The sequence below is a fragment of the Collinsella aerofaciens genome, from assembly GCF_028206795.1.
Classification (GTDB): domain Bacteria; phylum Actinomycetota; class Coriobacteriia; order Coriobacteriales; family Coriobacteriaceae; genus Collinsella; species Collinsella aerofaciens_AX.
Window position 1 is genome coordinate 115,343 of record NZ_JAQLFJ010000006.1, and the last position, 57,671, is coordinate 173,013.

Consider the following 57,671-nt stretch of genomic DNA (forward strand, 5'->3'; position numbering starts at 1 on the left):
CCGAGATGGCTCACCTTGCCTTTGTGCTCAACGTGGTGCTCAACGGTAAGCACGAGGTCATTGGCTCCTTTGCCGGCGACATCCATAAAGCGCACGAGGCCGGCTGCGAGTTCGTGAAGAGCCTTGCCGGCGTTGAGCCCGTCGAGTGCGATATCGCCATCACCACCAACGGCGGCTACCCCCTCGACCAAAACATTTACCAGGCCGTGAAGGGCATGTGCGCTGCCGAGGCCACGCTTCCCGAGGGCGGCGTGATCATCGACGTCGCCGGTTGTGCCGACGGTCACGGTGGCGAGGGCTTCTATCACAACATCGCCGACAACGATCCGGCAGAGTTTGAGCGTGCCTGCATCGACCGTCCTAAGGACGAGACCCTGCCCGACCAGTGGACGAGCCAGATTTTCGCCCGCATCCTGGCGCATCACCCTGTGATCATGGTCACCGACCTGTGCGATCACCAGATGCTCAAGGATATGCACATGACGCCGGTCAACACTATCGAGGAGGCGCTCAAGCTCGCCTTTGAGATGAAGGGTGCCGATGCCAAGGTGGCCGTCATTCCCGATGGCCTGGGCGTTGTTGTCGCTCAGCACTAGTGTGCGGCTCAAACGAATCGTTTATAACCGACAAGAAAGATAAGGTTTTATGCTTACCAAACTCCTCTGCGAATTCGGCGCAACGGCCCTCATGATCATCTTTGGCGTGGGCGTGCACTGCGATACCGTGCTCAAGGGCACCAAGTATCAGGGCTCCGGCCACATGTTTGCCATCACCACCTGGTCTTTTGGCATCTCGGTCTGCCTGTTTGTCTTTGGCGGCGCCGTGTGCATGAACCCCGCCATGGTGCTTGCCCAGTGCATCGTAGGCCTGGTGCCGTGGAGCAGCTGCATCCCCTTCATGATTGCCGATATGCTCGGCGGCTTTGTGGGCGCCGTAATCGCTTGGCTTATGTATGCCGATGAGTTCAAGGCTTCCGAGGGCGTCGTCGACCCTATTGCCCAGCGCAACATCTTCTCGACCAACCCCACCACCGAGGGCACGAACTATGCTCGCAACTTCTTCTGCGAGGCCATCTGCACCTTCGTGTTCATCAGCGCCATCCTTGCTGCTGCTAGCCGTGCTGGTGAGAACGTTCTGTTGCTCGCCATCTGCGTCGGCCTGATCGTTTGGGCCGTTGGCATGGGCATGGGCGGCATCACCGGCTTCGCCATGAACCAGGCACGTGACCTTGGTCCTCGCATGGCCTATCAGGTGCTGCCGATTAAGAACAAGGCCGACAACAACTGGAAGTACGGCCTGCTTGTTCCTGGCATCGCTCCGTTTGTCGGTGCCATCGTGGCTGCGTTGTTTGTGCATGGTTTCTTGGGCATGTTCTAGTCCAAGGCAATTGATATAACGTCCGGGTCCGGCATAGGTTAACTTTCCGCCGCGTCCTCGGACATGCAAGAAGCTCCCGCTGCGCACTTCGTGCGGCGGGAGCTTCTTGCGTCCTGCGGAATGCGGCGGAAAGTTAACCTATGCCGGACCCTGCGGGAATCCAGTTGCGTTCGAACAAGCAACCAACATATATATCTGAATTTGGATGTGGTGGGCACTTTGTTGTTAGGCGCTTTGAGGTGCGAGTGACACTTTGGGATGCGTGGCGCCTTGGCGTGGGGCGGTGCTTTGGGATGAGCTTCTTACTTAGTTGAAGAGGGGTTTTATGGCTGATAGGTAGTCTTTGGCTACGTCCTCTTTTGGGGCTTGGAAGTTGTGCCAGGCCCACCATTGGACGGTGGCTACGAAGCTTGAGGCTATGTGGTGTAGTAGGAAGCTTCGGTCCATGGTGGCGGCGGGGCCGTTTGGGTCGGTAGGGACGGTTTCGGCTGCTCGTGACATGATGGTCTTGCGTAAGCAGTCGGCGAAGACGCGTGAGCCGGCGCCGGCTACCAGCGCTCGGACGCCCTGGCGACGTTCCCATAGATTGTTGAGAATATGCTCGACCTGCACGAGTGGGTCGTCGAGCGGTGCGCCATCGTCGTCGAGGGCGTGGGTGCAGATGTCGCTCACGAGTTCGGACAGTAGGTCGTCTTTGCTCTTAAAGAGGCCGTAGAATGTTGCGCGGCCTACGTGAGCGCGCGCGATGATGTCGCCGACGGTAATCTTGCCGTAGTCCTCCTCGCGCAGCAGCTCGAAGAACGCCGCAACGATGGCAGCGCGGCTTTTTTCCTTGCGGGCATCCATGGCTATGCGTCCGCGTGAACGAGCAGGCAGCGAAGCGTACCGGAGCAACCCTCGTAGGGGCGCTTACCGGCGCCGTAGCCGACGGCCTCGATGCGGTAGCGGGCCGGCAGGTGCTCGGACGTACGCAGTGCGGCGACTATGGCGGCGCCCGTGGGCGTCACGAGCTCGCCGGCGACCGGTGCGGGCGTGAGGGCGATATTGCCTGCTTGGCATAGGTTGACGACGGCGGGCACCGGGATGGGCATAAGGCCGTGGGCGCAGTGGATGGTACCGTGACCCTCGGAGAGCGACTCAACCACAATGTCCTCAATACCCAGGTCATCGAGGCAGATGGCGACAGAGCAGACGTCGACGATGGAGTCGACGGCGCCCACCTCGTGGAACATGACGGTCTCGGGCGTTTTGCCGTGGGCCTTGGCCTCGGCGGCGGCGAGTGCGGTAAAGATGGCGAGGGCGCGACGCTTGGCGCCATCGCTTAGCTGCGAGCCATCGATAATGGCGGTGACGTCCGCCAATGACCGGTGGTGATGGTGATGGGCGTGATGGTGGCCCTCATGGTCATGACCGTGGGCGTCATTATCATGCTCGTGGCAGTGATCGTGCTCGACATGGTCGTGATGATGGTGCTCATGCTCATGCTCATGCATATGCTCGACAGCTGCTTCGTTGCCGTAGAGCCAGGCCATATCGTGATCATGGTTCTCGAGGCCCTCTGCAAGCTGGACGTCGAAATCGCAGGCGTCGATGCCGTGCTTGTTTACGCGCGTGACAGCGATCGTAAAGCCGTCGACCGGCAGCGTGGCGAGCTGTTCGCGCAGATGCTCCTCGCTGGCGCCCAGGTCGAGCAGGGCCGCGACGGTCATATCGCCGCTGATGCCCGAGGTTCCGTCGATGATAAGCGTGTGCTGATGGTTGGACATGGGATGCTCCTTAGCGGGCGCAGGGCGTGCCGGCGCTCAGATGATTGATAAGACTTGCCTGGTAGGCGGCACCAAAGCCGTTGTCGATATTGACGACCGAGACGCCGCTGGCGCAGGAGTTGAGCATGGCGAGCAGCGCGGCCACGCCACCAAAGTTCGCGCCGTAGCCCACGCTGGTGGGAACGGCGATGACCGGGCAACTCACCAGGCCGCCGATAACGCTCGCCAGGGCGCCCTCCATGCCGGCGATGGCGATGACCACCTGTGCCTGGGCAAGTTCCTCGGCATGCGCGAGCAGACGGTGCAGACCGGCGACACCCACGTCGTAGAGGCGGTCGACCTCGTTGCCATAGAACTCGGCCGTCAGTGCCGCCTCTTCGGCGACGGGCAGGTCGCTCGTACCGGCGCAGGCGACGACGATGCGCCCGTTGCCGGTGGGGGAGGGCTTGCAGCCCACGAGGGCGAGCTGGGCGTCCGGGACATATCCCAGGTCGATGCCGTTGCCGAGAAGCTTAGCGGTGCGCGCGGCTTTTTCGGCATCCAGGCGCGTGACCAGGATGCGCTCCTGGCCGGCATCGCGCAGCGCTTCGATAATGGCGGCAATTTGCTCGGCGGTTTTGCCGGCACCGTAGACAACCTCGCCGGCTCCCTGGCGCACCCCGCGCGAAAGATCGAGCTGCGCAAAACCCAGATCGGCGGTTGGCGCCGTCTGGATGCACGTGAGGGCGTCGGCAGGGGTGACTGCTCCGCCGGCAACATCGCTCAGCAATTGCTCAAGATCTCGCTTATCCATATATGTTCCCTTCGACGGCGCAAAGTCTAGCACTCAAAGGGTATGTTTCCGAACACTAAGACAAAATTGTTCGGAAACTTTAGGACAGACTGATTCAATTGTTAGACGGATCGGTTAGTCGCGCAGGATGATGTCCATGGCGAGCATCAGGTTGCGCTCGTCGATGGCAAACGGGGCGGCCTCGCGCGTCTTGGGCTTGGCGCAAAACGCGATGCCCGTGCCCGCGGCCTGAATCATGGGGATGTCGTTGGCGCCGTCGCCAATCGCGACGGTGTGAGCCATATCGACGCCGCATTCAACTGCCCAATCCAGCATCTGGATAAGTTTGGACTCCTTGGTCACGATGTCGGCCGCCAGCTTACCCGTGAGCTTGCCGTCTACGGCCTCCAGGCGGTTGGCCAGGCAAAAATCGATGCCCGCAGCGGCCACGATCTTACCGGCGACCTCGTGAAAGCCGCCGCTTACCACGCCGACCTTCCAGCCCTTGCTGTGTGCCGAGCGCACAAGCTCCAGCGCGCCGGGGGTAAACGTCACGCGCTCAAAGGTGCGCTCGAACACGCTCTCGTCCAAGCCGGCAAGCAGCCCCACGCGCTCCTCGAGTGCCTGCTTAAAGTCGAGCTCGCCGCGCATGGCGCACTCGGTGATCTGCGCTACCTGCTCGCCCACGCCGGCCTCCTCGCCCAACAGGTCGATGACCTCCTGGTTGATGAGGGTGGAGTCGATATCCATAACGATGAGGCGTGCAGTCATGTTGGGCCTTTCCGAGTGCAGTTGTATTGGGGCACATTGTCGCACGCGGCGCACTTCGGCAACGGCTGCGGTGCGTCAATTGTTTCGTCTCCGTCAAGTCTTTGGGCAGGAGCTAGTTTTTCGCGGCACATCGACGCGGGTGCGATAAGATAGAACGCCATGTCCGGCTGCGCGGTTTACGCAGGCTGGGCAAATCTGTACGACGCCGCCCGGAACGACACGGGGCGGCACAGATCCATAAAGGAGGATCACTGGTATGAGCCAGACCCGTCCCATTGACGAGCATTCCATGCACACCCGTACCTGCGGCGAGCTTCGCTTCGAGAACGTGGGCGAAGAGGTCACCCTCACCGGTTGGGTGAGCCGTCGCCGCGACCACGGCGGCCTAATCTTCTGCGACCTTCGCGACCGCGAGGGCATCACGCAGCTCACCTTCGACCCCGAACACTCCGACGGCGACGCCTTTAAGATCGCCGAGACCATGCGTCCCGAGTGGCCCATCAAGATTCACGGCGTCGTGCGCGCCCGTGGCGAGGAGACCACCAACACCAAGCTCGCGACCGGCGAGATCGAGGTCCTGACCGACCACGCCGAGGTGCTCAACACCTCCGTCACCCCGCCGTTCCAGATTGAGGACGGCATCGAGACCAGCGAGGACACCCGTCTGCGCTATCGCTATCTGGACCTCCGTCGTCCCGAGATGATGGCCAATCTCAAGCTGCGCTCCGACTTTACCTTTGCCATTCGCGAGGCGCTGCACAACCGTGAGTTCATGGAGGTCGAGACGCCCTCCCTGTTCAAGTCCACGCCCGAGGGCGCCCGCGACTTCATCGTCCCCAGCCGCATCCAGCCGGGCAACTTCTACGCTCTGCCGCAGTCCCCGCAGCTCCTGAAGCAGCTGCTCATGGTCGGTGGCGTCGAGCGCTACTACCAGGTCGCCAAGTGCTTCCGCGACGAGGACTTGCGTGCCGACCGTCAGCCCGAGTTCACCCAGGTCGATATCGAGATGTCCTTCGTGGACCAGAACGACGTTATGAGCGCGCTCGAAGAGGTTCTTGCCGATGCCTTCGGCCGCATGGGTGTCGAGATGCCCACGCCGCTGCGTCGCATGGACTACTGGGAGGCCATGGACACCTATGGCTCCGACAAGCCCGATACCCGCTATGGCATGCACTTGGTCGACCTGACCGACATCTTCGCCAACTCCAAGTTCAAGGTCTTTGCGACTGCCGCGAACGAGGAGGGCTCTGTCGTCAAGGCCATCAACGCCAAGGGCGCCGGTGCCTGGGCTCGCGCCAAGATCGATAAGCTTGCCGGCGTGGCCTCCACGTTTGGCGCCAAGGGCCTGGCCTGGATCGCATTCCGCGAGGACGGCTCCATCAACAGCCCCATCGTCAAGTTCTTCTCGGACGAGGAGATGGCCGCCCTGCGCGAGCGCATGGACGTAGAGCCCGGCGACCTTGTGATGTTCGCCGCCGGCCCGCGCCTGCTCTCCGACGAGATCCTGGGCGGCATGCGTTCCCACATGGCTAACGCGCTCGAGATCAAGCGCGAGGGTCACGACTTCCTGTGGGTCGTCAACTTCCCGCTGTTCCACTGGGACGAGGACCGCAAGGCCTATGCAGCCGAGCACCAGCCCTTTACCCTGCCGACCGAGACCGACATCGCTAAGATCGAGGCCAACCCGCTGGCAGCCGGTTCTTGCACCTACGACTTTGTCATGGACGGCTTTGAGGCCGGTGGCGGCGGTATGCGTATCCACAACGCCGAGATGCAGATGTCCATGCTCAAGCTCCTGGGCTTTACCGAAGAGCGCGCCGAGTCTCAGTTTGGCTTCCTCATGGAGGCGCTCAAGTTTGGTGCGCCCCCGATGGGTGGTTTCGCTCTGGGCCTGGACCGCGTGTGCATGCTGCTCACCGGCTCCGACTCCATCCGCGACGTCATGGCGTTCCCCAAGACGGCCAGCGGCTCCGACCTCATGTCGGGCGCCCCGAGTGCCGTTAGCGGCGCCCAGCTCAAGGACGTCAGCCTGCGCCTGATGTAGGCAAGCGGCTACATATTGCCCGTAACGAGGGAAGGACACGTGCCTTCCCTCGTTTTTTATGCGCGGGCGTTGCGAGGGCATGGGGTGACCGGACGTCGCGGAAACTGTGTCCCAGAATTTGCACCCAGAGCGGGATGGGCTTTCCGCTAGGGCCGCTCAGCGGAAACTGCGACCCGGAATTTGCGTCCAGAGTGGGCTGCGGTTTCCCAAACAGGGCCCTTTGGGAAACTGCGACCCAGACTCCAGCCAAATAACGGGACGCACTTTCCAGTCGAGCTTCTGGCGGGTCTCGACAAGCATCTAACGCTACAATAACTACCACGTGGCTGGGTTTGCCGGCCGAATGTGCGACGTCGTGGGAGGGGACATGGTCGAGTTTACAAAGACGATTAAAGATCCGTTGGGACTACATGCCCGCCCGGTTGCGCTGCTCTACGACATCATTGCCAAGCATCGTAGCGACGTGTCGGTTAGCATCGGCGACCGCCATACCGACGGCCGTGATGTGATGGGGCTCATGGCGCTTTACGGCGAGTGCGGCGAGGACATCGTCTTTCGCGTTTCGGGCGTAGACGAGGCCTCGTGTGTCACGTCGATCAGAAACCTCTCGCTCTAAACGCAACAAGGGACTGCGGACAGTCCCTTTGTCACATCTCTGGGAGGCGCTCTTTGCGGCGCCTCTTTTGTTTCATATGGGAAACTTTTCCGAAAACTGAATAGGGACCCTTTCCAAAAAGTTAACCACGTGCTAGTTTACTGTAGCGAACATAGACGTGGTTAACTTTTGCTGCGTCGATGTTGAGGACGAACTGACGTTAGGAGCACACTCATGTCTTGCGGACCGCAGATGCCGGCCATGCCGCTTTCGATGGTGAAAGCGGGCGAAACCGTGCACGTGTCTCGTGTAAAGGGCAATGAGGATATGAAGCACCATCTCAAGGACCTCGGCTTTGTCGAGGGCAACGAGATCCACGTGGTGAGCTCGAGTGGCGCCAATATCATCGTCACGGTGCTGGGTGCACGCTTTGGTATCGATTCCAAGGTTGCCATGCACATCATGACCATCGGTTAGTCCGCAGCATTTAAAAACTGAAAGGGGGACAAGTAAATGAAGACGTTGGGTGACGTTAAGGTGGGCGAGAGCTCCACGATCGTCAAGCTTCACGGTGAGGGCGCGCTGCGCCGCCACCTTATGGACCTGGGGCTCATCAAGGGCACTTCGTTCAAGGTCGTAAAGGTTGCACCGCTCGGTGATCCGGTCGAGATCAACGTGCGCGGCTACGAGCTTTCCATCCGCAAGGAGGAGGCCGCCGTCGTCGAGGTCCAGTAAGGACTCGCGGCGCATATTTCTGCAGATAAAGTTAGGTTTTTCTAACTTAATGCAGCATCTTTGAAGCACATTATCCAGCCCGCGCGGAGAAAGCAGCGCAGGCACACAAGGAAGAAGGATTGAATGGCGGATTCTCAGATCCATGTCGCGCTGGCGGGTAACCCCAACTGCGGCAAGACCACGCTTTTCAACCTGATCACCGGCGCCAACGGCTACGTTGGCAACTGGCCCGGTGTCACGGTTGAGAAAAAGGAAGCCAAGCTCCTGAGCGACAAGAACGTTACCATCACGGACCTCCCCGGCATCTACTCGCTTTCCCCCTATAGCCCCGAGGAGCAGTGCTCGCGCGATTACCTCATGAGCGGCGAGCCCGATGTCGTCGTCCAGGTGGTCGACGCCACCAACTTGGAGCGCAACCTGTACCTGGCGCTTCAGGTTATCGAGACCGGCCTGCCCGTGGTCGTCGCCCTCAACATGGCCGACTTGGTCGAGAAGAACGGCGACAAGATCGACACGGACAAGCTCTCCAAGAAGCTCGGCTGCCCGGTCATGATGATCTCGGCCCTTAAGAACAAGGGCATCAACGAGCTGTTCGAGCAGGTCAAGAAGTCCGCTGCTTCCAAGGGCCAGGTGCCGGAGCACAAGTTCGATTCCTCCATCGAGGACGTTCTGGACCACATCGAGAACAATCTGCCGGCGAGCGTTCCCGCCAACAAGCGTCGCTACTACGCCGTCAAGCTGTTCGAGCGCGACGCGGACGCCTGCAAGCTCATCAACCTCACTAAGGAGAAGGCCGCTCGCGTCGAGCAGCTGGTCGCCCAGTGCGAGCAGGATTGCGACGACGACGCCGAGTCCATCATCACCGGCGAGCGCTACGGCGTGATCGCCCACATCATCGACGAGTGCCTCACCAAGGCTCCGGCCAAGATGAGCACCTCCGAGAAGATCGACCGTGTGGTTACCAACCGTATCTTGGGCCTGCCGATCTTTGTGGTCATCATGTTCTGCGTGTACTACATTGCCGTCTCTACCTTGGGCGGCACGGTGACCGACTTCACCAACGACCAGCTCTTTGGCACCGACGGTTGGTATGTGCTCGGCCAGGGCCGCGACGCCTACGACGCAGCTGTCGAGGCTGCGGGTGACGCCGCCGACTCGGTCGACCCGGCACAGTACGGCCCCTATGTTCCGGGTATTACCACCGTGGTGCACGATGCCCTTGTGGCGGGCGGCACCGAGGACGGTGGCCTGGTCGATTCGCTGGTCTGTGACGGTATCGTCGGCGGTCTGGGCGCCATCTTCGGCTTCGTGCCGCAGATGTTCCTGCTGTTCGTGATGCTGTCTTTCTTGGAGGACTGCGGCTACATGGCCCGCGTCGCCTTCATCATGGACCGCGTGTTCCGCCGCTTTGGCCTGTCCGGCAAGTCCTTTATCCCCATGCTCGTGTCCTCGGGCTGCGGCGTCCCCGGCGTCATGGCCACCAAGACCATCGAGAACGAGAAGGACCGCCGCATGACGGTCATGACCACCACGTTTATTCCCTGTGGCGCCAAGCTGCCGATCATCGCTCTGCTCATGGGTTCCATCATCGGCGATTCTTCCACCACCGCCGCATGGATCAGCCCGCTGTTCTACTTCTTGGGCGTCTTTGCCGTCATCGCCTCGGGCCTCATGCTCAAGAAGACCAAGCTCTTCGCCGGTCGCCCGACGCCGTTCGTTATGGAGCTTCCCGCCTATCACTTCCCGGCAATCCGCTCTTGGGCGCTGCATGTATGGGAGCGCTGCTGGGCCTTTATCAAGAAGGCCGGCACGGTCATCTTCGCGTCCACCGTCGTGGTTTGGTTCCTCTCCAACTTTGGTAGCTACAACGGTTCCTTCGGCTTCCTGCCTGCGATGGACGGCATCCCCGAGGAGTTTATGGACTACTCCGTGCTCGCCATGCTGGGCAACCTGGTCGCTTGGATCTTCGCCCCGCTCGGCTTTAGCACCTGGCAGGCCACCGCGCTGACTGTCTCTGGACTTGTCGCCAAGGAGAACGTCGTCGCCACCGCCGGCTCGCTGCTGTCCGTTGCCGACGCCGCCGAGACCGACCCGAGCCTGTGGACCGCGTTCGCCGGCATGTTCCCGACTATGGGCGCTTGCGTTGCCTTTGGCGCCTTTAACCTGCTGTGCGCCCCGTGCTTTGCCGCCATGGGCACTATCCGCAACCAGATGGACTCCGGCAAGTGGACCGCGATTGCCATCGGCTACGAGTGCGCCTTTGCCTGGGTGATCGGCCTGTTCATCAACCAGTTCTACAACCTGCTTGTCCTTGGCCAGTTTGGTATTTGGACGGTTGTAGCCATCGTTCTGCTGGTTGCGATGCTCTTCCAGATCTTCCGTCCCATGCCCAAGCACGCTTGGACCGACGAGGACGAGACCAACACCGCTTCCGCTGCAGTTTCCGCTTAAGTCCGAATAAGGATCAGTCCCTTTCCACGAGCCCGGGTGTCCCAGCGACACTCGGGCTTTTTGGTGAGGGAGATGTGGCGTTTCCGCAGATAAAACCGACCAAAATATACCTGTCCCTTTTTGGCAGGTGGAGAATGGGGTAAAGTAAGTGATGGTTAACTAGAGGAGGCTTGCTATGGCACCTATCGATATTGTTGTACTGGCTATTATCGGTATTGCGTTTGTCGCCGTGTGCGTGCGCATTTATCGCAAGGGCACCTGCGCCGACTGCGCTCAGGGCGGCGTTTGCACGGGACATTGTTCCAACAAAAAAACCTGCGCCGCACTTAAGGGCGTGGACAAAATTGCCGAAGACTTGGGTCGCGGTATCAAATAAGGTCCAGGCATCCAGGCGCCTCGCGAGTATCCGTTCGCGGGGCGCTTTGTGCATTTGGACGCGAGCGCGGCGAGTTGAAGAGTATTTTTGGGGTATCGCTAACTATGTGGTCAACGGCCCGCTCACCGTGGTTCATGCCGTGGCAGGCGCTAAGCTCGCCGTCGAAGGCATGACCAACTACCTGGGCCTCTAACTCCATCCCACCCATCAGTTGCGGTGAAATACGGACTGTTTTGGCTGTCAAAGGCCTCATCTACTCCGTATTCCACCGCAACTTTTTTGTGGGGTGGGCTAGAGACGCTGCATGCGGTACCCGACACCCATGTGCGTCTGAATCATCTTGGGGTGAGAGGGGTCTGCCTCGATCTTCTTGCGCAGGGTGCGCATGAACACGCGCAGGCTCGCCAGATCGCTGTCCCAGCTCGTGCCCCATATCTCGCGGGTGATGAAGGTGTGGGTGAGCACCTTGTCGACGTTTTTCGCCAGAAGGACGAGCAATTTGTACTCGGTTGGGGTGAGCGAGAGCTCGCGTCCGTCTTTCGTCGCGTATCCCGCGGCGTAGTCGATATGCAGCGGACCGTTGTCGAACGTGCTCGCTTCTGTCGACTCGCTCGACGCCATCGAGGAGCGCCTCAAATTCGCACGGACGCGCGCGAGCAACTCATCCACAGAAAAGGGCTTGGTGAGGTAGTCGTCTGCCCCTGCGTCAAGTGCTGCAATCTTGTCGGAATCTTCGGAGCGCGCCGAAATGACGATAATGGGGACTGCCGACCAGCTTCTGATCTTCGTGATGACCTCGATACCGTCAATGTCGGGAAGGCCGAGGTCGAGCATGATGAGGCTGGGACCGTGCGACACCGCATCCATGATGGCAGCCTGGCCGTTGCAAACCTTGCTCACGACGTAGCCGTGGAGGTCAAGCGCGGTCGAAACGAGGTTTTGAACGGTCAGGTCATCTTCGACCAGGAGGATGCGTGGCTTAGCGGCATTATTCATGAATCTCGATCTCCTCGGCGGGCAGGGTAAAACGGAAGACGGCCCCATGGGGGTGGTTGTCGCGAACTTCGATGACGCCGCCATGTGCCTCCACGATGGAGCGGCAGAGCGACAGCCCAAGGCCGATGCTTCGACGCGAATCCACGGGCTGCGTATTGCTTGAGGTGAAGAAGCGCTCAAAGATATGAGGCTTGTCGCAGTCTGCCACACCCGGCCCATCGTCTGCGACGTCCACCACGACGAACGCACCCTCGCGACGTGCGCTGATGGTGACAGTCGAGTCCTCGGGCGTGTATTTGAAGGCGTTCATGATGAGATTCGTAAGCACCTGCATGATGAGATGGACGTCGATGCGTACCAGCAGGATGTCGTCAGTGTGCTCGATGGTGACGGCACGTCCATGCGATGCTTGGGCGACATGGCTGAGGGCGGCCTCGATGACCTCGTCGATGAGCTCGGATGTTAAGTTGAGGCGAATGGTGCCGTCCTCGACGCGTGTGATGGCGAGGAGGTTCTCCACGGTATCGATAAGCCAGAGGGAGTCATCGTAGATGGCATCGGCAAGATCGCAGCGTTGTTCGAGGCTAAGCCTCTCGTCGCTCTTCCGAAGGATTGCCGCAGATCCGGATATAGCCGTGAGGGGTGTCCTCAAATCGTGGCCGATGGAGCGCAAAAGGTTGGCGCGCAGCTGCTCGTTTTTCGCCAAGACCGCAGCCTCTTCGCGCTCTTGCGCCGCCCGGTCACTTTCGAGCGCCAAGGCGCATTCACCTACGATAGATAGGACGATCGAATGCTCGAAGGCTTCGATCTCGCGCCCCTCCAGGTCGATGCCGATGACACCGAATACCTTGTCGCCGGTGCGAACCGCGAGGTAGAGACAGCGCGCCTCAGGCAGGGTCCGCGTGCTTGCGCCCGCGCGCTTGTTGTTGGTGTAGGTCCAGGTTGCAACGGCGCGCTCGTAGTCGGTGAGCAGCGACGCGGATCGGTTTTCGGTGCCAGCGGACTCATAGAGCGCCTTGCCGAGCGTGCCGTGTTCGGCGGTGTAGAAGACCACGTCGAGTTTTAGCAGTTTGACGAGTTGGTTCATGGCGACGCGGGCACACTCCTCCGCGCTATGGGCTTGCTGCAAGAGCTGGTTCGTTTCGAGGAGTACGCGCGTTTTGAATGCGTTCTCGGCGGAGGTACGGGCGTTGTCGGCGATGCGCGCAGTTAACTCGCCGGCGACCATAGCGGTAGCGAACATGATGCCGAACGTGACCAGATAGCTTCGGTCGTAGCTGGCGAGCGAAAACAGAGGCGTGACGAAGCAGAAGTTGTAAAGCACTACAGAGAGTACGCTCGATACGATCGTGCAGATACGCCCCGTCGTGGTGACGGCGGTCAGCAGGGCCGTGAGGATATAGAGGGATATGATGCTGGAATCGGCAAATCCCAGATGGCGGAAAGCCGTGCCGATCGCCGTGGCGACAAGAGAGAGGGCCAGCGTGCGAAGCACGTCTCGGCTGCTGGGCGGCTGCAGGGCGACCGCGCGGCGGCGTCCTTTGGGCCGGGAGGGCGGAGTCGACTGGTCTGGAATGATGTAAATGTCGAGGTTCGGGGCGAATGTTATGAGCTGTTCTACGAGAGATTTGCGGCCGAAGAGGGCCTGACGGACGCTGCTGCGCTCGCCCGTGCGCCCCATGACGATCTTCGAAATACCCGACAGGCGCGCGAACTCGGAGATCTGAAACGCGATGTCGTCGCCATAGACGGTTTCCATATGTGCTCCGAGCTGCTCGGCTAGGGCGATATTGGCTGCAAGCTTGGCGCGCTCATCATCGCTCATGGCTTGCGTGCGCGGGCTCTCTACGAACAGGGCGACGAGCTCGCTGCGAAACGCTTTCGCCATGCGTGCGGCGGCACGGACGATGCGGGGATTGGTCGGCGCCGGGGAGACACAGACTAAGATACGCTCCCTGGTGTAGTAGTCACGGTTTCCCAGCACGCGTGCGGCATCTGTGAGGTGGCCGGTGCGATCGGCGCAGCGGCGCAGCGCGATTTCTCGGAGTGCGGTGAGGTTCTCGACGGTAAAAAAATGCTGTTGCGCTCGGTCGGCTTGTGCGGGACGGTAGACGAGGCCGGCGCGAAGGCGCTCAAGTAGGTCTTCGGGCTCTATGTCGACGAGCTCGACCTGGTCGGCATCATCGAAGATACGGTCGGGGATTCGTTCGCTCACGACAACGCCGGTGATGGATGCAACCATGTCGTTTAGGCTCTCGATGTGCTGAACGTTCACGGTCGTATAGACGTCGATGCCCGCATGTAGAAGTTCCTCGACGTCTTGATAGCGTTTGTCGTGGCGAGACCCCGGCGCATTCGTATGGGCAAGCTCGTCGACAAGGATGAGCTGAGGGGCGCGTTCGATAGCCGTATCTAGATCGAACTCGCTGAGCGCAATGCCGTTGTGCTCGATGAGTTTACAGGGCACGTTCTCAAGCCCTTGTGCAAGATGGGCAGTTGCCGGACGTTCGTGCGGCTCGATGTATCCCGCGACGACATCGACACCTCGCCGCTTGGCGGCGTGGGCGGCTTGAAGCATCGCATAGGTTTTACCTGTGCCAGCAGCGTAGCCAAAGAAAATCTTGAGGTGTCCCCGGCTGGTTCGAGCGTCGTCGGCGACCTCGTCTTTCTCAATTGCCTTGAGGATGAGGTCTGGATTGACGCGAGTGTCCGATGCGTCGCGCTGCATAGCGTAGCCTTTCTGAAGCGTTGTCCATGCGTGCATACGCGGTGAGGGCGCCGCTGTATGCTCGCGAGGTCGAGTATAGGCGCACTGCAGCAGCAATAGTGCTTTCTACCTGCATCTTTACGGCATCTTAAGGTCGTGAGCCCCAGCCCTCACGCCTCTTTAATCCCTAGAAGCGTTTACTGTCCCCAGGCGCTTGCGAGAGCAGGCGTCCGAGGCATCGGACCGCGCGTGAAAGGGGCGGTGAATGGACATCCTCATTCCCATCATCGGAGTCGTCTGCATTGGACTCCTTATCTATTACATCTACATTCTGATGAGGAGTGATTCGTAAACTATGGACGCTGCGATTCAGTACATCTTGTACTTTGCCGTGCTCGTCGTCCTGGCCGTTCCGCTCGGTCGGTTCATGGCCCATATCATGGATGGTGAGCATACGTTCCTGTCGCCTGTGATTGCTCCTGTGGAGCGTGGCGTCTATCGTCTGCTTCGCATCGACGCGGCAGAGCAGATGGGGTGTAGGCGCTATCTGGCGAGCGTGCTGGTCTTTTCGGGGATCGGCCTCGTGGCTCTTGTGGCACTCCAGGTGCTTCAGTCCTTCTTGCCAGGCAATCCCCAGCACCTGCCGGGTGTGTCATGGAACCTGTCGTTCAATACGGCTGCTTCCTTCATAACCAACACTAACTGGCAGTCCTACTCCGGTGAGACCACCCTGTCCTACCTTGTGCAGTTCATGGGTCTCACCGTGCAGAACTTCGTTTCCGCCGGCACCGGTATCGCGGTCATGTTCGCGCTGATCCGCGGCTTCCGTCAGGTCAAGGAGCAGGGTCTGGGTTCCTTTTGGGTCGACCTCACCCGCACCGTCCTGTACGTGCTCATCCCGCTGAACCTCGTGTTCGGCATCTGCCTGGCTGCCGGTGGCGTCATCTCCAACTTCCAGCCGGCTCAGAAGGCTGAGCTCGTAGAGCCCGTCGCTGTCCAGCCTAATGCAGACGGCGGCTGGAGCGTCATCGACGGCGCCGAGATTGAGGGCGACACGGTCAAGGTCGACGGCAAGGTTGTCGAGGGCGCACGCGTGGTCACCGAGCAGTTCCTGCCCCAGGGTCCCGCGGCTCCTCAGGTCGCCATCAAGCAGTCCGGCACCAACGGCGGCGGCTTCTTCGGCGTGAACTCCGCTCATCCGTATGAGAACCCCAGTGCCTTCACCAACATCATCGAGATGACCAGCCTGCTGCTGATCCCGGCCGCCTGTTGCTTCACCTTCGGTATCGGCGTCAAAAACACCAAGCAGGGCAAGGCCATCTTTGCCGCCATGTTCATCCTGCTGGTGATCTTCACCGGCATCATCGCCCTCAACGAGCATGCGGGCACACCGCAGCTGGCCGATGGCGGAGCGGCCAACATCGAGATGACCGACGGTCAGGCCGGCGGCAACATGGAGGGCAAGGAGAGCCGCTTCGGTATCGCCTCCTCTTCCACCTGGTCCGCTTTCACGACGGCTGCTTCCAACGGCTCGGTTAACTCCATGCACGACTCCTACACCCCGCTGGGCGGTTTTGTCCAGATGCTCCAGATGGCTCTGGGCGAGGTCGTCTTCGGCGGCGTGGGCTGCGGCCTGTACGGCATGATCGGCTTCGCCATCCTCACGGTGTTCATCGCCGGCCTCATGGTCGGACGCACGCCTGAGTTCCTGGGCAAGAAGATCGAGCCGGGCGAGATGCGCTGGGCAGTTGTCCTGTGCCTGGCAACTCCGTTTGCCATTCTGGTGTGCTCGGCCATCGCCTGCATGGTGCCCGGTCTTGCCGACCAGCTCAACAATGGTGGCGCGCACGGCTTCTCCGAGGTGCTGTATGCCTTCACCTCATGCGGCGGCAACAACGGCTCGGCGTTTGCAGGCATGAACTGCAACATTCCCTGGATCAACGTCATGCTCGGCCTCGAGATGCTGTTCGCCCGCTTCATGCCCATCATCGGTACGCTGGCTATCGCCGGCTCGCTGGCCAAGAAAGGTAAGGTCGCCGAGAGCGCCGGTACCCTGTCTACCACCAACGGCATGTTCGTATTCCTGCTCGTGTTCATCGTTCTGCTGATCGGTGCTCTGAGCTTCTTCCCGGCCCTGGCGCTTGGCCCCGTTGCCGAGTTCTTCCAGATGATTGCGTAAAGGAGGGCGCAGATTTATGGCTATGCAAAAAGACATGATGGGCCGCGCGGTCCGCGACTCGTTTGCCAAGTTGGATCCTCGCGTCCAGATTCAAAACCCGGTCATGTTCCTGGTGTGGCTTTCCGCCGTCATGACCTCCGTCCTGGCCGTCGCTTCCATCTTCGGTGTGCAGGACGCGGGTGTGCCCACTTACTATGTGGTCGCCATCGCGGTCATCCTGTGGCTCACCGACCTGTTCTCGAACTTCGCTGAGGCGCTTGCCGAGGGCCGCGGTAAGGCCCAGGCCGATTCCCTGCGTGCGGCCAAGAAGGATGTCGAGGCCCATCGCATCGAGTCCGTTGAGGACAAGGAGCACTTCACCGTCGTTCCCGGCACCGAGCTCACGCGCGGCGACCTGGTGATCGTACGCGCCGGCGAGCAGATTCCGGGAGACGGCGATGTCATCGAGGGTGCCGCCTCGGTTGATGAGTCGGCCATCACCGGCGAGTCTGCACCCGTGGTTCGCGAGGCTGGCGGCGACCGCTCTGCCGTTACCGGTGGTACCACGGTGCTGTCCGACTGGATCATCGTCAAGATCTCCAGCGAGCCCGGCCAGAGCTTCCTGGACAAGATGATCGCGATGGTCGAGGGTGCCGCGCGTAAGAAGACCCCTAACGAGATTGCTCTGGAGATCTTCCTGGTGGCCCTCTCCATCGTCTTTATCCTGGTCACGTTGGCCCTGTATTGTTACTCCTGCTTCTCGTCCGGTCTTAACGACATGGTCAACCCCACGGCCGTGACCACGCTCGTGGCGCTGCTCGTGTGCCTGGCTCCCACTACCATCGGCGCCCTTCTGTCCGCCATCGGCATCGCCGGCATGAGCCGTCTGAACGAGGCCAACGTGCTGGCCATGTCCGGCCGCGCCATCGAGGCCGCCGGCGACGTCGACATCCTCATGCTCGACAAGACCGGCACCATCACCCTGGGTAACCGCCAAGCCGCCGAGTTCATCCCGGTCGACGGCGTCGATCCCGCGGAGCTGGCCGATGCCGCCCAGCTTTCCTCGCTGGCCGACGAGACCCCCGAGGGCCGTTCCATCGTCGTGCTCGCCAAGGAGCAGTTTGGGCTGCGCGGCCGCACACTCGAGGATAAGGGCATGGAGTTCATCCCGTTCACCGCGGCAACGCGTATGTCCGGCGTGAACTACGAGGGCAATGAGATCCGCAAGGGCGCTGCCGATTCCGTGCGCACCTATGTGGAGGCAGCCGGCGGCGTGTTCTCCCAGGAGTGCGACGACGTCGTCGAGCGCATCGCCAAGGCCGGCGGCACCCCGCTGGTCGTGACCAAGAACTGCCGCGTGCTGGGCGTTGTGTACCTCAAGGACATCATCAAGTCCGGCGTTAAGGAGAAGTTCGCCGACCTGCGCAAGATGGGCATCAAGACCATCATGGTGACGGGCGACAACCCGCTCACCGCCGCGGCAATCGCCGCCGAGGCCGGCGTTGACGACTTTCTGGCCGAGGCCACCCCTGAAGGCAAGCTCGAGAAGATCCGCGAGTTCCAGCGTGAGGGCCACCTGGTCGCCATGACCGGCGACGGCACCAACGACGCGCCCGCTCTGGCCCAGGCCGACGTCGCCGTGGCCATGAACACGGGCACCCAGGCTGCCAAGGAGGCCGGCAACATGGTCGACCTCGACTCCAGCCCCACCAAGCTCATCGAGGTCGTGCGTATTGGCAAGCAGCTGCTCATGACCCGCGGTTCGCTCACGACCTTCTCGGTGGCCAACGACGTGGCGAAGTACTTCGCTATCATCCCGGCCCTGTTCTCGCCGATCTACCCGGGCCTTGGCGCGCTCAACATCCTCGGTCTGGCAAGCCCGCTGTCCGCGGTTCTTTCGGCCATCATCTATAACGCGCTCGTTATCGTCGCGCTGATCCCGGCCGCGCTGAAGGGCGTTAAGTATCGCGAGGTCCCGTCCGGACAGCTGCTGACCCACAACCTGCTCGTGTGGGGTCTGGGCGGCATCGTTGCCCCGTTCGTATTCATCAAGCTCATCGACATGCTGCTCGCGTTATGCGGCATTATGTAAGTGGAGGTTTGTATGTTCAAAGGTGTTACATCGCGCGCACTGGGCGTGTTCGCGCTGTTTACCGTTGTCTGCGGCCTGGGCTATACGCTCGTCGTGACCGGCATCGCCCAGGTTGCGTTCCCGTATCAGGCGAACGGTTCGCTCATTACGGTCGACGGCAAGGTTGTGGGTTCCGAACTCATCGGCCAGAACTTTGATGACGAAGCCCACATGTGGGGTCGTATCCAGAACGTGTCAATTGTCGAAGGCGAAGACGGCGAGCTCATGGCGTATGGTGTCCCGTCCAACCTGTCCCCGGCGAGTGAGGAGTATCGGCAGCTGATAGATGCGCGCGTGAAGAAGATCCGCGCCGCCAACCCCGATGCCGATATGGACGCCGTGCCCGTCGATCTGGTGACGTGTTCGGGGTCCGGTCTCGACCCGGAGATCTCTCCGGATGCCGCCGAGTACCAGGTTCCGCGCCTTGCCAAGGCCACGGGCAAAAGTGAGGACGAGGTGCGCGACATCATCGCCGCGTGCACCAAGGGCCGTTTCCTCGGCGTGTTCGGCGAGCCCACGGTCAACGTGCTCAAGGTGAACCTTATGCTGGACGGCGCGCTGTAGGTGAGGAAGTGGCGGATGAGGGCATGACTGACTATCTGAGCCCTCAATTCCACCCCGCCCATCAGTTGCGGTGAAATACGGACTGTTTTGCCTGTCAAAAGCTTCATCTACTCCGTATTCCACCGCAACTTTTTTATGAGGGTCGGGATTGAAGGTGGGGAGTGCGAGCGAGTGCGAATGCGGCGGTTACTGATACGATAGGTACGTTAGCAACTGCCGCCGAGCGGCTCAAACGAAAGGAACCCTGTATGGAGTCCTCCGCCTATCCAATGCTCTTTAGCCCGATCAAGGTCGGTACGACCGAGGTCAAGAACCGCGTCTTTATGCCGCCGGTGTCCACCAACCTGGCCGATCATGGCTATGTGACCGACGACTTGGTCGATCATTACCGTGCCCGCGCCAAGGGCGGCGTGGGCCTGATCATCACCGAGGTCGTGACGGTCGAGCCCACCTATACCTATCTGCCGGGTGACATGTGCTGCTACGACGACACATTTATCCCCGGCTGGGAAAAGCTCGCCGCGGCCGTCCACGAGTATGGCTGCAAGATCATGCCGCAGCTCTTCCACCCCGCCTACATGGCCTTTAACATTCCGGGCACGCCGCGCTTGATCGCTCCGTCCTTTGTGGGCCCGTCCTATGCCCGCGAGGCGCCGCGCCCCATTACGGTCGACGAGATCCACGAGCTCACACATCAGTTTGGCGATGCCGCTGTGCGCATGCAGAAGGCTGGCGTCGATGGCGTCGAGGTCCATGCGGCGCACGCTCACGGCATGCTTGGCGGCTTTTTGACCCCGCTCTACAACAAGCGCACCGACGAGTACGGTGGCTCGCTCGACGCCCGCATGCGCTTCCTGCTCGAGGTCATCGCCGAGATTCGCGAGCGCTGCGGCAAGGACTTCATCATCGACGTCCGTATTTCGGGCGACGAGTACACCGACGGCGGCCTGACCCTCAACGACATGATCTACGTCTCGCGTCGCCTGGAGAAGGCCGGCGTCGACATGATTCACGTGTCGGGCGGCACCACCATCAAGCGCGGCTCTGCGATTCCCGCCGCCGGCACGCAGCAGGCCTCGCACGCCGCCTGCTCGCGCGAGATCAAAAAGCACGTCAACATTCCCGTCGCCACCGTCGGACGCATCAACGAGGCCTGGATTGCCGAGGAGCTAATTGAGGACGGCGCTGCCGACATCTGCATGATGGGCCGTGCCAATCTGTGCGATGCCGAGTTCTGCAACAAGGCTGCTGCCGGTAACGCCGACGACATCCGCCCCTGCATCGGTTGCCTGCGCTGCCTGAACGGCATCATGTTTGGCAAGCGCATCTCCTGCACCGTCAACCCGGACGTGGAGCGCGACGAGGCTGGCTACGAGCCTGCCGCCGAGGCAAAGAACGTGCTCGTTGTGGGTGCTGGTCCTGCGGGTATGGAGGCAGCCTACATTGCCGCCAAGCGCGGTCATAACGTGGTGCTCGTGGATAAACAGGACGAACCGGGTGGCGAGATGCGCATCGCAGCCGTGCCGCCGGCAAAGCAGGAGCTCACCCGCGTGATCAAGTATCAGTACCGTCGCCTGGCCGAGGCCGGCGTCACGTGCGTCTTTGGCACCGAGCTCTCGGCCGAGAACATTCAGCGCGACTACGCGGGCTACGAGGTTGTCCTGGCTTATGGCGCCGAGCCCATCGCTCCGGCCTTCATGCAGGGCTTTAAGCAGGTTATGACGGCCGACGACCTGCTGGGCGGCAAGGCTTTCCCGGGTAAGAAGATCGTCATTGTGGGCGGCGGTACCGTTGGCTGCGAGACGGCCGATTACCTGGCCCCGCTGGTAAACGACCTGTCGCCGGCCAATCGCGATGTCACCGTCATCGAGATGACCAAGACGCTCGCCGCCAACGAGGGCGGCGCCGGTCGTGCGGTGCTTATCACGCGCATGCTCTCCAAGGGTGTCCACGTGCTGACCGAGGCCAAGGTGACCGAGATTACCGAGGACACTATCAGCTACGAGAAGGACGGTGAGATTCACACCATCGCCGATGCCGATACGCTGGTGCTTGCCATGGGCTACCGCCCCAATACCAAGCTGGCCGATGACCTTGCCGCTGCCGGCGTTGCCATCCACGTGCTGGGCGATGCCCAGAAGTGCGGAAACATCCGCGACGCCATTGGCGACGGCTACAAGATTGCCTGCGAGCTCTAATCAATCCCTTGGCGCATGAGGAGGGGCGTCTCTGCGCCATCCGATAGCAAAACAGCGGTGGTGTCCCGGGTTTCGGGATGCCGCCGCTTGCTCTTGTGATCCTGGCGACGCGAGCGCACCCCATTTCACCTCAGCTGAAGGAATGGGGGATGCGATAGTATTACGGGTGATATTCGACAAACCGTGGGCTTCATCCGAGGGCTTTATGGAACAACACCAGCATTATCAGAGCCTGCAAGACCAGGCATACAACGCACTGCGCTCCAAGATCATCTATGCTGAGCTCAGGCCCGGCACGCGCCTTTCGGCGATTGGTCTGGAAAAGGAGACGGGGATCGGGCGCACGCCCATTCGCGAGTCCTTTGTGCGCCTGCGCGAGCAAGAGCTGGTGGAAACGCGTCCCAAGAGCGGCACCTACGTCTCTAAGATCAGCATGGAACACGCCGAGAATGCCTGTTTCTTGCGCGAGAAACTCGAGAGAAGCGTGCTTATTAAATGCTGCTCTGCCGCCACGCCCGAGCAAAAGCATCGGCTCGAGCAGATTCTTGCCGAGTCCGAGTCGCTCGACCATAGCGAGACGCGTCGCTTTTTCGATCTGGACAACCTGTTTCATGAGACGTGTTTTGAGATTGCCGGTCGTCACATGCTGTGGAATTGGATGAAGAGCGTCAACACGCATTTTGAGCGATACAACTGGTTGCGTATGGTGTCGCAGGACCTGGATTGGGAGCCGATTCGTCGGCAGCATCGCCGGATTCTCGAGGCCATTAAGAGGGGCGATACCGACACGGCGAGCTATCTGGCAGAGACGCACTTGCACCTGATGCCCGAGGAGCAGGGCCCGGTTATCGCCTTGCATCCCGACTACTTTGAGCTGTCCAAAGACTCGTCTATCTAGCCCATCACTGCATCTGCTCGAGACGCAAAAACGATGCTGCTCACCCACAGCGTTTTGCAACTGAGAATTTTAAAAAATGCCTAAAATGGCTCAGACTGCCGACAATTGGGAAACGGGGTGCGCTATGGCGCAGATGAGAATCAAGGACATTGCCGCCGAGGCGGGCGTGAGCCCGGCCACGGTCTCGCGCTATCTCAACAACCGCCCCGGGCAGATGACCGAGGAAACCCATGCTCGCATCGCGGCAGTTATCGAGCGCACCGGCTATCGTCCACGTGCCGCCGCGCGCAATCTGCGCAGCTCGCGTACCAACCTCATCGGCGTGATCTTGGCCGACATTGCTAACCCGTTCTCCAGCGCCATGCTCGAAGGGCTTTCCGCCAGCGCCGCCGCGCGCGGCTGCTCGCTCATGACGGCCATTAGCGGCAACGACCCCGCCAAGGAGGCAGAGTCGCTCACCAGACTTATCGATGCCGGTGTGGACGGCCTGGTCGTCAATACCTGCGGAGGCAACGACAAGGCGATCGCCGAGGCTGCGGGACGCCTGCCCGTCGTGCTGCTCGACCGCGATGTTGCCGACGGCGGTGTCGATCTGGTGACCTCTAACAACCGTGAGCTGGTCGCCGGCCTGGTAGACGCCTTGGCCTCTGCGGGCAGCGAGCGCCTGTGCCTGCTCACCGAGGCAAGCGACGACAGCCCCGTGCGTCGCGAACGCGCCGAGGCGTTTGCCGACGAGCTCTCGCGCCGCGGCCTGGCCGGCGAGGTCGTCACCTTGGCGGACGGTGGTGTCGAGGGTGTCAGTCGCCTGGACGAGACCATCCGCGGCTATGCGGGTAAAAAGCTCGGCCTCATTGCCGTCAACGGCTTGGTTTTCCTGCGCCTGACCGAGGCGCTGGCCCAGCTGGGGCCCTCGTTGCCGGCGGGTCTCAAGATCGCAACGTTTGACGATTACCCCTGGAACCACGTGCTCTTTGGCGGTGTGACCACGGCCGCGCAGGACACCCTCACCATTGCCGAGCGCGTAGTCGAGCGCCTGTCCGAGCGCATCGACGTCGTTACCACTACGGTGGGCGATGCCGCAAAGCTCGCTCCCAAACGCATCGAGGTCCCCGGCCACATCGAGCACCGCGCTTCGACCTCGCGCTAATCTGTGTGATAATATATAGACAATGTCATACAGGAGGTACCCATGGCTGCGTCTGTGCTGAGTGTGCGAGTGGACTCGTCAATTAAAGATTCATTTGCCGAGCTGTGCGAAGAACTTGGCATGACTTCGTCTGTTGCGGTCAATATGTTTATGAGACAGATGCTGCGCGAGCGCTCGCTGCCGTTTGTTCCTTCACTCGGTAAAAGCTCTGCGAGCGAAAGCGCTGCGGCGGGCATTTTGGATACTGCTCAGATTGAGTCAGCCGTCCGTGAGGCGGCCAGCCCGATTCCCGCCATCAAAACCGTGATTCTATTTGGCTCGTATGCCCGTGGCGAAGCGCGTGCCGATAGCGATATCGACTTACGTCTCGAAGTCGATCGCGATCAGGGCTTTGGTCTTTTCGCGTTGTCGGCATTCGGCGAGGCGGTGCGCAAAGAAACTGGGAGGCAGGTTGACCTCGTCTCGAGCGACCATCTTGATGGCGATCTTGCCGCGGTAATCGAGCGCGAAGGAGTGATCCTTTATGATCGCGCGTAAGTCAGACTGTCTCCGCGCCCAAGAGGTCTTGGATGCCATCTCTGAAACGAACGAGCGCATCAAGGCCTTTGGTATCACCGAGGACCAGTTTCTGCATGCAAATGACGTGCGGACGAGGGCGTTGGCGGACTCCCTTTTGATGTGTGCGCTTAGGGTGACGGAAGAAGCGGGCAAGTTGTCGGAACGCTCGCAGCGGCTTCATCCCGAAATTGAGTGGCGTGGAATTATCGGCATGAGAAATTACCTCGCGCATGATTACGGCAATGTCGACCGTTCGGTTGTTTGGGATGCAGTGACGATGGAGTTCCCGGCGCTGGAACGAGCCTGTAGGCAAATTGCCTCCGAATCTGAACGCTAGCCGCTCATTCGCAACGGCCTCCGCGCCCACGTTTTTTGAGCGCTTGATACGCTTTAACCCTGCGGAAACATTTTTCTGCGATAGTATCTGCGATATAGACCAGTCGAAACCCGCCCGAAAGAAAGGGGAGCGACATGAACCAGCAGAACATCGATTACGTACTCCGCTCCGTAGAGCAGCGTGACATCCGCTTTGTGCGTCTGTGGTTTGTCGACATTCTCGGCCGCCTCAAGAACTTTGCCATTAGCCCCGAGGACCTCGAAGTCGCTTTTGAGGAGGGTATTGGCTTTGACGGCTCCGCTATCGAGGGCTTTGCCACGCCCGAGGAAGCCGACATGCTCGCATTCCCCGATGCTTCAACCTTCCAGATCCTGCCGTGGCGCCCGAGCCACAACGGCGTCGCCCGCGTGTTCTGCGACGTGTGCACTCCCGATTGCAAGCCGTTTGCCGGCGACCCGCGCGACGCTCTGCGCCGCATGTTCCGCAAGGCCGAGAAGGCCGGCTATCTGCTCAACGTGGGCGCCGAGCTGGAGTATTACTACTTTCCCGACGAGCACACGCCCGAGCCGCTCGACAACGTGGGCTACTTCGATCTTTCGGTGAGCGATGCCGCCCGCGACCTGCGTCGCAACACGGTCCTCACGCTCGAGAAGATGTCCGTGCCCGTGGAGTACACCTTCCACGCCGCCGGCCGCTCGCAGCACGGCATGAGCTTGCGTCACGCCGAGGCCCTGAGCATGTCCGACGCCGTCACCACGGCCAAGCTCATCATTAAGCAGCAGGCCTACGAGAGCGGTTGCCACGCTTCCTTTATGCCCAAGCCGTTGGCGGGCGAGGACGGCAGCGCCATGTTTTTGCATCAGTCGCTGTTCGACCACGACGGCAACAACGTCTTTTGGGGCGAGGACGACGAGAAGTACCACCTCTCCGAAATCGCCAAGCACTACATGGCCGGCATCTTAGCGCACGCGCGCGAGATCAGCGCCATCACCAACCCCACGGTCAACTCGTACAAGCGCATCACCACGGGTGGCGACTCCGTGCCGCAGTACGCCACGTGGGGCCTGCGCAACCGCGCGAGTATGGTCCGCATCCCGGTCTACAAGCCCGGCAAGCCGCTGTCCACGCGCATCGAGCTGCGCAGTCCCGACCCCATGGCCAACCCGTATCTGGTCAACGCCGTCACGCTGGCGGCTGGTCTGGACGGCATCGAGCGCAAGCTGGAACTCCCGCCCGAGGCCACGGCCGAGACGCTCAAGCTTACCGACCGTCAGATGGTCGAGGCCGGCTACGCGCCGCTGCCTCGCTCGCTCAAAGAGGCGCTCGACGTGTTTGAGGACTCGCAGTTTATGAAGGATGCTCTCGGCGAGCACATCCACAGCTTCTTCCTCAAAAAGAAGCGCGACGAGTGGCATAAGTTTGAGTCTACGATCACCGAGTGGGAGATCAAGCACTACCTGGCGAACTCCTAATCGCGCTGGCTTGTTCCAGTACGATTGAGCTCATTTCTTTGGAGGCCGATATGTCCGATAAGAGTGCCCTGTTCATGGCGCGCACGACGCGCTTCCACGAGTTTGCCCGCAGCTTGACGACCACCCTGGGTGTCGAGGTGAGTCTGGCCACTCCCGATTCGCCGACTGCGGCGCACGACTTTGACCTGCTGATCCTCGATTCCGATGGCATCCGCAGCGACCGCATCGATCAGATTGCCAAGTGGCTTGACGATCGCGGCGGTGTCCCCATGTTGGTGATCGTCGACGATGAGGCGCTCGGCACCTTGCGCCTGCCCAATCACGCGCATGCCGACTTTGTGTGCCCTACGGCGACGCCCAACGAGCTCAAGGCTCGCGCGCAGCGCCTGATGGGCGAGGAGGAGACCGTCACCGCCGACGATGTGCTCAACATCGATAACCTCGAGATCAACCTGGCTACCTACCAGGTGACACTCGATAACGAGCCCATCGACCTGACGCTGATGGAGTACTCGCTGCTGAGCTTTTTGGCGACGCACCCCAACCGCGCCTACAGCCGCGAAGTACTGCTGCACCGCGTGTGGGGCTTTGAGTACTGCGGCGGCACGCGCACCGTCGACGTGCACATTCGACGCATCCGCTCCAAGGTGGGCCCGCAGATCGCGGCACACATCACCACCGTCCGCGGCGTGGGCTATCTGTTTAAGGACTAGATTTCCACCACAAAGGGGACAGACACCTTTGTGGTGGTTTTGACGCAGGTGCGGGCTCCTTTCGAGTTTGCAGCAGAACTTAAGCCTTCCTAAAAGATTGCGTTCTCGTACACGTACGCCCGCATATTGGGGTACAACTCAACGTGAACAATGATGGCCCGCCACGTGTTTGGCGGGCCTTTGGTTATTTGACGAAAGGATCGCAGCTATGAGCGAGAACGATTCCCAGCGTCCCCAAGATGTTGGCAATGCCGGCGAGACTCAGCAGCAGCCGCGCGTGCAGGTGGAGTCGACGCCTGCCGGCAGCAACATTCCCTACGTGCAGGCCTATGACACACAGACCGGCCAGCCGCTGGGCGGTCAGCAGGTCGTGAACAAGCACACGGTGGTCAAGACCAAGACCAAAAAGCTGCCGATCTTTATTACAGCGCTTGCCGGCTGTGCCTGCGGCGCCCTGCTGGTCATCGCGCTCATTATGAGCGGTACGCTCGATATCGGTGGCGGCAAGAATGCCGTGACGGCGGGCGCTTCGGGTTCGTCGACGCAAAAGATTACGATCGACTCCGAGGACACCACGTTGGCCGAGGCCGTTTCTGCCAAGGCCCTGCCCTCCGTCGTTTCCATCACCGCCACTTCGAGCGGCAGCCAGAATGGCTCGCTTTCGCAGTCTGCCGACGAGTCGGACAACTCGGGCAGCGTCGGCTCGGGCGTTGTGCTCGATACCGAGGGCCACATTCTTACTAACAACCACGTGGTCGATGGCTACGATCAGTACGTGGTGACCATGGACGACGGCACCACCTACGAGGCCGAGTTCGTGGGCAACGATGCTTCGAGCGACCTGGCCGTCATCAAGCTCAAGGATGCAGACGCCTCCAAGCTCACCCCGATCGAGATCGGCGACTCCTCCAAGCTCAACGTGGGCGAGTGGGTCATGGCGATCGGTTCGCCGTTCGGCAACGAGCAGTCTGTCTCCACCGGTATCGTCTCGGCGCTCTACCGCTCCACGGCCATGAGCTCTACCAACGGTAACACCATCTATGCCAACATGATCCAGACCGATGCCGCCATCAACCCGGGCAACTCCGGCGGCGCGCTCGTCAACGACAACGGCGAGCTGGTAGGCATCAACTCGCTCATCGAGAGCTACTCAGGTTCCAGCTCGGGTGTTGGCTTTGCTATTCCCGTTAACTACGCCAAGAACATTGCCGACCAAATCATCGACGGCAAGACGCCGGTTCATCCGTACCTGGGAGCCACGCTTTCGAGCGTCAACGCGCTCAACGCCCGTACCAACAAACTGAGCACCGATAGCGGTGCCTACGTGGCGAGCGTTGTCGAGGACGGTCCCGCTGCCAAGGCTGGTATCCAGGAGGGCGACGTCATCACCAAGCTGGGCGACGACGAGATTACGAGTGCCGACGGCCTGATCATCGCACTGCGCAGCCACGAGGTGGGCGAGAAGGTCGAGATTACGCTCATGCGCGGCAAGGAAGAGAAGAAGGTCACCGTCGAGCTGGGCTCCGACGAGGAGCTGCAGAACCAGCAGCAGGACGACAGTTCGACCGACACCGGCAACGGCGGTATTACCGATGAACAGCTGCGCCAGTATCTTGAGGAGCTACTGGGCCAGCAGGGCCAGGGCCAGGGCTACGGCCAGGGTTACTAACGGGCCGCATCACATAGCTTGAAGCCAGAGGGGGCTGTCCCGCCAACGCGGGACAGCCCCCTCTTTTCCTATTGATCCGTTGGGGACGGAGGAAAACGGATTGCTTGGGGCTGACAAGAGGCCTGGTTCGTAATGGTCTGAACTAACTGTCCACCCCGGTCCGGCGGCTGCCGATTCGGTGCGGTTTGAGACAGCTATTCGGCGCCATGGTGACCGGTGGTACTCTTGTATCCGTTTGAAATCGAGCGAAGGAGTGCCGCTATGGAGCAATCGAGCCTGTTTGGTGACGGTGTGGATATCGATACCAAAACGCCCGCGAGCGCGGATGCCGCCGCACCGACCGACGCCCGTGCCCAGGCGGCAGCGCGCGCGGCCGAGCTGCGCCACGAGCTCGATTACCACGCCTACCGCTACTACATGCTCGACGCGCCCGAGATCACGGACGCCGCCTTCGACAAAATGCTCGTTGAGCTGCAGGAGATCGAGGCGGCCTATCCCGACCTGGTGACGCCCGACAGCTATACCCAGCGCGTGGGCGGCTACGTGAGCGAGCAGTTTACGCCGGTCACGCACATGGCACGCATGTATTCCATGGACGATGCCATGGATCTGGACGAGCTCGACGCGTGGCTCCAGCGCGCCGAGGACGCGCTCGGTGCCGGCAGCGTCACCTATACCTGCGAGCTCAAGATCGATGGCCTGGGCGTGGCCCTTACCTACCAAAACGGCACCTTTGTGCGCGCCGCTACGCGCGGTGACGGCGCCACGGGCGAGGACGTGTCGCTCAACGTGCGCACCATCAAGGATGTGCCCATGCACCTGTCCGAGCCGGCGCTCGCCCACATGGGCGCTGACCGCGAGCGCGCCATCGAGGTGCGCGGCGAGGTTTACATGCCCAAGGGCAGCTTCGTGCGCCTAAATGAAGAAGCCGATGCCGAGGGCCGCGACCCCTTCGCCAACCCGCGCAACGCCGCCGCCGGATCGTTGCGCCAGAAGGATCCCAAGGTCACGGCGCGTCGCGACCTGGCCACCTTCATCTACGCCATTGCCGATACCGATCCGCTGCACGTCCACAGCCAGCGCGAGTTCCTCGACTGGCTGCGCACCGCCGGTTTTAGCGTCAACCCCAACGTGGCACGCTGCGCCACGCCGGCCGAGGTCCACGAGTTCTGTGCCCAGGCCCTCGAGCATCGCGGTGACCTGGACTACGACATCGACGGCGTGGTCGTAAAGGTTGACAGCTTCCAACAGCAGCTCGACCTGGGCTTTACCGCCCGTGCGCCGCGTTGGGCCATCGCCTTTAAGTTCCCGCCCGAGGAAAAGCAGACCGTCCTGCGCGAGATTCGCATCCAGGTGGGCCGCACCGGTGTGCTCACGCCGGTCGCTGAGTTCGACCCGGTGACGGTCGCCGGCTCCACCATCGCGCGCGCCACGCTGCACAACATCGACGAGATCCGCCGCAAAAACGTGCGCGAGGGCGACACTATCATCGTGCACAAGGCAGGCGACGTGATTCCCGAGGTCGTGGGCCCCGTGCTCGACAAGCGCCCGGCCGACAGCGTTGACTGGCAGATGCCCGAGGTCTGCCCCGTGTGCGGCAGCCCCGTGGTGCACGAGGACGGCGAGGTGGCCTACCGCTGCGTGTCCATCGACTGCCCCGCACAGCTCAAGGAGCGCCTGCTCCACTGGGTGAGCCGCGGTTGCATGGACGTGGACGGCCTGGGCGACGAAATCGTCGACAAGATGATCGCCGCCGGCCTTATCCACGATGTCGCGGACTTCTACCAGCTCACAGTCGACGACATCGCCGGCCTGGACACGGGCCGCGTGTATGCCAGCTCCAACAGCAAAAAGGGCGTCAAGAAGGGCGACCCCATTCCGGTGGGCCTCAAGACGGCCGAGAAAATCATCGCCGAGCTCAACAAGTCTAAGAGCCAGCCGCTCGGTCGCGTGCTGTTTGCCTTGGGTATCCGTCATGTGGGCAAGAGTGTGGGCGAGGTCATTGCCGAGCGATTCCTGTCGATTGACAAGCTCATCTTGGCGAGCGAAGAGGACATCGCCGAGTGCGAGGGCATCGGTCCCAAGATTGCGGCGAGCGTCAAGCAGTTCCTGGCCGTGCCCGAGAACCTTGCCGTGCTGGAACGCCTGCGCCAGGCGGGCCTGTCGCTCGAGGTCGACTTGGGCGCCGCGCACGCGCAAGCCGCAGCCGACGCTGGCGTGGCAGGCGAGCTTGCCGACGCACAGCCACTCGCGGGTCTGACCTTCGTGCTCACCGGCACACTCGTCAACCGCACCCGCGACGAGGCGGGCGCGGCGCTCAAGGTGCTTGGCGCCAAGGTTTCGGGCAGTGTGTCAAAGAAGACGAGCTATCTGGTCGCCGGCCCCAAAGCGGGCTCCAAGCTCGCCAAGGCCGAGCAGCTGGGCGTGCCTGTATTGGATGAGGACGCGCTCGAGCAGATCCTGGCGACTGGTGAGGTGCCCCAGGCTTAGCGCATCGATAGCCAAATTGAAGAACCACCCGAAAAGCATGATGCCTTCCAGGCGGTTCTTACTTTGCTGGGGCAACCGGCACCGTGATCTGCGTCACGTAGGTTGCTGGGTCGTCGCTGATGATGTCGTCGATGAGAGCGATCTCGCGTGAGGGACCGGCGGGTGTCAGGCCGTGCTCGCGCATATAGCCGAGCAGCTGCTCGTAGCGTGGGGCTGCTTGCCCGTGCGTGCCGCGGAAGCTTATGGTCAGGCAGCGCGCGGCAGGTCGCGTCTCAACATCGCCCAAGTAATCATCGGTGTCATCGAGCAGCAGAAAGACCTCGTCGTAGCCATCAAAATCGCCGGCGGCGAGGCGTTCGGGCGCGATGCCCACACCCAGATTGCCCAGATAGGCAAAGGTTTCGTGCTGCCCCTGCTGAAGCTGGCGGATATGCCATCCCAGTGAATAGGCGTCGGTGGGATTGACGCGCTCGTGCAGCGCGGCGCAGCGAAGTTCGGGTTCCTCGATTTCGCTAATGGTGTCGAGATCAGCATTCAAAGCGCCATGAAGCAAGGCAAGCCGCTGGTCAATCTTGCGCGACATGCGCTCCAGCTCACGCCGCTTGCGCTCAATTAACTCCTGTTGCTTGGTCAGTTGCCGTTGCATCAAATCCATATCGCGCGTAGTGACAAACTCGCGAATCTGCGCCAGCGGCAAGTCGAGAACGCGCAGGTTGCCGATGGTGTTGAGCGTGGAGAGCTGTCGCGTTCCGTAGTAGCGGTAGCCACTCGCCTGATCGACATATGCCGGCTCCAACAGTCCCATCTGCTCATAATGACGCAGTGTGCCCACGCTTAAATTGAGCAGGCGCGCCACCTCGCCAATGCGGAGCAGGCCCTCGGTGTGTTCACTTGGCGTGTCGGTCACAGGACCGCTCCTTTCGGTAAAACAGGGGAGAGGCGCTAGGCCTGCGTCGCCTCGCTACGCCACCAGCTTGTCAAAAGTTCCGCGGCGGTTGAGCACCGTAAACGCCACCACACAGATGGTCGCCGACAGAATCGACCCGCACGGCGAGGCGATGCCCATGGGAAACAGCGTGTCGGAATAGGCGTTCGACAGCAACCATGCACCGGGCACGCGAATGAGTACCACGGCCAGCACGTTGTGCGCAAAGCCGATGTAGCTCTTGCCATACGCAGCGAAAAAGCCGCTAAAGCAAATGTGGATGCCGGCAAAGATTGCATCGAAAATATAACTGTGCATATAGCCGGTACCGGCCGCGACCACCGCGGGGTCCTTGGCAAAAAAGCCAATAAACGCCGGCGCCACCAGCCACATCAGCACCGTGATCAGGCAGCCGTACACCACCGAGATCGTCATGGCGTCCTTGAGTACCTGACGCGCGCGGTCGCCCTTGCCCGCGCCGGCGTTTTGCGCCGTGAGTGCGCTGACGGTGGCACCCATGGAACTCGGCACAATGAACAAAAAGCTGATCATCTTCTCGACCAGGCCCACGGCGGCGGCGTCGACCAGACCGCGGTGGTTGGCGATGACGGTGATAAACATAAACGCCACCTGGATGCAGCCGTCCTGCACGGCCACGGGCACGCCGATTTTAAGAATGCTGCCGAGCACCTCGGGCTGGGGGCGCAGGTCGCTGCGCTTAACGTGGATGTTTGTGCGACGGCTCTTAAGCCACACGAGCGCGAGGGCAACGCTGGCCGTCTGCGCGGTCACCGTGCCGAGCGCTGCGCCTACGGGGCCGAGCCCCATGTGGCCGATAAACAGAAAATCGAGTGCGATGTTGATGATGCACGCCACGCCGATCACGTACATGGGCGAGCGCGAATCGCCCAGCCCGCGAAAGATGGCCGAGAGGATGTTGTACGCGGCGATAAAGGGAATGCCGATAAAGCAAATGCGCAGGTAGGCGGCGGTGCCTTCGACCGCCTCGGCCGGCGTGCCAATGAGCGCCACGATCTGCGGGCACAGTGCGAGCAAGGCAGCGGCCAGTACCACCGAGACACCCATAAACAGCGTGATGGTATTGCCGATGGCGGTCTCGGCGCGGTCGAAGCGGCGCGAGCCCACGGCGTGGCCGACGATAACCGTCGTTCCCATGGCCAGGCCCACGAGCGTCACGGTAATGATATAGAGCGTCTGCGCGCCGTTGCCCACGGCGGTGATGCCGGCGGCGCCGCTAAACTGTCCCATCATGTACAGGTCGGCCATGCCGTAGAGCATCTGCAAAAAGTACGAGAGCATATAGGGCAGGGCAAAGACCGCGATGGTCTTGAGGACATTGCCGCGTGTGAGGTCGTGTTCCATGGGCGGGGCGCTTTCTGGCTGGGTTTGTTTTGCTACCAGTGTAGTGAAAACCCTACAACGATTGTAGAGTCAAGGTTTATGTTGGCAGTGGGGCGAAAAAGTCACGCACGCGTTCATTTCCAATTGAATACAGGGGCGCGTCCTGCGAGCTTGGTGCCTGCACTAGCCTTGCAGAAATCGATTTCGGAACACTTGACAACGCCGCACGGCGCGCCATAATACGTGGGTTTGCGAACAACGTTTGATGGGGGATGAACCTGCGTGCGCAATCTCAAGATTCTGTTTTCCTATCTGGGGGCATACCGCCGCGATGCCATGCTCGGCGTGCTCTTTGTGACGGCCGAGACGGCGCTCGAGCTGTTTATCCCGGTCATCATGGCAAATATCATCGATGTAGGCGTGCCCGCGGGCGACATCAACTACATGCTGTTGCAGGGCGCGTATATGCTGGTATGCGCCGCATGTTCGCTGCTGCTTGGCTTGGGCTATGCACGCACGTCCGCCCGCGTTGCCTCGGGGCTGGGCGCTAACCTGCGCGAGGCGGAGTACCGCAAGATCCAGACGCTCGCTTTTGGCAATCTGGACAACTACGACGCCAGCTCGCTGGTCACTCGCATGACCACCGACATCACCGTGATTCAAAACGCCGTAGGTAACGGTTTCCGCCCCATGGTGCGCGGGCCGGTAAATCTGATTATGGGCCTCGTCTACGCTTTTGCGCTCTCGCGCGAGCTCGCGGCGGTCTTTGCCGTCATTCTGCCGATGCTCGCCATCGTGCTCGGTATCATTACCGTGCGCGTGAGCCCGCTCTACCGCCAACTCCAGATCTCGATGGACCACCTTAACGGCGTGGTGCAAGAGGACCTTACCGCCGTGCGCGCCGTGAAGGCTTACGTGCGCGCCGAGCACGAGTGCGACAAGTTCGACACCGTCAATACCGAGCTCGCCGGCACGGCGACAAAGACTTTCGGCACCGCTGTGCTCAATCTGCCGGTGTTCCAACTCTCGATGTACGTGGCTGCGCTCTCGATCCTGTGGATTGGCGGCCGCATGATCATCGAAGGTCGCCTGGGCGTGGGCTCGCTCACGGGCTTTATGAGCTACGTGCTGCTGATCATGAACTCGCTCATGATGATTTCCAACGTGTTTTTGCTGCTCACGCGCGCTCTCACGAGTGTGGGCCGTATCGCAGAGGTGCTCGATGAAGAGCCCTTTATCGCCAACCCTGCGGGAGACCTCGCGACTGCGGCACCAGCGGACGGCAGTATCGAGTTTCGCGACGTTTCCTTTAAATACCGCGCGGATGCAGCCGAGGATGTGCTCGAGCATATCGACCTTCGCATTGAGAGCGGCTCGACGGTGGGTATCCTCGGCGGTACGGGTTCGGGCAAGAGCTCGCTTGTGCAGCTGATTGCGCGCCTGTACGACGCCACCGAGGGCGCCGTGCTTGTGGGCGGACATGACGTGCGTGACTACGACCTGGCTACCTTGCGCGACGCGGTGGGCATTGTGCTGCAAAAGAATGTGCTGTTCACGGGCACCGTGCGTGAGAACCTGCAGTGGGGCAATCCGCAGGCGTCGGACGATGAGCTCCTCGCGGCTTGCCGCGCGGCGTGCGTGGACGAGTTCCTTGATCGCATCGGCGGGCTGGACGGCGAGTTAGGCCAAGGCGGCGCCGGTGTTTCGGGTGGCCAGAAGCAACGCCTGTGCATCGCGCGCACGCTGCTCAAGCATCCGCGCGTGCTCATTTTTGATGACTCCACCAGTGCGGTCGATATGGCGACCGACGCCAAGATCCGCGAGCATATCGCTCGGATTCCCAATACGACGGTGATTGTCATCGCCCAGCGCATCGCGAGCGTCATGGATGCCGATCGCATTGTGGTGTTGGACGACGGTCGTGTCCACGGCGTGGGCACGCACGAGGAACTGCTGGCGGGCGACAACATCTACCAGGAGATTTACGCCTCGCAGATGGAGTTTGCGGGGAACGCGGACGCCGCCGGAGGCAGCGACGATGGCTGCGCGAACGATCCGTTTTTCTCCGTCCCCGGCGGATCACCCCTGGAAGGGGGTGAGCGTCATGCCTAAGACCGCAGCCCAAGCACGCCCGGCCGACCTCAAGCGCACGGTGCGCCGCTTGCTCTCCTACATGGGGCATGCCAAGTTCTCGTTGCTCGCGGTGGGCGTGCTCGCCTCCGTCGCCGCCATCGCGAGCCTCGCCGGCACCTACATGGTGCGCCCCATCGTTAACGGTTTGGCCACGGGCGGGGAGGAACTGCTTGCCAAGCAGGTCATCCTGACGGCGATCATCTACGCCGCGGGCGTGCTCTCGGCCCTGGGCTACTCACAGATCATGGTGCGCGCAGCCCAGCGCGTGGTGTCCGATATTCGCCGCGACCTGTTCGCGCACATCCAGACGCTGCCGCTGAGTTACTTCGACAGCACGCGCTCGGGCGACATCATGAGCTTCTTTACCAACGACGTCGACACTGTCTCCGAGGCGCTCAACAACAGCTTTGCCAACGTGATTCAGGCGAGCATCCAGATGGTCGGCACCACGGCCATGCTCATCATCCTCAACTGGCAGCTCACGATTATCACGCTCGTGTGCGATGTGGCCATTGTGCTGTATGCGCGCTACTCGGGCACGCGCTCTAAGCGTTTCTTTGCCGCCCAGCAGGCATCGCTTGGCGACCTGGACGGATATATCGAAGAGATGGTCTCGGGTCAAAAGGTCATCAAGGTCTTTAATCACGAGGCAGCGAATGTCGCCGGCTTCACCTGCCGCAACGACGAGCTTCGCCGCACCGGCGCTGCCGCCGTGAGCTATGCCAACTCCATGGTGCCCATGACCGTCGTGATTGGCTACGTCAACTATGCTATCGTCGCCGTGGCGGGCGGCATGCTCTGCATCAAGGGGCTCGCCGACGTGGGCGCGCTTGCAAGTTACCTGGTCTTTGTACGCCAGGCGGCCATGCCCATCAACCAGTTTACGCAGCTGGGCAACTTCTTGCTCAATGCGTTGGCCGGCGCCGAGCGCTTGTTTGCCGCGATGGACCTTGAGCCCGAGGTGGACGAGGGCCGCGTGGAACTGGTGCAGACGGGCGATGCCGCGTGGGCGTGGAAGATTCCCGAGGGCCAGGGCGTGGGCGCGTACGGGCACCTGCATGATGTGGCTGCCGTTGATGAGTCGGGCCGCGCGGTGGCTGCCGACGGTACCGAGCTCACGTGCGGCTTGGTCCCGCTTGCCGGCGACGTGCGCTTCCATGCCGTGGACTTTTCCTACGTGCCGGGCACCCGCGTGCTCACGGACCTCAACCTGTTTGCCAAGCCGGGGCAAAAGATCGCGTTTGTGGGCTCGACGGGCGCCGGAAAGACGACCATCACCAACCTCATCAACCGCTTCTACGAGGCCGACTCCGGCGAGATCACGTACGACGGCATCGACGTCAAGCACATTGCCAAGTCCAGCCTGCGCGGGTCGCTCGGCATTGTGCTGCAAGACACGCACCTGTTTAGCGGCACCATTGCGCAGAACATCCGCTTTGGCAAGCTCGACGCGACTGACGAAGAGGTGCGCGCCGCTGCCGAGGCAGCCTGCGCCGACTCGTTTATCCGCCGCCTGCCTAGAGGGTACGACACGCCGGTCACGGCCGATGGCGCCAACCTGTCGCAGGGCCAGCGCCAGCTGCTCGCCATCGCGCGCGTGGCCGTCGCCGACCCGCCGGTGCTCATCCTGGACGAGGCCACGAGCTCCATCGACACGCGCACCGAAAAGCTCATCGAGCGCGGTATGGACCGCATCATGCGCGGACGCACCACGTTTATGATCGCGCACCGCCTGTCCACCGTGCGCGATGCCGACGCGATTATGGTCCTCGAACACGGCCGCATCATCGAGCGCGGCACGCACGAAGAGTTGCTCGCCCAGCACGGCGAGTACTGGCAGCTGGCGCATGGCTTAAAAGAGTTGGATTAACCCGTTCGAGCACGATGCTTTGAGCCCTCCGTGCCCCCTCACCTCGTCTCAAACCATCACATCATTCGACGTTTTTTGCCAAAATCGGGAAAAGCATCGAATGTTGTGATGGTCTGTGTGTTGAGGATGGGCTTGGGAAGTTCGTTTTGCTCGAAGCGACCTGTCCTGTCGTACGGGTGTCGGCGTGATTCTCCCGTGGGGTATTATGTTTTCCGAAGAATAAAACGCCGCGTGAGGGGAGGCCTGCGTGGACGGGCACGTGCAACATGACGGCTTTGGCCGCGATATCAACTACCTGCGTATTGCCGTTACCGACAAGTGCAATTTCCGCTGCATTTACTGCATGCCGGCCGATGGCGTGGCGCCTCGCGCACACGACGAGCTGCTCAGCGCCGAGGAAATCGCCCGCTTTGTGCGCTTGGTAGCGGGGGAGGGCATTCGCCGCGTGCGCCTGACGGGTGGCGAGCCGCTGGTCAGCCGCCGTATCATTCCGCTCATTCGTGACATCCGCGCGATCCCGCAGATCGAGGACATCTCGCTCACCACCAATGGTGCCCTGCTGCCCAAGTTGGCACCGCAGCTCAAAGATGCCGGGCTTAACCGCGTCAACATCTCGCTCGACACGCTCGACCCTACGCTGTTTGGAAAGATCACGCGTCTGGGTCGGCTCGAACAGACCATGGCCGGCATCGACGCGGCGCTGGCTTGGGGCTTTGAGCCCGTTAAGGTCAACTGCGTTGTGGTGCGCCGACTCAACCAAGATGTGGCGGCCCTTGCGCGGCTGACCGTCGACCGCCCCATCCACCTGCGCTTTATCGAATACATGCCCATTGGCGACGAGCGCACGAGCTCGCATTGCGCCGTGGACCCGCATGCGCCCGCGCTCAATCCCGAGCTGTGGGATGCGAGTGACACCGTTCCGAGCGACGAGCTGCGGGCGCGCATCAATGCCGGGGCCGCCGCGGTTGGTCTGGGCGAGCTCGAGCCGCTCGACATCAACGACGCTCCTGCCGGCGCGGGCCCTGCGCGCTATTGGCACTTTCCGGGCGCGGCGGGAACGGTCGGCTTCATCAGCGCCATGTCCAACCATTTTTGCGCGAATTGCAACCGTCTGCGCCTGACGGCCGACGGTAACGTGCGTCCGTGCCTGTTCAGTGATGCCGAGTATTCGGTGCGCGATGCCCTGCGCCGTGGTGATGATATGCAGGTAGTTTCGATTTGGCGCGATGCCGTGGCCCACAAACCGCAGGAACACGCGATAATTGAGGGCACGCAACGATTTATGTCCCAAATCGGAGGATGATCATATGGCCAAGAGCAGGTACGCCGATGCCACCAAGGCCGCTCGCAGGGCCGCGATGTCTGCCCACAAAGTCACGGCTGCGGCGAATGCTGGCAACGCCGACGCGTCCGCACAGCCGTCTGCCAGCGCTACAGCCGAGCCCGCCCGTGACGCCCGTCGCGACGAGCTGACGCATGTGGACGCCAAGGGCGAGGTGCGCATGGTCGACGTGTCCGACAAGGCCGAGACCCATCGCATCGCCATCGCCGAGGGCACCATCCTCATGCATCCCGAGACGCAGGCCATGGTACTGCAGGACCGCGCCAAAAAGGGCGACGTGCTTGCCTGCGCGCGTGTGGCGGGCATTATGGCCATCAAACGCACGAGCGACATTATCCCCATGTGCCATCCGCTGCTCATTACCAAGAGCAAGTGCGACATTGCGCCCATCGCTCCGGCGGGGACGCCGGCCGAGGACGTGCCCGAGGGCTGGGCTCCGGCGCGCGCGGACGGGCAGGTTGGCTTTCATGTGCTGGTCACAGCTGGTGTGACGGGCAAGACCGGCATCGAGATGGAGGCCCTGACCGGCGCGAGCGCCGCGTGTCTAACGATCTATGACATGTGCAAGGCCGTCGATCGCGGCATGGAGATCGTCGACGTGCGCCTGCTGCACAAGGAGGGCGGCCGCTCGGGCGTGTGGGATCGCGCAGAGCGCCAGGCCGCTGCTACTGAGGCCGTGGCCGCTGACGGTGCCGCGCCCGCGAGCGCGCCCGTCGCCGTCGCGCCCGCAGCTCCGGCCCCGGCCGTCCCCGCGATCGCGTTTATCGGCTACCAGAACTCGGGCAAGACCACGCTCGTCGAGAAGGTTATCGCCGAGCTCACCCGCCGCGGCCTGCGCGTGGGTTCGCTTAAGCATCACGGACACCATGGCTTCGATATCGATGTGCCCGCTAAGGATACGTGGCGCCATCACCAGGCCGGTTCTAAGCACGTCGGCCTGATTTGTGCCACACGCTGGGCCGAGTACGCCGACACGCTCGAGGAGGACGAGATGCCCGCGCGCGAGCTGCTGTCGCGCTACAACGATGTCGACGTGGTGATCATCGAGGGCTACAAGACCGAGGGCTTCGACAACATCGTCGTCGCGCGCTCCGGTGTCGACCGTCTGCGCGGCAAGAGCTCGCTCGACCTGGTCGACGGTCACACGCTGGCCCTTGCCTGCAACGAGGCCCTGGCACGCCAGGCCTTCGACGCCGGCTTTGCGACCCGAGCCATCAACATCAACGACGCCCGAGCCATCTGCGACCTCATCCAAGATCATCTGGCCTAAAACCTGCCAAAAAGGGACAGGTTTGTTTTAGCAGGTTTTATCTGGGCAAACGTCACTTCCACCACAAAGGGGCCGGGCACCTTTGTGGTGGTTTTTGCTTTGGTAGATGTGTGTGACATGCCTTACAATCTACCAAGTAATTCATGACGGGCGAAAAACGGAGAGAAGGGTCCTGATGCGCCTTAATGTTTCATGCGGATTGATTGATTCGATAGACGGTGGCGAATGCCCACCGCCCGTATTCGTATGAAACAAGGAGTCTCCATGCTCGCCTCTCTTTTCTCAAAGCCCCAATCATCGCTGCCCGTGCAGGCCAAGCGCCTGGTGGCGATGCGCTTTCTCATTTACACCGGGTTTCAGACCAGTTATTTTATCGGCGTCATCGGAACGCTCACTTATGCAGATGACGCCTCGGTCGTCGCGACATCGCTGGCCGTCCTATTCATGAACGTTTTCGTGATCTTGGGATCCTTTGCGGGCGGCGCAGCGCTCGACGCCTGGGGTCCGCGCCGTCATTTCTTGCTGAGCATCGTCGGCGCGCTGGCAACGGGTGCTGCAATCATCGCCTTTGGTGGCGCGACCGGCATCGTCCTGCTCGGCGCGGTGTTCCTGGGCCTTACGATGGGATTCGCTCAGCCCATCGCCACGTCCTATCCCGCCTACCTCACCAACGACCCCGTCGAGCTCAAAGACATCAACTCCGCCATCGCCATGTTTTCGAACGTGAGTATTATCGTCGGACCCACGTTGGGCGGCTTTGTCGCGGCGGCTGCGTCGTCGCGTGCGGTGTTCGTGCTCATGATGCTCTTTACCGTGCTGGCGCTCGTTGCCGGCTGGGGCTTTAGGTCGCAGACCAGCCATGTCGTCGGGCATGCGGATGCCGATTCGGCAGAGGAAGGGGAGCGTGCGGGACAAAGCTCCAACCCCAGCACGTCCGCCCGTGTCACCTTCGCGACCAGCATCAAAACAGTCTTCACCAACAGCGTCCTCGCCCTGCTGTTCTGCATCATTTTTCTTTCGAACTTTGGCTACGGAGCCTTCGATCCGCTCGAGTCGTTTTTCTATCGCGATGTCCTACACGTCGGTGTTGAGTGGATGGGCTGGCTCTCGTCGGCCTCGGGCGTGGGCGCGGTGCTGGGTGCTGTGCTCGCGCTCCGCTTGCCGCCGCACCTGGTCAACCTTAAAACCCTGCTCGTGGCGCTTATGTCCGTGGGCCTGGGAAGCCTGCTCTATGTGGGGACGCCGTACGTGGGCGTGGCCCTCGTCGGCCAGATCGCCCTGGGCATTGCTTGGGGTGTCGTCAACCCGCTCCACAACACTATCGTGCAAACGACGGCCCCGCTTGAGCAGCTCGGCCGCGTCAATTCGGTCATGGGCTTTGGCAATATGTTCGCCGGCGTGGCGCCGCTGGCGATTGCCCCGTGGCTGGCGGCGACATTTGGCGTACAACGGACACTCGTAGGGGCGGGCATGGTCGTGACGGCAGTTCCCGCGGCGTTGCTGCTGTTTGGACGCCGGCATCTGGATCGTGCCGTAAAGCGGTAAGAAACCATCACAACATTCGATAAAAACCGCGATTTTGCCGAAAAACGTCGAATGTTGTGATGGTTTGCGCTCCGGGTCAGGCCATCCTGCGGATCCGGCCACCCTGCGAGTCCTGCCACCACAAAGGAGCCAGGCACCTTTGTGGTGGTTTTTGCTTTGACGGGCCGCGCCTGCGCCTTGGTATACCATGTACGCCGTTCGCGAATACGCCCCACACCGCCGCACAACCCAGAAAGGCTCCCATGGACACCACCTTCAGCCACATCAAAGCTGTGTTCTGCGATATCGACGGTACGCTGCTCACGAGCCGGCACACGGTGTCCCCGCGCACCGTGGCGGCGATCCGCGCCCTGCGCGAGCACGGCGTGCTCTTTGGCCTGTGCACCGGGCGCGATGCCCACGCGACCGAGGCCATGTACGAGCTCTGGGGCATCGAAGGCCTGGTGGATGTGCTCGTGGGCTGCGGTGGCGCCGAGGTCATCGACCGCGCACACGACATCAACGAGCTGAGCTATCCGCTGCCGGGCGAGACCATCGCGCGCATCTGCAAGCACATGGCGGACCTTCCGGCAACGCCCGTCTGCCCCCGAGACGGCGTGTTCTACGTGCCCGAGAGCAACGCGTGCGTCGAGCACCTGTCGCGCGTCGATGGCGTGCCCTACCAGGTGGTCGATTTTGCCGAGTTTTTGCGCGAGCCGCAGCCCAAGGTGATGTTTACCATGGCGCCCGAGGTAATGCCGCGGGTGATTGAGCGGGCGTCGACGTTTGCCGATAACACTGTTAAGGCGGCGGCTCTGCAAACCACGCAGCGGCTCTACGAGTTCATGGATCCGCGCGTGTCCAAGACGCGCGGCCTTGTGCGCGTGGCGGAGCTCAACGGCATGGAGCTCCAGGACATCTGCGTGTTTGGCGATGCCGATAACGACACCTGCATGGTGGCCGACGCCGGCGTGGGCGTGGCCATGGCAAACGGCAGCGATGCCACCCGTGCCGCCGCCGACTTTGTAACCGCCAGCAACGACAAAGACGGCATTGCGATCTTTATCGAGGAACATCTGCTGTAGCGCTGGGGGAGAACCACCACAGAAGGGGGCAGGCTCTTTTGCGGTGGCCTCAGGCGATTTGGGCGAATTGATACCTAAGATCTGTGGGAAAATTCAAATATTGTTGTCTGAACATCATGCTTCTAGCCACCGATGGGTTTAAGATATTCACATCAATTTGGTAGGATATTCATCCCGGTTAATGACCTACCGCTCACGGTCGATTTTCGACCGTTCACAGGATGTTCGCTCTTGAGCAAAATGTTGTGCAAATAAATCTAATGCCATTAAAAAATAATAGGCAACTAAATTACCAGCAGAAACAAAAAATAGATAGCGAATAAACGAAGGTAAATCTGAGCAAATGTCAAGAGAATTGAGAACTCGCTACAAAAATGTCGGTTTTATTGCTCAGATGTTTAAACAATCGTTATAATTGCATTACTAAACGAGCGCAATTACAGATTGCGCAGATACGTTTGATGGTGAAAGAGCAAGATCGCGGTCTCTTGGGGAGGAGACATCGATGAAAGCGAATTCGGACAAATCTAAGCAGAGTAATAAAGCGACGCGCCGTGTGCTGGCAGGCGTTTTGTGCGGAGCCTCCGTGTTGAGCCTGGTACTGTCGCTCGTCATGCCCCCGATCTCGCAGGCCATTGCCAACGATGCCCAGACCGAAGAAACTGTGACGGGTGATTCCTCAACTGAGTCTACTGATGTAGAAAACACCAACAACGTGGATACCGAAAGGCAGGATAACAACGACGTCAAGAATGACGAAGTCTCTGGCGACGCTGGTGCGGCGAGCCTGTTGTCCGATGACGCAGGGGTTGAGGATGCTGTACAGCCTGCGGATGACAGTGCTAATGATGAGGGCGATATTGCTCTAGCTGTGGAAGACGCGGACGGATATACGCAGATTAATACAGCGCAGGACCTCTACGATTACCTTCAAAAAGATAAAAAAACCGGCAAGTTTCGCCTGAATGCCGATGTCGAGTATGCAAGTGACATTACGTTGGGCGCAGGTGAGGTGACCTTAGATTTAAATGGTCACAAGATTAAGCATAATGGCACCGAATCAGGTCGCAACAACATGTCCATGTTCAATGTGCCTGCGGGCGCGACGCTCACGATTGAGGATCTGCAGCAGGCGGCTGATAACAAGTTCGAGCAGGGTGGCGACAAAAACGGCAACCTTGCTAAGCTCGATTACGACGGCACAACGCCCAGTAAGCTCACTTACTACGTGACTGAGTCGACTTCGAGTGACACTGCTACTACCGAGACCCTTTTCAGGCACGAGGTTGCCATCAATGGCGCCATCGTGGGCACCACTGCTCACTCTACGATGAGGCTCATCAACGTCTGTGGCGGTACGTTTAACCTTCAAAGCGGCGTGCTGACCACGAATCAGGACGCAAATGTTCGCCACCTGATTTATGCCGATAACGGCTCTACCGTCGACATGAGTGGCGGATACGTTTGTGGTGCTTCTATGGGCCGCGATGGTGCTGGTGCTGGAATTCATGTTGAGGGTGAGGGCTCAACCCTGGTGATCTCTGACGGCGTAATCGCTGGTAACTATGCCCCCAGTGGCGGCGGCGTTTATGCCATGAATTCTACGGTAAACATGGTTGGCGGTATTATCTCCGGCAACGGTACAAATAATAATCAAAACGGTTATGGCGCGGGAATTTGTGCTGAGAAATCTAGTGTGACCATTACGAAAGGTTACATTACCAACAATAATTATCAGTTCTACACCAATTGGGAAGGCTCCACGAAGCATCTCGGTAACGGTTGCCACGGTGGTGGCGGCATTGCTGCTTTCAATGGCGGCAATCTCACAATTGCAGGCGGCTACATCACGGGCAACTACTCTGCTGAGGCTGGCGGCGGCGTTTATGCTGGCGCTTGGAATAGAGCTCTTTCCGGGTTTACGTTTTCTGGTGGAATCATCGCCAGCAATGTGGCGCAAAACTCGGAGGGCGGCGGTATCCGTATCTCTGCGCCTACAGTTGGCGAATTTAATGTGAGCGGCGAGAAAGCCTACATCACTAACAATACGACCAATACCACCAACGACTGGGGCGGCGGTGGCGTATTCGTCCAGGGCAGCAGCGACAACAACGTTCAGCCGGCAAGCCTCGGGATATAACGCGCTGATTACCAACAATCATGCCAATGGCTTTGGCGGCGGGTTTGCCGCTTGCCCGACTGGTAAGACTGCCATTACCGATACCAATGGCATCGCGATTTTCGGTAATTCTGACGGTAAACCTGACGGTAGTGGTTATAACCGATCGGGCGGCAGTAATGGGAAGAGCGAGGACTGGGATTTCAATAAGGAGGATGATAAGGGCGGCGAAATAACTGAAGCTTTTATAAAGGCCGGCCATAAGGACCTTTTCTTAATTCACGATTCTGCCAATTCGGAAACCAAACCGTATATCGCAGCCGTAACCGGCCAGATGCTTGGTGGTGGAGCCGCCAACTGGTCGGGCACGATCGACAAAACACCAACGTCTATCGGCAAGTACGAGGGCGCTCAGGCTAAGTACATGATTGGCCTTAAATCTGAGCCGATTAAGGTTGATATGGATGCTGCTACCGCGGCTGCTTCCCTCTTCATCACGGGCAACAGATCCAACATCCACGGTGGCGGCATCATGACCAACGGCGACGTTGTCGCCGGTTCCACCACACGGGTGAGCGTATACCCCAAGATGAAGCTCAGCGGCACTAAGGAACTTAAGAGCTGCAATCTCAAGAAGAACGAATTCGAGTTCGAACTGCTCAAGCAAGGTTCGAACCTGCAGGCCCCTTCGTTTAACGACAAAGGTGTCCTGCAGCCCAACGGTTGCCGGGTGGTCGATACGGCTCAAAATGAAACAAATGGCAGCTTTACCTTCGACCTGGGCGAGGTTTATGCCGATACCAATCTTGTCTACTATCTGGTGGAGAAGCCGGGTGCCGAAAAAGACATTACCTATAGCAAGACCATCTACAAGATTGAGCCTACGGTCACGGAGGACACGAGCAAGTCGCATGACGTACTCGACATTCACTACACCTATTACAAAGTTGATAGCGTAAAGATCACGAAGACAGAAAATGGCAAAGCTTCGGAGTCTACGGTGCATCCAACTACCAACGAAGATGTTGTTTCGATTCGGCTGACGAACGATGCTACCTTCACCAACGTATACAACTCGAAGGGCTCTTGGACCCCTAAGGCGACCAAGGTCGTTGAGGGCGGCGAGATGAAGGCGTTCACATTCGAACTCGCGAACGAGGACGACCTGAACTTCACCAATCCGGAAACGGTAACAATTAATCCTGATCCTGCGAATGCCAAAACTGACAAAAACGGTAATGCAACGAGCACGGTCAATTTCAAGCCGAAGAACTATGAGCTCAAGGACCTTGAAAATGGATCTAAGACCTTCACGTACTACGTGCGCGAGAAGGGCGAAAGCTCGACCTATCCGCATTACAAGTTTGATCAGTCGGTCTATAGGTTCAAGGCTGTGGCAACGGATGACACCAAAGGAGGAATCGACTGTGCGGTGACCTACAGGAAGGGAACCGTTGACTCCGATGGCAACTGGAAAGCAGACGTCGGTGCCGAAGAACAGAACCTCACCGACGACTCCACCCCCACCTTCACCAATACCTACTCCACCTCTTTGCCCCTTTCTGGTATGTCGGGCGTCACTCTGACGTACCTTGCCGGCGCGGCGGTGCTTTGCGCTGCTGCAGCCTGGATGCACATTCGTCGCAAGGCGAATGCGAAGGGAGGCGAGCGTCGTGAATAAGAAAGTTTGCTCCTTCCCGATCTTGTTTGCGCTGCTTGCCCTCCTGATCGGCACCTGCGCGGTTGTGTTCCCCGCTTCCGCGCAGGCCGCGCCGACCTCGACCGGTTCCATCACGGTGAGCGGCACCGTGGCGCGCAGCTACGACGCCTACCAGATCTTTAGCGCCAACGTCGTCGACGGCGACAGCGACGCCAAGATCGCCACCGACCTTGCCTGGGCAAGCGACGCCGTGCGCGACGCCGCACTGCCTGTGCTGCACAGCGCCGACATGCCCAATTCCCAGACCACCGCGCAGGAAGCTGCCGAGTGGCTCAACACCGATTCCCACCTTACGAGCGCGCTGAGCGCACAGCTCGCTCGTTCCCTCCAGAGCTCTGCCGCCGAGTCCGTGGCCCTTAACGCGGGCACGGCGGCCGAGCTGCCCTGCGGCTACTGGCTCATCGTCGCCGACGACGACGCCATCGCCCAGGGCGAGGCCGGCACCGCGCCGATCATGGCCCTGGTCGGCGGCAGCGCCGTCACCGTCAAGCCCAAGGCGGCGACCCCCAAGGTGTCCAAGCATGTGCTGGAGGACAGCAGCGCCGCATGGCAGAAGGCCGCCGATGCCACGGTCGCCGACGACCTGTACTGGCGCCTCTCGGCCACGGTTCCCGCGGGCCTTTCCGCCTATGACACCTACGCGGTGCAGTTCGTCGACACCATGAGCGCGGGGCTCGACCCCTCCAAGGTGGCCGCGAGCATGCGCGTGTACGCGGCGGCGGGCGCGGACGGCGGCTTCGACGCTGTTGCCGCCGGCAAGGACGGCCGCGCCGGCACCGAGCCCGCGAAGGGCTGGACCGACATCACGGCCCAGTGCGCCACCAAGGTAGCGGCCGACGGCAAGACCTTCACCGTGCGCACCGGCGACCTGATCGCCGCGCTCGGCGGGGCCGACGCCTTTACCGCGGGCGCCCGCGTGGTCGCCGTGTACAACGCGCCGCTCAACAGCGCATGCAACCACGGCATCGCGAAGGGCAACCCCAACGAGGTCTACCTGCGCTACCCGCGCTCTCCCTTTGCCGACCAGTCCGGCGATGCCGGCTTTACCAGCACGCCGAGCGACGATGCGTGCGCCTACACCTGGGATCTCGCGCTCACCAAGCGCGGCAGCGACGGCGACAAGCCGCTTGCCGGGGCGGTCCTGAGCATCGCCGACGACCGCGGTCGCACACTGGCGGCCGACGGCACGTGGGATGCAGAGGGCAAGGCCACCGTCACCACGGGCGAGGACGGCCGCGTGACCGTCTCGGGCGTGGACTCGGGCAAGCTGGAGGTCCGCGAGGTCAAGGCACCCAAGGGCTACACCGCCTTTGAGGGCACGCGCTCCGTGACGGTCAAGGCCGAGGGCCTGGACGTCGACCAGGTGGCCGCTGCCAAGCCCAAACTCACCATCACGGCCGAGTCGCCCCTGCGCGCCGACAGCGCGGACGGGTCGACGGGCAGTCTGGAGGCGTCGCTCATCAACACGCCCACCGGCACACCCCCTAGCATTACCACCGGAGGCTTTATGCCCTCGACTGGCGATATGGCAATGTACGCCGCGGCCGCCGCAGCGGTCGCCGGAGCCGCGCTCATCGTGGTCGCGCTCCTGGTCAAGCGGGGAGGTGGCAGCCATAAAGAGTAGCTGGCAGCCCCACAGAGAGCGGGGCGAGACGTAGCGAAGTAGATGCTAAGACACAGACAGATGATGACCGATCGAATGAGAATCAAACGGAAAACGGAGGAAAAGAAGATGAGCATGAGCAAGAACATCGCACGCCTGGCAGTAACCGCCGGCCTCACAGCAGCGCTGAGCTTCGGCGGCGTGATGGCCCCGGTCACGATGGCGTTTGCGGCTGAGGGTGCGACGGGCAGCATCACGATCAATAAGGTCAACGACGCCAACAAGGACAATACGTTCAAGGCTTATCAGATCTTCAAGGCAAAAGTCGTTGACGAGAAAGACAAAGGTAAGGTTGCTTCCGATATTAAATGGGCAAATAATATTATCGGTTCCAAGGTGATTACCGCCATTACGGGGTCTACCGAGTATCAGGAACTCGTGAAGAAAGATCCTACCAAGAAGCTCAAGGACGATCCCTCTGCTTCGGATGTGGCCGAGTGGCTTTCTCAAAATGTAACGGGCACTTCTGCCAGCACGGCAACTACTGGTGGTACGCGCGTTGCTTCCGGTAGCGTGTTGAATTCGATTGCTAAAGCTGTGGCTAAAGATGAGACCGCTGTGGGTAGCTCATTTAAGGCGGGCGAGGAGTGGACGCGCCCTGATGATAGCGGAGATGGCTATTACCTGTTCGTGTCTGATGGACTTACGGATTCGATCAAGCCGAACACTGGCACCTCCCCGATCTTTGCCATCGTTGGCGGTAATTCCGTGGTCGTTACCGAGAAGACCAGCATCCCCACGGTCGAAAAGAAGATTCTCGATGACAATGCTGGTACGGATGCTACCAGTGACGAAGAGAAAAACTGGAAGGATAGCGGTGATGCTTGGATCGGACAGGAAATCGGCTACAGGCTGACCGGTCGCGTTGCGGACAATATTGCCTCGTACGATACCTATTACTATGAATTCAAAGATACGCTGAGTAAGGGTCTTAAGGTTGTAAAGAACTCCGATGACACGCTGAAGGACTTGCATGTCTATATCGATAATAACGGCAGCAAGAAAGAGGTTGCACCAGACGCTGACAAGGGTTACAAGGCGACTGTGACCCCCGTTGAGGCTGATGGAACTGAGCTCCTTAATGTTTCTTTTAAAAACCTTAAGACGGTTCAGACAGCTAAGGGAGAGCCGATTGAAGTTGGCGCCGCTTCCAAAGTGGTCGTGACCTACAAAGCTCAGCTCACCAGTGATGTTGAATACAAGGCCGGCGGTACCACCAATGAGGTCAAGCTTTTCTATTCCAACAATCCCATGACTGATGATAAGGGCACTTCTGAGTCGGACAAGGTCACTGACTACGTCTTTGGTCTCGATGTCACTAAGACTGATGCTGACCCGAACAACGCTAACGCCAAACTCGTTGCGCGTTTTAAGGTCAAAATGACCAAGGAGGGGAACACCGATATTTCCGGTGGCGGTAAATGGCTGACGCAGGAAGGCGGACTCACCAGCGAAGCAAGCGAGGCCGGAGTGTTTGCGACCGAAACTGATAATAAGGTCTTTATCCCCGGCCTTGTTGCAGGCGAGTATCAGATTATCGAGAGCGAGGCGCCTGCGGGGTACAACACCATCGACCCATTTACCATTACGGTGGCGCCTAAGTACGACTCGACCGGCACGCTGGAGAGGCTCGATGTGACGTCTAGTTCCGAAATGGCCGTTGCTAAGACTGAAAAGGACCTGACTACGACCAAGATCCCCGTCACCATCAAGAACAAGAAGGGCTCCGGCCTCCCGCTCACCGGTCTCAACGGCGTGACCTTCACTTGGATCGCTGGTGGCGCGGTGCTGTGCATCGGCGTGGCGCACCTCATCCGCAGCCGTAAGCAGGCTGAGGAGTCCGAGCAGGAGTAACGCTGGCTCACCCATCCCTTTGGCAGGTGGGATGTGATGGCCATGAGACTTGCGGACACTTTTCTCGTTCATCCACGTTCTTGCTTTGCCATTCTCTTTTCGGGGCAGATTCCGCACTGGAGTCTGCCCCGTTCTTTTTGGGATAACGCAGTCAGCCTCCATCGTCCGATGCGGGCACGCTCGTCATCGCGTTTCTTGACTCGTATGAGGTTCGGTTTAAGGTCCGTAGGCGCACGCGCGGTGCGGACGGTAGAAGGCATTAGCGCCGCAACAAGCGCAAATAAGAATGCCCGGGGGTCGGATCCCGGGCATTTAACAAAAACTGAAAACTAGGCCGCCCGCGCTCCCAAACATTTACGCGGGGTGCGTCGTTTCCTGTAGCTATTGTATCCCGAATCGCCCCGCCGATCCGGGACATTTTGAAAACGCAAACACGTCGGGCAACCCCGGACAATGCGGCCAGGCTCCGCTGGGTGAGGAATCGTGTTTGTAACTACCGAACAAATGTTTGTCAAAATCGCGTTGACCAGCTGTGGGTGCATACACTCGCAGTAAAATAACCCTTGCGACGCATCCCGTGCGCGGGCGGCCGACGACTCGATCGGAGGTCCCCAATTGCTGAAATTCCTTAACGCGCTCGCCGCCCTCGCTGCGGTGGGCTCGTTCGTCATCGCGTTTCTTGACTCGTATGAGGTTCGGTTTAAGGTCCGTAGGCGCACGCGCGGTGCGGACGGTAGACGGCATTTGCGCCGAAAGCGCAAATAAGAATGCCCGGGGGTCGGATCCCGGGCATTTAACAAAAACTGAAAACTAGGCCGCCCGCGCTCTCGTACACTTACGCGGGGTGCGTCGTTTTCTATTGACATTATATCCCGAATCGCCCCGCCGATTCGGGATATTTTGAGAACCCAAATGTAGGCTTAGGCACGTACGGTATCTCTTTAATTCCGAAAATTATGTATAATTCCAATACAAACTGGAATCGAACGAAAACGATGGAAATGAACGAAGCACTAATCTACTTACAAGAAGCACTAGGCCTTTCCGCCAAGACCAAAACTTGGCCTGGATCCGCACGCTTGCCGCTGCATCTGCGGGTGATTGAGGTCCGCGCTGTTGACGCAAACGGTTTTTCGTTTTTGCTTGCAAGCTTGCCCTCTGGCGTCGGGCTTCCCGAGGCTAAGAGAGTCTATAGTCAGCTAGCCTTGCGCGCGGAGACTCCTGTTGTCGTTTCGTTTCCTGATGCCGATGCACGTCAGCGCAAAGCATTGGTTGCACAAGGGATTCCGTTTGTTTGCCCCGGTAGACAGGCTTTTCTTCCATTTATGGGCACAGCTTGCACGGAGAGGGGCGGTGCCCGGTTTCGCAATCACGCGACCAAGATGTCACCCAATGCGCAGGCTGCCGCAATCTGGGGAGCAGCCCAGGAGCCATATCGCCCCTATGACCTTTGTCGTGCGCTTGGGATTTCGGCAAGCCGCGCGAGTGAGGCCATAACCGAGCTTGTTGACAGGGGGCTCGCGAGGCGCGAGCGTCGCGAGCGACGTGTCGTCGTGTTCCCTGTTGCCGTTGATCTTCTGCTCAGCGAGCACATGGCAGAGCTCTCCTCGCCTGTCTCGAAGGTCTTTTTTGCAAGGAAGACGCCGCAGATCGACTATCTTGTTGACGCCGGGGAGACGGCGCTCGCTGCGCGTTCGATGCTCGCTGCGCCGGGCATGGAACAAAAGGCCGTCTTAAGAAGTACATGGCGTCAACTGAGCGACCTCGAAGTCGCAGACGGGGAGTTGCCGGATAACGAGACGGCGATGATCCAAGTGTGGCGCTATGCACCCGTGTTTGCCGACTCCTCCCGTGTCGACAACATTTCGCTTGCGCTATCTTTGGCGGCAATCGACGATGAGCGAATTCAGCTCGAAGTCGATCGCATGTTTGGAAAGGAATATCCATGGCAAGAAGCGCTGTAGAAGGTCTCCAAGAATTCGAACCGTAGGCGGCGTTTCGGTCCTAGCTGTGTTGTCCGGCGCGGAAGCTCGCTAATCGGCTATTATTTGTTTAGACAACTTGAGTTGTAGAGGAGTGACCGGCGATGGTGCAGGGCGCCAAACATATGAAGAGCAATAACGCCGCGGCCAACGGTGGCTCAAGCCCTCAGCCCAAACCTCAGCCCAAGCCCAAGCGCCGTCGCAAGCGACTGCCGCGCTGGGCCGACCGGCTCATCACCATCGTCATCATCCTTATTGGCGTGGGCCTTATGACCTGGCCGTGGATCTTGGACCGGCTCGAGGCCTCGGGCGTGTTCAACCAGATCAGCACCGTGTCCAGCACTGTGGACGCGCTGTCTGCCGAGGAGCGCGAACGCATTCTGCTCCAGGCTCGCTCCTTTAACGAGCAGCTGGCGGGCGAGGCCACCGAGCTCCCCGCCGACCAGATTGAGCCCTACGCTCAGCAGCTCATCTTTGACCGCGACCCCATGATGAGCTGGGTCGAGATCCCCTCCATCGACGTGAGCATGCCCATCTACCACGGTACGAGCGAGGAAGTCCTTATGGCGGGCGTCGGCCACCTGGAGGGCACGAGCCTGCCGGTGGGCGGCACCTCGACGCATTGCGTGCTCACCGCGCACTCGGGCATGCGCAACCTGAGCATGTTCGACGACATCCACTCGCTGGAGCCCGGCGACCTGGTGCTGCTGCACACCATGAATAAGACGCTCGCCTACAAGATGGTGGACTCCGAGGTGGTGCTGCCCGAGGAGATGGAGTCGCTGACCATCGAGCCCGGCGCCGACAAAGTGACGCTCGTCACCTGCACGCCCTATGGCGTGAACGACCATCGCCTGCTGGTGCATTGCGTGCGCACCAAGTACAACAAGAAGGACGTCGACAAGCAAAAGTCGCTGGCCGGCCGCCACTGGGGCAAGCGCGAGTTTGCCGTGCTCATCGTGGTCGTAGCCATTGTGCTGTTGCTGCTGGACATCGTGATCCACGCGGTCCGCAAGCGCCGCAAGGCCAAGGCCTCGGCATAGGACATCGTTCAGAACCACCACAATGGGGACAGGCACCTTTGTGGTGGTCGGGACTTCCAAACCATCACAACATTCGATGAAAATCGCGATTTTGGCGAAAAGCGTCGAATGTTGTGATGCTTTTTGTTGCGGGCGGCGCGGTTTTCGCTGCGGGCGGGATGGTTTTCGCTATGGACGGTGCGGTTTCGCTGTAGAACCGCCGGCCCGCCGCCTGCCAACCGCCGCCCTCGTTACGTTTTCGCTGCATTTAGGTAAAGCACCTGCTCCAAGCGGCGTTGCCTTGTATACTAGAGCGGTTTATCTGTTATGCGGAAGGGAGCGCCTATGGCACTCAGCGAGAAAGACGTGCGCGGCATCGCCGAGTACGCAAAGATCGCACTGACCGATGACGAGCTCACCCAGATGACGTCCTACATGAACGACGCCGTCCAGATGCTCGAGCCCGTCTTGCAATATGACTTGCCCGACGTGGAGCCCACGTTCCATCCCATCGGAAGCCTGTCCAACGTGATGGGCGATGACCTGCGCGAGCCCGAGCGCGATCTGCCGCTCGACGTCGCGTTGGAGAACGCCGGCAGCGCACGCGACCGCTACTTCCGCGTGCCGTCCATTTTGGGAGAGGGGGAGAGCGAGTAATGGCGCAGAGCTTCGATTCCCTTACCGCCGCCCAGATCGCCGCGGGCGTTGCCGCCGGCGACTTTACCGCTACCGAGGTGGCCCAGGCCTCCCTTGCCGCCATCGAGGCGCGCGAGGGCGGGGTCCGGGCATTCCTGCAGGTGGCGCCCGAGCTTGCGCTCGAGGCTGCTGCGCGCGTGGATGCCGACCGTGCCGCAAGCAAGCCGCTGCCCCCGCTCGCGGGCGTGCCGCTGGCCATTAAGGACAACATGAACCTCGTGGGCACGCGCACCACCTGCGCTTCCCGCATGCTCGCGGACTACCAGAGCGTTTACACCGCCACCTGCGTCCAGCGTATGCTCGATGCCGGCTGCCTGCCCATGGGCAAGGCCAACATGGACGAGTTTGCCTTTGGCAGCTCCACCGAGAGCTCGGCGTTCCACCGCACCAACAACCCTTGGGATACCGAGCGCGTGCCCGGCGGCTCCTCGGGCGGTTCCGCTGCCGCCGTCGCCGCGGGCGAGGTCGCGCTCTCGCTGGGCTCGGATACCGGCGGCTCCATTCGCCAGCCGGCGTCGCTGTGCGGCGTGGTGGGCTTTAAGCCCACGTATGGCGCCGTGAGCCGTTACGGCGTGGTCGCCTTTGGCTCGTCGCTCGACCAGGTGGGTCCCTTTGGCCGCACGGTCGAGGACGTCGCGCTGGCCATGAACGCGCTTACCGGCGCGGGCCACGATCCGTACGACTGCACCAGCCAGGATTGCGCCGTCGACTTTACCGAGCATCTCAACGACAGCATCGAGGGCAAGCGCGTGGGCATTATCCCTGCGTTTATGGAGGCCGAGGGTCTGACGCCCGAGGTCAAGGCCGCTGTTCAGCGCGCCGCCCAGGAGCTGCAGAACCAGGGCGCCGAGCTGGTCGAGGTCGACCTGCCGCACCTGGACGCCGCCATTGCCGCCTACTACGTCATCGGCCCGGCCGAGGCGTTCTCCAACCTGGCTCGCTTCGACGGCATTCGCTACGGCTATCAGGAGGAGGGCTGCGCCAACCTGTCCGACCAGAGCTCGCTTTCGCGCGCCCACGGCTTTGGCGCCGAGGCCAAGCGCCGTCAGATGCTCGGCGCCTACCTGCTGAGCTCGGGCGTGTACGACAAGTACTACTACGCCGCGCAAAAGGCCCGCACGCTCATCACGCAGGACTACGACGCCGCGTATGCCAAGGTGGACACCATCCTCATGCCCGCCTCGCCGCGCACGGCCTTTAAGTTTGGCGAGATTAGCGACCCCACGCAGATGTACCTCTCCGACCTGTACACCATCTCGCTCAACATTTGCGGCAACGGCGGTATCTCGGTGCCGCTGGGCCTGGGCGAGGACAGCAAGCTGCCCGTTTCTGCCCAGCTGGTGGGGCCTGCCTTTAAGGACCGTCAGCTGCTCATGTTTGCCCGCGCCCTGGAGCGCGGCTTTGCCGATGACGCCACGGGTGCGCCCGCGCTTTCCGTCGCGCCCGATTTTGCCGGGAAGGGAGGCGAGCTGTAATGAAGGAGCTTTCCGAGGTCCTGCAGGATTGGGAGGCCGTGATCGGCCTGGAGATCCATACCGAGCTCACCGCACTCGATACCAAGATGTTCTGCAACTGCAAGCTCAGCCACGATGACGAGCCCAACGCCAACGTGTGCCCGGTGTGCCTGGGCCTGCCCGGCGCTCTGCCGGTGCCCAACAAGCGCGCCATCGAAAGCATCGTCAAGGCCGGTCTCGCCACCAACTGCGAGATCCAGCGCCACTCGATGTTCTACCGCAAGCACTACTTCTATCCCGATATGGCCAAGAACTTCCAGACCACGCAGGGCCCGGTCGCCTTTGCCATGTACGGCCACCTGGATCTTGATGTGACCGGTCGCGGTGCCGCCGAGCGCCCCGACTGCGCGTTTGGCGAGGCCGAGGCCCAGAGTCTGGCGAGCGCCTCGGCCAACGCCGAGGGCCTGTCCACGTCCATGACGTCGACCATGCGCGAGGGCAATCAGCGTGCCGGCCATCTGGCCAGCTATGATGCGTCCAACCTGCAGATGCCCGAGCGTCGCGAGGACGGTTCCTACACGGTGCCCATTCGCATCCTGCGCATCCATATGGAAGAGGACGCCGCCAAGATGGTGCACGTGGGCGGTGCCGAGGGCCGCATTACCGCCGCGGCCGAGTCGCTCGTCGACTACAACCGCTGCGGCACGCCTTTGATTGAGCTCGTGACTGAGCCCGATCTGCGCACGCCCGAGGAGGCTCGCCTGTTTATGGAGAAGCTCCGCCGCATTTTTGTGACGCTGGGCATTTCGGACTGCTCCATGGAGAAGGGTTCCATGCGCTGCGACGGCAACGTGTCGCTGCGTCGCCGCGGCGAGACCAAGCTGGGCACCAAGACCGAGCTCAAGAACCTCAACTCGTTTAAGAGCCTGCACGACGGCCTTGCCTACGAGATCTGCCGCCAGGCCGAGGTGCTCGAGGAGGGCGGCATCATCTATCAGGAGACCCGCCACTGGGAGCCCAGCCGCAAGCGCACCGTGGTCATGCGTGTGAAGGAGACGGCCGACGACTATCGTCTGTTCCCCGACCCCGACCTGGCGCCGTTCGATCTGGACGACGAGTTCATCGACCGCTGCCGTGGCGAGATTCCCGAGCTGCCCGATGCCAAGCGCGCCCGTTTTGAGGCCGACTTTGGCATTAAGACGGCCGATGCCGAGCAGATTGCCGGCGACCCGGAGTTTGCCGAGTTCTTTGAGGCCGCCGCTGCCGGTATGGCTGGCAAGGAGGCCCAGACGGTCGCGAACCTGCTGGTCAACGAGATGATTGCTTACCTTAAGGGCGCGGGTGTGTCGTTGACTGAGTCCGGCATCGCGCCGGCTCAGGTGGCGGCGCTTGCCAAGCTGCTCGCGACCGATGCCATCAGCTCCAACCAGGCGCACGAGGTCTTTGAGGCCATGGCCCAGACCGGCGACGACCCCAACAAGATTGTCGACGAGCGCGGCATGCGTCAGGTGAGCGATGCCGGCGCGCTGCAGCCGATCGTGGACGAGGTGCTGGCAAACTGTGCCGATCAGGCGCAGCAGTATCGTGACGGCAACCAGAAGGTCATCGGGTTCCTTGTGGGCCAGTGCATGAAGGCGAGCCGTGGCAAGGGCAACCCGAAACTCTTCAACGAGTTGCTGAGAACGTCGCTCTCGTAAGCGGGAACCGAGGGGCTCCGGCAGGGCGGGTGCTTCCTCAAAATCTCAAACAGTCCTGCGCAAGACGAAGGCCACATTAAGTGGCCTTCTTTGCGTGCGGAACTCATTTTGAGCAAGCACCCGCCCTGCCGGGGCTCCCGGGTTCTGCAACGACTCGGCCGTTCGGGTCAGGTAGGCTGGATTGAATTTGGTGAATGAGGGCGCCGTTGGCGCCCTCATTATTTATAAATGTTGGGAACGCCAAGCGGTGGGGGTGGTGCCGGTGTGTTGCTTGAAGGCTTGGGCGAAGGCGGCCTGCTGAGGGTAGCCTAGACGCTCTGCCACCTGCGCTATCGTGAGCGAGCTATCGGCCAAAAGGTCCTGTGCTCGCTCCATACGGCGTCTGCGAATGTAGGCGCCCAGGGACTCGCCAGTTTGGGCCTTAAAGGTGGCGCATAGCTTGGAGCGGCTTGTGTAGAGCCTCTCGGCCACCTCGTTGATACCCACACGCCTGCCTTTGTCGAGCGCACGCTCAATCATTGCCGTTGCTTCTTCGGCAATGGTTATGCTGACGCGTGTGTCTGCCGCCTGCCGCGCCTGCTTGTGGGCCGCGCGTGAGCATGCGAGTTCGGCGACCATAGCCTCCACGATGCCCTGCATATAGACGTGTCCGCCTACGGTGCGGGCGCGTTCCTCGTTAATCCGACGCAGCGTGTGGCAGATGGCGGACGTCGCCTCCTCGTGCCATGACTCGGCAAACGCCTCAAAGACCCCCGCGAACTCGGTGGGATAGCGGTGCTCCAGTTCGTCAAAATATCCAGGCAAAAAGAGGACCGAGCGCGAGTGGTAGAGCTGCCCTGCAAACAGCGGGCTTAGCTCCTCACCGCAGCTATCTTGGATAAAGCTGCAGACTGCGCTGCTCGGCCACGGCCCACGCAGCGGCTTGAGGTTCGCAGGCGTTATGCCGGCTTCGGGCATGCACATGAGCGTGGGCGCGCTGACCTCGCTCACGCACGCGTACGGTTCGGGCGTGTATTCGGCTAGGTGCA

Annotated in this window: 45 protein-coding genes (2 of these 45 running past the window's edge); 36 read left to right on the forward strand and 9 right to left on the reverse strand. The window is 60.8% G+C overall.

Translation table 11 applies throughout. The features are described 5' to 3' along the window. Together larA and larD are read left to right on the forward strand one after the other, a co-directional pair. A protein-coding gene (gene larA, locus PMX70_RS05585) for a nickel-dependent lactate racemase (protein ID WP_271743115.1) crosses the window boundary here: on the forward strand, positions 1 to 596 show its 3' end. 682 nt of this gene lie to the left of the window's left edge; 596 of the gene's 1,278 nt are visible here — the last part of the coding sequence; the start codon falls outside the window, past its left edge; it ends in the stop codon at positions 594 to 596. A gap of 49 nt (positions 597 to 645) precedes the next feature. Continuing rightward, a complete protein-coding gene (gene larD / locus PMX70_RS05590; RefSeq protein WP_271743116.1) occupies positions 646 to 1,377 on the forward strand; it encodes a D/L-lactic acid transporter LarD in 732 nt (243 codons plus the stop codon). 306 nt (positions 1,378 to 1,683) lie between these two features. Here larD and PMX70_RS05595 read toward each other — a convergent pair whose 3' ends face one another. From PMX70_RS05595 to serB, 4 genes are all read right to left on the reverse strand, one after another. After that, positions 1,684 to 2,223: a TetR/AcrR family transcriptional regulator gene (locus tag PMX70_RS05595; protein WP_271743117.1), complete on the reverse strand. Its 540-nt coding sequence runs from the start codon at positions 2,221 to 2,223 to the stop codon at positions 1,684 to 1,686. A 2-nt stretch (positions 2,224 to 2,225) separates the two neighbouring features. Then, a complete protein-coding gene (larC, locus tag PMX70_RS05600; protein WP_271743118.1) occupies positions 2,226 to 3,143 on the reverse strand; it encodes a nickel pincer cofactor biosynthesis protein LarC in 918 nt (305 codons plus the stop codon). 10 nt (positions 3,144 to 3,153) lie between these two features. Beyond that, positions 3,154 to 3,936, reverse strand: a complete 783-nt coding sequence (larB, locus tag PMX70_RS05605; protein ID WP_271743119.1) for a nickel pincer cofactor biosynthesis protein LarB — start codon at positions 3,934 to 3,936, stop codon at positions 3,154 to 3,156. 114 nt (positions 3,937 to 4,050) lie between these two features. After that, entirely contained in the window at positions 4,051 to 4,686 is a 636-nt protein-coding gene (serB, locus tag PMX70_RS05610; protein ID WP_271743120.1) for a phosphoserine phosphatase SerB, read from the reverse strand. Between the two features lie 256 nt (positions 4,687 to 4,942). On the opposite strand from serB, the gene aspS reads away from it, so the two are divergent. The 7 genes from aspS (at position 4,943) to PMX70_RS05645 (ending at position 11,080) form a co-directional block, all read left to right on the forward strand. After that, entirely contained in the window at positions 4,943 to 6,730 is a 1,788-nt protein-coding gene (gene aspS / locus PMX70_RS05615; protein ID WP_271743121.1) for an aspartate--tRNA ligase, read from the forward strand. A gap of 367 nt (positions 6,731 to 7,097) precedes the next feature. After that, a complete protein-coding gene (locus PMX70_RS05620; protein WP_035136856.1) occupies positions 7,098 to 7,346 on the forward strand; it encodes an HPr family phosphocarrier protein in 249 nt (82 codons plus the stop codon). A 213-nt stretch (positions 7,347 to 7,559) separates the two neighbouring features. Beyond that, a complete protein-coding gene (locus tag PMX70_RS05625) occupies positions 7,560 to 7,802 on the forward strand; it encodes a FeoA family protein (RefSeq protein ID WP_271743122.1) in 243 nt (80 codons plus the stop codon). Between the two features lie 36 nt (positions 7,803 to 7,838). After that, positions 7,839 to 8,060, forward strand: a complete 222-nt coding sequence (locus PMX70_RS05630) for a FeoA family protein (RefSeq protein ID WP_006234774.1) — start codon at positions 7,839 to 7,841, stop codon at positions 8,058 to 8,060. 123 nt (positions 8,061 to 8,183) lie between these two features. Then, positions 8,184 to 10,511, forward strand: coding sequence for a ferrous iron transporter B (gene feoB / locus PMX70_RS05635; protein ID WP_117817678.1), 2,328 nt, complete (start codon positions 8,184 to 8,186; stop codon positions 10,509 to 10,511). Positions 10,512 to 10,686: 175 nt separating this feature from the next. Further along, positions 10,687 to 10,887 carry a hypothetical protein gene (locus tag PMX70_RS05640; protein ID WP_117797110.1) on the forward strand — a complete coding sequence of 67 codons (201 nt, stop codon included), beginning with the start codon at positions 10,687 to 10,689 and terminating at the stop codon, positions 10,885 to 10,887. Between the two features lie 46 nt (positions 10,888 to 10,933). Further along, positions 10,934 to 11,080, forward strand: a complete 147-nt coding sequence (locus tag PMX70_RS05645) for a hypothetical protein (RefSeq protein WP_271743123.1) — start codon at positions 10,934 to 10,936, stop codon at positions 11,078 to 11,080. Positions 11,081 to 11,178: 98 nt separating this feature from the next. On the opposite strand, the gene PMX70_RS05650 is transcribed toward PMX70_RS05645, so the two are convergent. Together PMX70_RS05650 and PMX70_RS05655 are read right to left on the reverse strand one after the other, a co-directional pair. Continuing rightward, positions 11,179 to 11,883, reverse strand: coding sequence for a response regulator (locus PMX70_RS05650; protein ID WP_118328368.1), 705 nt, complete (start codon positions 11,881 to 11,883; stop codon positions 11,179 to 11,181). Further along, positions 11,876 to 14,611 (reverse strand): sensor histidine kinase, encoded by a 2,736-nt coding sequence (locus tag PMX70_RS05655; RefSeq protein WP_271729062.1) that lies wholly within the window; start codon positions 14,609 to 14,611, stop codon positions 11,876 to 11,878. Before PMX70_RS05655 ends, PMX70_RS05650 begins: the two co-directional genes overlap by 8 nt. Before the next feature lie 334 nt (positions 14,612 to 14,945). Between PMX70_RS05655 and kdpA the strand changes: the two genes are divergently transcribed. The 12 genes from kdpA to ligA all read left to right on the forward strand — a co-directional run bounded on the left by kdpA (position 14,946) and on the right by ligA (position 30,925). Continuing rightward, positions 14,946 to 16,769 (forward strand): potassium-transporting ATPase subunit KdpA, encoded by a 1,824-nt coding sequence (gene kdpA, locus PMX70_RS05660; protein ID WP_271729063.1) that lies wholly within the window; start codon positions 14,946 to 14,948, stop codon positions 16,767 to 16,769. 16 nt (positions 16,770 to 16,785) lie between these two features. Further along, entirely contained in the window at positions 16,786 to 18,840 is a 2,055-nt protein-coding gene (gene kdpB, locus PMX70_RS05665; protein ID WP_148331707.1) for a potassium-transporting ATPase subunit KdpB, read from the forward strand. A gap of 12 nt (positions 18,841 to 18,852) precedes the next feature. Next, on the forward strand, positions 18,853 to 19,443 hold the full coding sequence (kdpC, locus tag PMX70_RS05670) for a potassium-transporting ATPase subunit KdpC (protein ID WP_148331706.1): 591 nt from the start codon (positions 18,853 to 18,855) through the stop codon (positions 19,441 to 19,443). A 248-nt stretch (positions 19,444 to 19,691) separates the two neighbouring features. Then, on the forward strand, positions 19,692 to 21,641 hold the full coding sequence (locus PMX70_RS05675; protein ID WP_148331705.1) for an NAD(P)/FAD-dependent oxidoreductase: 1,950 nt from the start codon (positions 19,692 to 19,694) through the stop codon (positions 21,639 to 21,641). A gap of 205 nt (positions 21,642 to 21,846) precedes the next feature. After that, positions 21,847 to 22,539: a GntR family transcriptional regulator gene (locus PMX70_RS05680; protein ID WP_148331704.1), complete on the forward strand. Its 693-nt coding sequence runs from the start codon at positions 21,847 to 21,849 to the stop codon at positions 22,537 to 22,539. 124 nt (positions 22,540 to 22,663) lie between these two features. Continuing rightward, complete coding sequence (locus PMX70_RS05685; RefSeq protein ID WP_271739813.1) at positions 22,664 to 23,686, forward strand: LacI family DNA-binding transcriptional regulator; 1,023 nt, start codon at positions 22,664 to 22,666, stop codon at positions 23,684 to 23,686. A gap of 42 nt (positions 23,687 to 23,728) precedes the next feature. Beyond that, complete coding sequence (locus PMX70_RS05690; protein ID WP_148331702.1) at positions 23,729 to 24,223, forward strand: type II toxin-antitoxin system RelB/DinJ family antitoxin; 495 nt, start codon at positions 23,729 to 23,731, stop codon at positions 24,221 to 24,223. Further along, positions 24,210 to 24,581: a HepT-like ribonuclease domain-containing protein gene (locus PMX70_RS05695; RefSeq protein ID WP_148331701.1), complete on the forward strand. Its 372-nt coding sequence runs from the start codon at positions 24,210 to 24,212 to the stop codon at positions 24,579 to 24,581. The genes PMX70_RS05690 and PMX70_RS05695 overlap by 14 nt, the downstream gene beginning before the upstream one ends. Before the next feature lie 134 nt (positions 24,582 to 24,715). After that, positions 24,716 to 26,053 carry a glutamine synthetase family protein gene (locus tag PMX70_RS05700; RefSeq protein ID WP_148331700.1) on the forward strand — a complete coding sequence of 446 codons (1,338 nt, stop codon included), beginning with the start codon at positions 24,716 to 24,718 and terminating at the stop codon, positions 26,051 to 26,053. Positions 26,054 to 26,103: 50 nt separating this feature from the next. Further along, on the forward strand, positions 26,104 to 26,766 hold the full coding sequence (locus PMX70_RS05705) for a response regulator transcription factor (protein WP_089573201.1): 663 nt from the start codon (positions 26,104 to 26,106) through the stop codon (positions 26,764 to 26,766). Positions 26,767 to 26,974: 208 nt separating this feature from the next. Continuing rightward, on the forward strand, positions 26,975 to 28,435 hold the full coding sequence (locus tag PMX70_RS05710; RefSeq protein WP_271739812.1) for a S1C family serine protease: 1,461 nt from the start codon (positions 26,975 to 26,977) through the stop codon (positions 28,433 to 28,435). Positions 28,436 to 28,696: 261 nt separating this feature from the next. Further along, positions 28,697 to 30,925 carry an NAD-dependent DNA ligase LigA gene (gene ligA / locus PMX70_RS05715; RefSeq protein WP_271743124.1) on the forward strand — a complete coding sequence of 743 codons (2,229 nt, stop codon included), beginning with the start codon at positions 28,697 to 28,699 and terminating at the stop codon, positions 30,923 to 30,925. 58 nt (positions 30,926 to 30,983) lie between these two features. Here the strand turns inward: ligA and PMX70_RS05720 are convergent, their stop codons facing one another. Both PMX70_RS05720 and PMX70_RS05725 read right to left on the reverse strand, forming a co-directional pair. Beyond that, a complete protein-coding gene (locus tag PMX70_RS05720; protein WP_271743125.1) occupies positions 30,984 to 31,832 on the reverse strand; it encodes a MerR family transcriptional regulator in 849 nt (282 codons plus the stop codon). Positions 31,833 to 31,886: 54 nt separating this feature from the next. Further along, the gene (locus tag PMX70_RS05725; protein ID WP_271743126.1) at positions 31,887 to 33,233 is read right to left on the reverse strand and encodes an MATE family efflux transporter; all 1,347 of its coding nucleotides are present in this window, start codon (positions 33,231 to 33,233) and stop codon (positions 31,887 to 31,889) included. Between the two features lie 315 nt (positions 33,234 to 33,548). Here PMX70_RS05725 and PMX70_RS05730 point away from each other — a divergent pair, with 315 nt between their 5' ends. From PMX70_RS05730 to gatB, 15 genes are all read left to right on the forward strand, one after another. Then, a complete protein-coding gene (locus PMX70_RS05730) occupies positions 33,549 to 35,324 on the forward strand; it encodes an ABC transporter ATP-binding protein (protein ID WP_271743142.1) in 1,776 nt (591 codons plus the stop codon). Next, entirely contained in the window at positions 35,317 to 37,215 is a 1,899-nt protein-coding gene (locus PMX70_RS05735; RefSeq protein WP_271743127.1) for an ABC transporter ATP-binding protein, read from the forward strand. Before PMX70_RS05730 ends, PMX70_RS05735 begins: the two co-directional genes overlap by 8 nt. Positions 37,216 to 37,462: 247 nt before the next feature. After that, the gene (moaA, locus tag PMX70_RS05740) at positions 37,463 to 38,518 is read left to right on the forward strand and encodes a GTP 3',8-cyclase MoaA (RefSeq protein WP_271743128.1); all 1,056 of its coding nucleotides are present in this window, start codon (positions 37,463 to 37,465) and stop codon (positions 38,516 to 38,518) included. A 4-nt stretch (positions 38,519 to 38,522) separates the two neighbouring features. Then, the gene (mobB, locus tag PMX70_RS10150; RefSeq protein WP_271743129.1) at positions 38,523 to 39,827 is read left to right on the forward strand and encodes a molybdopterin-guanine dinucleotide biosynthesis protein B; all 1,305 of its coding nucleotides are present in this window, start codon (positions 38,523 to 38,525) and stop codon (positions 39,825 to 39,827) included. A gap of 264 nt (positions 39,828 to 40,091) precedes the next feature. Next, positions 40,092 to 41,372, forward strand: coding sequence for an MFS transporter (locus tag PMX70_RS05750; RefSeq protein ID WP_271743130.1), 1,281 nt, complete (start codon positions 40,092 to 40,094; stop codon positions 41,370 to 41,372). Between the two features lie 242 nt (positions 41,373 to 41,614). Further along, entirely contained in the window at positions 41,615 to 42,436 is an 822-nt protein-coding gene (locus PMX70_RS05755; RefSeq protein WP_271743131.1) for an HAD family hydrolase, read from the forward strand. A gap of 505 nt (positions 42,437 to 42,941) precedes the next feature. Continuing rightward, complete coding sequence (locus PMX70_RS05760; protein WP_271743132.1) at positions 42,942 to 44,576, forward strand: hypothetical protein; 1,635 nt, start codon at positions 42,942 to 42,944, stop codon at positions 44,574 to 44,576. Beyond that, the gene (locus PMX70_RS05765) at positions 44,515 to 46,236 is read left to right on the forward strand and encodes a Spy0128 family protein (RefSeq protein ID WP_271743133.1); all 1,722 of its coding nucleotides are present in this window, start codon (positions 44,515 to 44,517) and stop codon (positions 46,234 to 46,236) included. Before PMX70_RS05760 ends, PMX70_RS05765 begins: the two co-directional genes overlap by 62 nt. Beyond that, positions 46,229 to 47,899: a SpaA isopeptide-forming pilin-related protein gene (locus PMX70_RS05770; RefSeq protein WP_271743134.1), complete on the forward strand. Its 1,671-nt coding sequence runs from the start codon at positions 46,229 to 46,231 to the stop codon at positions 47,897 to 47,899. Before PMX70_RS05765 ends, PMX70_RS05770 begins: the two co-directional genes overlap by 8 nt. A 114-nt stretch (positions 47,900 to 48,013) precedes the next feature. Beyond that, positions 48,014 to 49,792, forward strand: coding sequence for a SpaA isopeptide-forming pilin-related protein (locus tag PMX70_RS05775; RefSeq protein ID WP_271743135.1), 1,779 nt, complete (start codon positions 48,014 to 48,016; stop codon positions 49,790 to 49,792). Positions 49,793 to 50,787: 995 nt separating this feature from the next. Continuing rightward, positions 50,788 to 51,756 carry a MarR family transcriptional regulator gene (locus PMX70_RS05780; protein ID WP_271743136.1) on the forward strand — a complete coding sequence of 323 codons (969 nt, stop codon included), beginning with the start codon at positions 50,788 to 50,790 and terminating at the stop codon, positions 51,754 to 51,756. A gap of 143 nt (positions 51,757 to 51,899) precedes the next feature. Continuing rightward, positions 51,900 to 52,817 carry a class C sortase gene (locus PMX70_RS05785; protein ID WP_157758027.1) on the forward strand — a complete coding sequence of 306 codons (918 nt, stop codon included), beginning with the start codon at positions 51,900 to 51,902 and terminating at the stop codon, positions 52,815 to 52,817. A 324-nt stretch (positions 52,818 to 53,141) separates the two neighbouring features. Continuing rightward, on the forward strand, positions 53,142 to 53,453 hold the full coding sequence (gatC, locus tag PMX70_RS05790; RefSeq protein ID WP_055250987.1) for an Asp-tRNA(Asn)/Glu-tRNA(Gln) amidotransferase subunit GatC: 312 nt from the start codon (positions 53,142 to 53,144) through the stop codon (positions 53,451 to 53,453). Continuing rightward, complete coding sequence (gene gatA, locus PMX70_RS05795) at positions 53,453 to 54,967, forward strand: Asp-tRNA(Asn)/Glu-tRNA(Gln) amidotransferase subunit GatA (RefSeq protein WP_271739797.1); 1,515 nt, start codon at positions 53,453 to 53,455, stop codon at positions 54,965 to 54,967. The genes gatC and gatA overlap by 1 nt, the downstream gene beginning before the upstream one ends. Then, complete coding sequence (gatB, locus tag PMX70_RS05800) at positions 54,967 to 56,643, forward strand: Asp-tRNA(Asn)/Glu-tRNA(Gln) amidotransferase subunit GatB (RefSeq protein WP_271739796.1); 1,677 nt, start codon at positions 54,967 to 54,969, stop codon at positions 56,641 to 56,643. Before gatA ends, gatB begins: the two co-directional genes overlap by 1 nt. Positions 56,644 to 56,865: 222 nt before the next feature. Here gatB and PMX70_RS05805 read toward each other — a convergent pair whose 3' ends face one another. Continuing rightward, positions 56,866 to 57,671, reverse strand: the 3' portion of a protein-coding gene (locus PMX70_RS05805) for a helix-turn-helix domain-containing protein (protein WP_271739934.1). Its footprint extends 193 nt past the window's final position; 806 of the gene's 999 nt are visible here — the last part of the coding sequence; its start codon lies off the right edge, out of view; its stop codon occupies positions 56,866 to 56,868.

What these genes read in the sequence shown, in the direction of transcription:
- larD (WP_271743116.1), top strand. Translation starts at nt 646, where the DNA reads ATGCTTACCAAACTCCTCTGCGAATTCGGCGCAACGGCCCTCATGATC.
- PMX70_RS05595 (WP_271743117.1), bottom strand. Translation starts at nt 2,223, where the DNA reads ATGGATGCCCGCAAGGAAAAAAGCCGCGCTGCCATCGTTGCGGCGTTC.
- larC (WP_271743118.1), bottom strand. Translation starts at nt 3,143, where the DNA reads ATGTCCAACCATCAGCACACGCTTATCATCGACGGAACCTCGGGCATC.
- larB (WP_271743119.1), bottom strand. Translation starts at nt 3,936, where the DNA reads ATGGATAAGCGAGATCTTGAGCAATTGCTGAGCGATGTTGCCGGCGGA.
- serB (WP_271743120.1), bottom strand. Translation starts at nt 4,686, where the DNA reads ATGACTGCACGCCTCATCGTTATGGATATCGACTCCACCCTCATCAAC.
- aspS (WP_271743121.1), top strand. Translation starts at nt 4,943, where the DNA reads ATGAGCCAGACCCGTCCCATTGACGAGCATTCCATGCACACCCGTACC.
- PMX70_RS05620 (WP_035136856.1), top strand. Translation starts at nt 7,098, where the DNA reads ATGGTCGAGTTTACAAAGACGATTAAAGATCCGTTGGGACTACATGCC.
- PMX70_RS05625 (WP_271743122.1), top strand. Translation starts at nt 7,560, where the DNA reads ATGTCTTGCGGACCGCAGATGCCGGCCATGCCGCTTTCGATGGTGAAA.
- PMX70_RS05630 (WP_006234774.1), top strand. Translation starts at nt 7,839, where the DNA reads ATGAAGACGTTGGGTGACGTTAAGGTGGGCGAGAGCTCCACGATCGTC.
- feoB (WP_117817678.1), top strand. Translation starts at nt 8,184, where the DNA reads ATGGCGGATTCTCAGATCCATGTCGCGCTGGCGGGTAACCCCAACTGC.
- PMX70_RS05640 (WP_117797110.1), top strand. Translation starts at nt 10,687, where the DNA reads ATGGCACCTATCGATATTGTTGTACTGGCTATTATCGGTATTGCGTTT.
- PMX70_RS05650 (WP_118328368.1), bottom strand. Translation starts at nt 11,883, where the DNA reads ATGAATAATGCCGCTAAGCCACGCATCCTCCTGGTCGAAGATGACCTG.
- PMX70_RS05655 (WP_271729062.1), bottom strand. Translation starts at nt 14,611, where the DNA reads ATGCAGCGCGACGCATCGGACACTCGCGTCAATCCAGACCTCATCCTC.
- kdpA (WP_271729063.1), top strand. Translation starts at nt 14,946, where the DNA reads ATGGACGCTGCGATTCAGTACATCTTGTACTTTGCCGTGCTCGTCGTC.
- kdpB (WP_148331707.1), top strand. Translation starts at nt 16,786, where the DNA reads ATGGCTATGCAAAAAGACATGATGGGCCGCGCGGTCCGCGACTCGTTT.
- kdpC (WP_148331706.1), top strand. Translation starts at nt 18,853, where the DNA reads ATGTTCAAAGGTGTTACATCGCGCGCACTGGGCGTGTTCGCGCTGTTT.
- PMX70_RS05675 (WP_148331705.1), top strand. Translation starts at nt 19,692, where the DNA reads ATGGAGTCCTCCGCCTATCCAATGCTCTTTAGCCCGATCAAGGTCGGT.
- PMX70_RS05680 (WP_148331704.1), top strand. Translation starts at nt 21,847, where the DNA reads ATGGAACAACACCAGCATTATCAGAGCCTGCAAGACCAGGCATACAAC.
- PMX70_RS05685 (WP_271739813.1), top strand. Translation starts at nt 22,664, where the DNA reads ATGGCGCAGATGAGAATCAAGGACATTGCCGCCGAGGCGGGCGTGAGC.
- PMX70_RS05690 (WP_148331702.1), top strand. Translation starts at nt 23,729, where the DNA reads ATGGCTGCGTCTGTGCTGAGTGTGCGAGTGGACTCGTCAATTAAAGAT.
- PMX70_RS05695 (WP_148331701.1), top strand. Translation starts at nt 24,210, where the DNA reads ATGATCGCGCGTAAGTCAGACTGTCTCCGCGCCCAAGAGGTCTTGGAT.
- PMX70_RS05700 (WP_148331700.1), top strand. Translation starts at nt 24,716, where the DNA reads ATGAACCAGCAGAACATCGATTACGTACTCCGCTCCGTAGAGCAGCGT.
- PMX70_RS05705 (WP_089573201.1), top strand. Translation starts at nt 26,104, where the DNA reads ATGTCCGATAAGAGTGCCCTGTTCATGGCGCGCACGACGCGCTTCCAC.
- PMX70_RS05710 (WP_271739812.1), top strand. Translation starts at nt 26,975, where the DNA reads ATGAGCGAGAACGATTCCCAGCGTCCCCAAGATGTTGGCAATGCCGGC.
- ligA (WP_271743124.1), top strand. Translation starts at nt 28,697, where the DNA reads ATGGAGCAATCGAGCCTGTTTGGTGACGGTGTGGATATCGATACCAAA.
- PMX70_RS05725 (WP_271743126.1), bottom strand. Translation starts at nt 33,233, where the DNA reads ATGGAACACGACCTCACACGCGGCAATGTCCTCAAGACCATCGCGGTC.
- PMX70_RS05730 (WP_271743142.1), top strand. Translation starts at nt 33,549, where the DNA reads ATGCTCGGCGTGCTCTTTGTGACGGCCGAGACGGCGCTCGAGCTGTTT.
- PMX70_RS05735 (WP_271743127.1), top strand. Translation starts at nt 35,317, where the DNA reads ATGCCTAAGACCGCAGCCCAAGCACGCCCGGCCGACCTCAAGCGCACG.
- mobB (WP_271743129.1), top strand. Translation starts at nt 38,523, where the DNA reads ATGGCCAAGAGCAGGTACGCCGATGCCACCAAGGCCGCTCGCAGGGCC.
- PMX70_RS05750 (WP_271743130.1), top strand. Translation starts at nt 40,092, where the DNA reads ATGCTCGCCTCTCTTTTCTCAAAGCCCCAATCATCGCTGCCCGTGCAG.
- PMX70_RS05755 (WP_271743131.1), top strand. Translation starts at nt 41,615, where the DNA reads ATGGACACCACCTTCAGCCACATCAAAGCTGTGTTCTGCGATATCGAC.
- PMX70_RS05760 (WP_271743132.1), top strand. Translation starts at nt 42,942, where the DNA reads ATGAAAGCGAATTCGGACAAATCTAAGCAGAGTAATAAAGCGACGCGC.
- PMX70_RS05775 (WP_271743135.1), top strand. Translation starts at nt 48,014, where the DNA reads ATGAGCAAGAACATCGCACGCCTGGCAGTAACCGCCGGCCTCACAGCA.
- PMX70_RS05780 (WP_271743136.1), top strand. Translation starts at nt 50,788, where the DNA reads ATGGAAATGAACGAAGCACTAATCTACTTACAAGAAGCACTAGGCCTT.
- PMX70_RS05785 (WP_157758027.1), top strand. Translation starts at nt 51,900, where the DNA reads ATGAAGAGCAATAACGCCGCGGCCAACGGTGGCTCAAGCCCTCAGCCC.
- gatC (WP_055250987.1), top strand. Translation starts at nt 53,142, where the DNA reads ATGGCACTCAGCGAGAAAGACGTGCGCGGCATCGCCGAGTACGCAAAG.
- gatA (WP_271739797.1), top strand. Translation starts at nt 53,453, where the DNA reads ATGGCGCAGAGCTTCGATTCCCTTACCGCCGCCCAGATCGCCGCGGGC.
- gatB (WP_271739796.1), top strand. Translation starts at nt 54,967, where the DNA reads ATGAAGGAGCTTTCCGAGGTCCTGCAGGATTGGGAGGCCGTGATCGGC.